54 protein-coding genes, 1 tRNA gene and 2 pseudogenes (2 of these 57 running past the window's edge) are annotated in these 56497 nt (G+C 53.1%); 45 read left to right on the plus strand and 12 right to left on the minus strand.

The window, feature by feature from the left end; translation table 11 throughout:
• The 3 genes from ACUTSU_RS09005 to ACUTSU_RS09015 all read right to left on the minus strand — a co-directional run.
• Window positions 1-290: the start of a tyrosine-type recombinase/integrase gene (locus ACUTSU_RS09005; RefSeq protein ID WP_445654058.1), read on the minus strand. Its footprint begins 946 nt before the window's first position; 290 of the gene's 1236 nt are visible here — the first part of the coding sequence; the start codon lies at window positions 288-290; the stop codon falls past the left edge of the window.
• Window positions 291-467: 177 nt separating this feature from the next.
• Window positions 468-542 (minus strand) — tRNA-Arg (locus ACUTSU_RS09010).
• 129 nt (window positions 543-671) lie between these two features.
• On the minus strand, window positions 672-1601 hold the full coding sequence (locus ACUTSU_RS09015; RefSeq protein WP_445654059.1) for a formate/nitrite transporter family protein: 930 nt from the start codon (window positions 1599-1601) through the stop codon (window positions 672-674).
• 251 nt (window positions 1602-1852) lie between these two features.
• Here ACUTSU_RS09015 and ccmA point away from each other — a divergent pair, with 251 nt between their 5' ends.
• The 10 genes from ccmA to mlaA all read left to right on the plus strand — a co-directional run bounded on the left by ccmA (window position 1853) and on the right by mlaA (window position 9714).
• A complete protein-coding gene (ccmA, locus tag ACUTSU_RS09020; RefSeq protein ID WP_445654060.1) occupies window positions 1853-2485 on the plus strand; it encodes a cytochrome c biogenesis heme-transporting ATPase CcmA in 633 nt (210 codons plus the stop codon).
• Window positions 2485-3144, plus strand: coding sequence for a heme exporter protein CcmB (gene ccmB, locus ACUTSU_RS09025; protein ID WP_153859612.1), 660 nt, complete (start codon window positions 2485-2487; stop codon window positions 3142-3144). Before ccmA ends, ccmB begins: the two co-directional genes overlap by 1 nt.
• Before the next feature lie 118 nt (window positions 3145-3262).
• Entirely contained in the window at window positions 3263-4000 is a 738-nt protein-coding gene (locus ACUTSU_RS09030; RefSeq protein WP_153860942.1) for a heme ABC transporter permease, read from the plus strand.
• On the plus strand, window positions 3997-4233 hold the full coding sequence (ccmD, locus tag ACUTSU_RS09035; protein ID WP_445654061.1) for a heme exporter protein CcmD: 237 nt from the start codon (window positions 3997-3999) through the stop codon (window positions 4231-4233). Before ACUTSU_RS09030 ends, ccmD begins: the two co-directional genes overlap by 4 nt.
• Entirely contained in the window at window positions 4230-4724 is a 495-nt protein-coding gene (ccmE, locus tag ACUTSU_RS09040) for a cytochrome c maturation protein CcmE (protein WP_445654062.1), read from the plus strand. The genes ccmD and ccmE overlap by 4 nt, the downstream gene beginning before the upstream one ends.
• Window positions 4721-6691: a heme lyase CcmF/NrfE family subunit gene (locus tag ACUTSU_RS09045; RefSeq protein WP_445654063.1), complete on the plus strand. Its 1971-nt coding sequence runs from the start codon at window positions 4721-4723 to the stop codon at window positions 6689-6691. The genes ccmE and ACUTSU_RS09045 overlap by 4 nt, the downstream gene beginning before the upstream one ends.
• Window positions 6688-7239 (plus strand): DsbE family thiol:disulfide interchange protein, encoded by a 552-nt coding sequence (locus ACUTSU_RS09050; RefSeq protein ID WP_037423648.1) that lies wholly within the window; start codon window positions 6688-6690, stop codon window positions 7237-7239. The genes ACUTSU_RS09045 and ACUTSU_RS09050 overlap by 4 nt, the downstream gene beginning before the upstream one ends.
• Window positions 7236-7709, plus strand: coding sequence for a cytochrome c-type biogenesis protein (locus ACUTSU_RS09055; protein WP_445652400.1), 474 nt, complete (start codon window positions 7236-7238; stop codon window positions 7707-7709). Before ACUTSU_RS09050 ends, ACUTSU_RS09055 begins: the two co-directional genes overlap by 4 nt.
• Window positions 7709-8920, plus strand: a complete 1212-nt coding sequence (ccmI, locus tag ACUTSU_RS09060; protein ID WP_445654064.1) for a c-type cytochrome biogenesis protein CcmI — start codon at window positions 7709-7711, stop codon at window positions 8918-8920. The genes ACUTSU_RS09055 and ccmI overlap by 1 nt, the downstream gene beginning before the upstream one ends.
• Window positions 8921-8955: 35 nt before the next feature.
• On the plus strand, window positions 8956-9714 hold the full coding sequence (gene mlaA, locus ACUTSU_RS09065; protein ID WP_445652398.1) for a phospholipid-binding lipoprotein MlaA: 759 nt from the start codon (window positions 8956-8958) through the stop codon (window positions 9712-9714).
• 276 nt (window positions 9715-9990) lie between these two features.
• On the opposite strand, the gene fadL is transcribed toward mlaA, so the two are convergent.
• On the minus strand, window positions 9991-11268 hold the full coding sequence (gene fadL / locus ACUTSU_RS09070) for a long-chain fatty acid transporter FadL (protein WP_445652397.1): 1278 nt from the start codon (window positions 11266-11268) through the stop codon (window positions 9991-9993).
• 405 nt (window positions 11269-11673) lie between these two features.
• Here fadL and ACUTSU_RS09075 point away from each other — a divergent pair, with 405 nt between their 5' ends.
• The 4 genes from ACUTSU_RS09075 to sixA all read left to right on the plus strand — a co-directional run bounded on the left by ACUTSU_RS09075 (window position 11674) and on the right by sixA (window position 16530).
• Window positions 11674-11970 (plus strand): YfcZ/YiiS family protein, encoded by a 297-nt coding sequence (locus tag ACUTSU_RS09075; RefSeq protein ID WP_445652396.1) that lies wholly within the window; start codon window positions 11674-11676, stop codon window positions 11968-11970.
• 193 nt (window positions 11971-12163) lie between these two features.
• Entirely contained in the window at window positions 12164-13474 is a 1311-nt protein-coding gene (fadI, locus tag ACUTSU_RS09080; RefSeq protein ID WP_445652395.1) for an acetyl-CoA C-acyltransferase FadI, read from the plus strand.
• On the plus strand, window positions 13474-15642 hold the full coding sequence (fadJ, locus tag ACUTSU_RS09085; RefSeq protein WP_445652394.1) for a fatty acid oxidation complex subunit alpha FadJ: 2169 nt from the start codon (window positions 13474-13476) through the stop codon (window positions 15640-15642). The genes fadI and fadJ overlap by 1 nt, the downstream gene beginning before the upstream one ends.
• A 405-nt stretch (window positions 15643-16047) precedes the next feature.
• The gene (gene sixA, locus ACUTSU_RS09090) at window positions 16048-16530 is read left to right on the plus strand and encodes a phosphohistidine phosphatase SixA (protein WP_445652393.1); all 483 of its coding nucleotides are present in this window, start codon (window positions 16048-16050) and stop codon (window positions 16528-16530) included.
• Window positions 16531-16595: 65 nt separating this feature from the next.
• On the opposite strand, the gene smrB is transcribed toward sixA, so the two are convergent.
• Window positions 16596-17126: an endonuclease SmrB gene (smrB, locus tag ACUTSU_RS09095; RefSeq protein ID WP_445652392.1), complete on the minus strand. Its 531-nt coding sequence runs from the start codon at window positions 17124-17126 to the stop codon at window positions 16596-16598.
• A gap of 170 nt (window positions 17127-17296) precedes the next feature.
• Here smrB and prmB point away from each other — a divergent pair, with 170 nt between their 5' ends.
• The 6 genes from prmB to ACUTSU_RS09125 all read left to right on the plus strand — a co-directional run bounded on the left by prmB (window position 17297) and on the right by ACUTSU_RS09125 (window position 22269).
• A complete protein-coding gene (prmB, locus tag ACUTSU_RS09100; protein WP_261091318.1) occupies window positions 17297-18229 on the plus strand; it encodes a 50S ribosomal protein L3 N(5)-glutamine methyltransferase in 933 nt (310 codons plus the stop codon).
• 62 nt (window positions 18230-18291) lie between these two features.
• A complete protein-coding gene (aroC, locus tag ACUTSU_RS09105; RefSeq protein WP_012146087.1) occupies window positions 18292-19377 on the plus strand; it encodes a chorismate synthase in 1086 nt (361 codons plus the stop codon).
• Between the two features lie 5 nt (window positions 19378-19382).
• Window positions 19383-20210: a penicillin-insensitive murein endopeptidase gene (gene mepA / locus ACUTSU_RS09110; protein WP_445654065.1), complete on the plus strand. Its 828-nt coding sequence runs from the start codon at window positions 19383-19385 to the stop codon at window positions 20208-20210.
• A gap of 195 nt (window positions 20211-20405) precedes the next feature.
• The gene (locus tag ACUTSU_RS09115; RefSeq protein ID WP_261123264.1) at window positions 20406-21206 is read left to right on the plus strand and encodes a sulfite exporter TauE/SafE family protein; all 801 of its coding nucleotides are present in this window, start codon (window positions 20406-20408) and stop codon (window positions 21204-21206) included.
• A 64-nt stretch (window positions 21207-21270) separates the two neighbouring features.
• Window positions 21271-21828, plus strand: a complete 558-nt coding sequence (locus tag ACUTSU_RS09120) for an elongation factor P hydroxylase (protein WP_261153413.1) — start codon at window positions 21271-21273, stop codon at window positions 21826-21828.
• A gap of 159 nt (window positions 21829-21987) precedes the next feature.
• A complete protein-coding gene (locus ACUTSU_RS09125; protein ID WP_153859623.1) occupies window positions 21988-22269 on the plus strand; it encodes a YfcL family protein in 282 nt (93 codons plus the stop codon).
• Between the two features lie 44 nt (window positions 22270-22313).
• Here ACUTSU_RS09125 and mnmC read toward each other — a convergent pair whose 3' ends face one another.
• Window positions 22314-24335, minus strand: a complete 2022-nt coding sequence (mnmC, locus tag ACUTSU_RS09130; RefSeq protein WP_445654066.1) for a bifunctional tRNA (5-methylaminomethyl-2-thiouridine)(34)-methyltransferase MnmD/FAD-dependent 5-carboxymethylaminomethyl-2-thiouridine(34) oxidoreductase MnmC — start codon at window positions 24333-24335, stop codon at window positions 22314-22316.
• A 170-nt stretch (window positions 24336-24505) separates the two neighbouring features.
• Between mnmC and fabB the strand changes: the two genes are divergently transcribed.
• The 7 genes from fabB to ACUTSU_RS09165 all read left to right on the plus strand — a co-directional run bounded on the left by fabB (window position 24506) and on the right by ACUTSU_RS09165 (window position 33004).
• On the plus strand, window positions 24506-25720 hold the full coding sequence (gene fabB / locus ACUTSU_RS09135) for a beta-ketoacyl-ACP synthase I (RefSeq protein ID WP_044552704.1): 1215 nt from the start codon (window positions 24506-24508) through the stop codon (window positions 25718-25720).
• Window positions 25721-25929: 209 nt separating this feature from the next.
• Window positions 25930-26151, plus strand: coding sequence for a hypothetical protein (locus ACUTSU_RS09140; protein WP_445652388.1), 222 nt, complete (start codon window positions 25930-25932; stop codon window positions 26149-26151).
• Window positions 26152-26355: 204 nt separating this feature from the next.
• A complete protein-coding gene (locus tag ACUTSU_RS09145) occupies window positions 26356-26778 on the plus strand; it encodes a hypothetical protein (RefSeq protein WP_445652387.1) in 423 nt (140 codons plus the stop codon).
• 68 nt (window positions 26779-26846) lie between these two features.
• Complete coding sequence (locus ACUTSU_RS09150) at window positions 26847-27170, plus strand: copper-binding protein (RefSeq protein WP_445654067.1); 324 nt, start codon at window positions 26847-26849, stop codon at window positions 27168-27170.
• Window positions 27171-27180: 10 nt separating this feature from the next.
• Window positions 27181-28440, plus strand: a complete 1260-nt coding sequence (locus tag ACUTSU_RS09155) for a TolC family protein (RefSeq protein WP_445654068.1) — start codon at window positions 27181-27183, stop codon at window positions 28438-28440.
• Entirely contained in the window at window positions 28437-29888 is a 1452-nt protein-coding gene (locus ACUTSU_RS09160; protein WP_445652384.1) for an efflux RND transporter periplasmic adaptor subunit, read from the plus strand. Before ACUTSU_RS09155 ends, ACUTSU_RS09160 begins: the two co-directional genes overlap by 4 nt.
• Entirely contained in the window at window positions 29885-33004 is a 3120-nt protein-coding gene (locus ACUTSU_RS09165) for an efflux RND transporter permease subunit (protein WP_445654069.1), read from the plus strand. The genes ACUTSU_RS09160 and ACUTSU_RS09165 overlap by 4 nt, the downstream gene beginning before the upstream one ends.
• 49 nt (window positions 33005-33053) lie before the next feature.
• Here ACUTSU_RS09165 and apbE read toward each other — a convergent pair whose 3' ends face one another.
• On the minus strand, window positions 33054-34085 hold the full coding sequence (apbE, locus tag ACUTSU_RS09170) for an FAD:protein FMN transferase ApbE (protein ID WP_445654070.1): 1032 nt from the start codon (window positions 34083-34085) through the stop codon (window positions 33054-33056).
• A gap of 159 nt (window positions 34086-34244) precedes the next feature.
• On the opposite strand from apbE, the gene ACUTSU_RS09175 reads away from it, so the two are divergent.
• A complete protein-coding gene (locus ACUTSU_RS09175) occupies window positions 34245-35357 on the plus strand; it encodes an SLC13 family permease (RefSeq protein WP_445652381.1) in 1113 nt (370 codons plus the stop codon).
• A 45-nt stretch (window positions 35358-35402) separates the two neighbouring features.
• Here the strand turns inward: ACUTSU_RS09175 and pepT are convergent, their stop codons facing one another.
• Window positions 35403-36635: a peptidase T gene (gene pepT, locus ACUTSU_RS09180; RefSeq protein ID WP_445654071.1), complete on the minus strand. Its 1233-nt coding sequence runs from the start codon at window positions 36633-36635 to the stop codon at window positions 35403-35405.
• A gap of 214 nt (window positions 36636-36849) precedes the next feature.
• Here pepT and ACUTSU_RS09185 point away from each other — a divergent pair, with 214 nt between their 5' ends.
• Both ACUTSU_RS09185 and ACUTSU_RS09190 read left to right on the plus strand, forming a co-directional pair.
• On the plus strand, window positions 36850-37746 hold the full coding sequence (locus ACUTSU_RS09185; protein ID WP_445652379.1) for an endonuclease/exonuclease/phosphatase family protein: 897 nt from the start codon (window positions 36850-36852) through the stop codon (window positions 37744-37746).
• 191 nt (window positions 37747-37937) lie between these two features.
• On the plus strand, window positions 37938-38165 hold the full coding sequence (locus ACUTSU_RS09190) for a hypothetical protein (protein ID WP_445652378.1): 228 nt from the start codon (window positions 37938-37940) through the stop codon (window positions 38163-38165).
• Here ACUTSU_RS09190 and pdxR read toward each other — a convergent pair.
• Window positions 38152-39342 (minus strand): annotated as a pseudogene (gene pdxR, locus ACUTSU_RS09195) (MocR-like pyridoxine biosynthesis transcription factor PdxR); the annotation flags it as partial. The gene ACUTSU_RS09190 and the pseudogene pdxR overlap by 14 nt on opposite strands.
• A gap of 530 nt (window positions 39343-39872) precedes the next feature.
• Between pdxR and ACUTSU_RS09200 the strand changes: the two are divergent.
• From ACUTSU_RS09200 to ACUTSU_RS09245, 10 genes are all read left to right on the plus strand, one after another.
• Window positions 39873-40745 carry a hypothetical protein gene (locus tag ACUTSU_RS09200; protein WP_445654072.1) on the plus strand — a complete coding sequence of 291 codons (873 nt, stop codon included), beginning with the start codon at window positions 39873-39875 and terminating at the stop codon, window positions 40743-40745.
• 14 nt (window positions 40746-40759) lie between these two features.
• Complete coding sequence (locus tag ACUTSU_RS09205; protein ID WP_445654073.1) at window positions 40760-41362, plus strand: hypothetical protein; 603 nt, start codon at window positions 40760-40762, stop codon at window positions 41360-41362.
• A gap of 183 nt (window positions 41363-41545) precedes the next feature.
• Window positions 41546-42145: a C39 family peptidase gene (locus tag ACUTSU_RS09210; protein WP_445654074.1), complete on the plus strand. Its 600-nt coding sequence runs from the start codon at window positions 41546-41548 to the stop codon at window positions 42143-42145.
• A gap of 930 nt (window positions 42146-43075) precedes the next feature.
• Window positions 43076-43920 (plus strand): IS5 family transposase gene (locus tag ACUTSU_RS09215; RefSeq protein ID WP_445654075.1). Its coding sequence is split into 2 segments (ribosomal slippage): window positions 43076-43421 and window positions 43421-43920, totalling 846 coding nucleotides; the frame shifts between segments, so codons are not numbered across the junction.
• A gap of 395 nt (window positions 43921-44315) precedes the next feature.
• Entirely contained in the window at window positions 44316-44600 is a 285-nt protein-coding gene (locus ACUTSU_RS09220) for a hypothetical protein (RefSeq protein ID WP_041418640.1), read from the plus strand.
• Between the two features lie 76 nt (window positions 44601-44676).
• Window positions 44677-45384, plus strand: a complete 708-nt coding sequence (locus ACUTSU_RS09225; RefSeq protein WP_445652375.1) for a hypothetical protein — start codon at window positions 44677-44679, stop codon at window positions 45382-45384.
• A 24-nt stretch (window positions 45385-45408) separates the two neighbouring features.
• Window positions 45409-46125, plus strand: a complete 717-nt coding sequence (locus ACUTSU_RS09230; protein ID WP_445652374.1) for a hypothetical protein — start codon at window positions 45409-45411, stop codon at window positions 46123-46125.
• A gap of 44 nt (window positions 46126-46169) precedes the next feature.
• On the plus strand, window positions 46170-48125 hold the full coding sequence (locus tag ACUTSU_RS09235) for a carbamoyltransferase C-terminal domain-containing protein (protein WP_445654076.1): 1956 nt from the start codon (window positions 46170-46172) through the stop codon (window positions 48123-48125).
• A complete protein-coding gene (locus ACUTSU_RS09240; protein WP_445652372.1) occupies window positions 48122-48685 on the plus strand; it encodes a GNAT family N-acetyltransferase in 564 nt (187 codons plus the stop codon). Before ACUTSU_RS09235 ends, ACUTSU_RS09240 begins: the two co-directional genes overlap by 4 nt.
• A gap of 36 nt (window positions 48686-48721) precedes the next feature.
• On the plus strand, window positions 48722-49987 hold the full coding sequence (locus ACUTSU_RS09245) for an MFS transporter (RefSeq protein ID WP_445654077.1): 1266 nt from the start codon (window positions 48722-48724) through the stop codon (window positions 49985-49987).
• A gap of 44 nt (window positions 49988-50031) precedes the next feature.
• Here the strand turns inward: ACUTSU_RS09245 and flk are convergent, their stop codons facing one another.
• Entirely contained in the window at window positions 50032-51060 is a 1029-nt protein-coding gene (gene flk, locus ACUTSU_RS09250; RefSeq protein WP_445652370.1) for a flagella biosynthesis regulator Flk, read from the minus strand.
• A 304-nt stretch (window positions 51061-51364) separates the two neighbouring features.
• Between flk and ACUTSU_RS09255 the strand changes: the two genes are divergently transcribed.
• Genes ACUTSU_RS09255 through ACUTSU_RS09270 form a run of 4 tightly spaced genes read left to right on the plus strand, consistent with a single transcriptional unit; the run spans window position 51365 to window position 55023 of the window.
• On the plus strand, window positions 51365-51730 hold the full coding sequence (locus ACUTSU_RS09255) for a copper resistance protein (RefSeq protein ID WP_445652369.1): 366 nt from the start codon (window positions 51365-51367) through the stop codon (window positions 51728-51730).
• Between the two features lie 50 nt (window positions 51731-51780).
• Window positions 51781-53817: a protein-disulfide reductase DsbD family protein gene (locus tag ACUTSU_RS09260; protein ID WP_445654078.1), complete on the plus strand. Its 2037-nt coding sequence runs from the start codon at window positions 51781-51783 to the stop codon at window positions 53815-53817.
• Window positions 53814-54530 carry a DsbA family protein gene (locus ACUTSU_RS09265; protein ID WP_445654079.1) on the plus strand — a complete coding sequence of 239 codons (717 nt, stop codon included), beginning with the start codon at window positions 53814-53816 and terminating at the stop codon, window positions 54528-54530. Before ACUTSU_RS09260 ends, ACUTSU_RS09265 begins: the two co-directional genes overlap by 4 nt.
• Complete coding sequence (locus ACUTSU_RS09270) at window positions 54523-55023, plus strand: protein disulfide oxidoreductase (protein ID WP_445652366.1); 501 nt, start codon at window positions 54523-54525, stop codon at window positions 55021-55023. The genes ACUTSU_RS09265 and ACUTSU_RS09270 overlap by 8 nt, the downstream gene beginning before the upstream one ends.
• Here the strand turns inward: ACUTSU_RS09270 and ACUTSU_RS09275 are convergent.
• Window positions 54981-55388: pseudogene (locus ACUTSU_RS09275) on the minus strand (PLP-dependent aminotransferase family protein); the annotation flags it as partial. The gene ACUTSU_RS09270 and the pseudogene ACUTSU_RS09275 sit on opposite strands and share 43 nt — an antisense overlap.
• A gap of 148 nt (window positions 55389-55536) precedes the next feature.
• Between ACUTSU_RS09275 and ACUTSU_RS09280 the strand changes: the two are divergent.
• On the plus strand, window positions 55537-56166 hold the full coding sequence (locus tag ACUTSU_RS09280) for a CatB-related O-acetyltransferase (RefSeq protein ID WP_445654080.1): 630 nt from the start codon (window positions 55537-55539) through the stop codon (window positions 56164-56166).
• Between the two features lie 34 nt (window positions 56167-56200).
• Here ACUTSU_RS09280 and ACUTSU_RS09285 read toward each other — a convergent pair whose 3' ends face one another.
• Window positions 56201-56497: the final stretch of a tripartite tricarboxylate transporter permease gene (locus ACUTSU_RS09285; RefSeq protein WP_445650251.1), read on the minus strand. The gene runs 1221 nt beyond the window's last position; the window shows 297 of its 1518 coding nt (coding positions 1222-1518); the start codon falls outside the window, past its right edge; the stop codon is at window positions 56201-56203.

The following is a 56497-nucleotide window of genomic DNA, read 5'->3' on the forward strand; positions in this document are numbered from 1 at the left end:
CTTGCAATTTCTTCAAAAGAACTCACTTTCTCCGTCTTGGAGTGCAGCGGATCAATGCCTTGCGCAAGGCTTCTGAGTAGCTCATCACGAGATGCTCTGGCTTCTGCAAGTGTCATTAGTGGGTATGAACCAAGGGCTCGTGTTGTGTCTTTCCCGCCGATAGTTCGTCGGAACCGCCAATACTTAGACCCGTTCGGGTGTACTAAGAGGTATAACCCTTGCACGTCGCTGAGTTTATAGGGCTTTTCTTTTGGTTTTGCGCCTCGGATAGCGGTATCGGTTAAAGGCATGAGTTTTCCTTGAAGAGACGGGTACAAATCATATCGAACCGATTATACCCGCTTTTGTACCCGGATAAAGATGGGCTGTAGCGGATTTTTGAGGGATGTAGTGGGATGATGAATTTCTTTATTCGTCTGTTTTATAATGATTTTATGTATGTTTTGGGACGTCATGGGAAGGTGTTTTGGTGTCCCCGACTGGAATCGAACCAGTAACTAGCCCTTAGGAGGGGCTTGTTATATCCGTTTAACTACGGGGACGCTGTGGGCTGGCAACCTGAGGCTGCCGGGGCAGTATACCTTTTTTTACCCGCAGAATAAGCGCTTAGCGGTGCGTTTGCTCATTCCATCGCCAATATGCACGGATTTTTGCGTGCGTGCTGATCGCGATCACGGTTTTCTCGCCCTGACGGTCTGTTTTTCTGCCTCCAGCCGCGCTGCTTTATTTTTATCGCTCATATCATTGCGGATCTGCGCATGGCTGATTAACGCAAAGATGAAGGTGCCGCCGATAATGTTGCCGGCTAGCGTCGGAATGGCGAACGGGTAGATAAAATCTTGCCAAGGGATCACGCCGCTAAACACCAGATAAAGGATCTCTACCGATCCGACCACGATATGGGTCAGGTCACAGATCGCCACCAGATAGGTCATCAGGACGATCACCCAAATCTTGGCGGCCCCGGCGGAAGGGAACATCCACACCATGGTGGCGATGATCCAGCCGGCCAAAATGCCGTTGGCAAACATTTCTGACGGCGCATTTTGCATCACCTCTTCCGACAGGCTAACGAAGGCAGTGCGGGTGTTGTCGTCAAAAATCGGCATATGGATAAACGCCAGTGATACCAGCCCGGTGCCAATCAGGTTACCCAGCAACACCACGCCCCACAGGCGGAACAGGATAATGAAATTTCTCGGCGTCGGTTTGTGCATGATCGGCAGCACGGCGGTTACGGTGTTTTCGGTAAACAGCTGCTGGCGGGCCATAATCACGATGATAAAGCCAAAGGTGTAGCCAATATTCTCGATAAAGAAGCGGCTGGGATCGTCCGGCAAACGGGCGTGAAAAATACCCTTCGCCATCAGTGAGGCCCCCATTGACAGCCCGGCGGCCACCGCCGACCACAGCAAAGCCAGCCAGTCACGCTCCAGTTCTTTTTCACCCTCCATGCGGATCTGTTCATGCACCGCTGCTGCGCGTGAGGGCAGGTTTTGTTCCTTTACCTCGATTTCGCTCTTGCCTTGTTCCTGCTCTTTGCTCTCCACCTGCAGATGATCGTCGTTTTCCGTCTTCGGGCGCTGTTGTGAGTCGCTCATTATCTGCTCTCTCCTTAAACGGCTGCCGGGTCACGGATTAAGCATAGCTGGCGCACCGGTAGGCCGAAAGCCAGGTCGCACATTGCAGAAAAAAGTAACAAGAGTTTAACGCCGCCGGTTTTTTCTGCGCATTATTGATCTGGGGCGCAATATTACCCCTATTGGAGTAGCTGAGTACCCTGCGGCGGGCTACGTGCCGCAGATGGCTTATGCTATGATCGCTATCCCAAAGAAAAATATGAGTTCTCCCGATGCTGGAAGCCAAAAATCTGAGTTGCGTCCGCGACGAACGCACCCTGTTTAGTGCGTTAAGCTTTACGGTGAAACCGGGCGATATTATTCAGGTGGAAGGGCCGAACGGCGCGGGTAAAACCAGCCTGCTGCGCATTTTGGCGGGCCTGGCGCGGCCAGAGGGCGGTGAAGTCAGCTGGCATGGGAAAAATACGTTGCGCCATCGTGAACGTTACCATCAGGATTTGTTGTTCCTTGGCCATCAGCCGGGGATTAAAACCATGTTAACGCCCTTTGAAAACCTGCAGTTTTACCAGGCGGTGAATAGCGTTCCTGACCGTCAGGCCATTTGGCAGGCGCTGGAGCAGGTAGGATTAGTGGGCTATGAGGATTTACCGGTGGCGCAGCTTTCCGCTGGGCAGCAACGCCGGGTAGCTCTGGCGCGTTTGTGGCTCAGCGACAGCCCATTGTGGATCCTGGATGAGCCGCTGACGGCCATCGACAAGCAGGGCGTGGCTGAATTAATTAGCCTTTTTGAGCAACATGCGCAGCAAGGTGGCATGGTATTGTTGACCACCCATCAGGATTTGGCCGGCGTAACGCAGGCGGTAGGTAAAATCAGCCTGACGGAAAACCGCATGGAGACTCTTTGATGTTTTTGACCGTATTGCGCCGTGAGCTGAAGATTGCCTTTCGCAAAGGGTCGGAAATCGTTAATCCGCTGTGGTTCTTCCTGATCGTTATCACGCTGTTTCCGTTAGGGATTGGGCCGGATCCGCAGTTACTGGCGCGTATTTCGCCGGGGATTATTTGGGTCGCTGCGCTGCTGGCGGCGTTGTTGTCGCTGGAGCGTTTGTTTCGCGATGACTTTCTTGATGGCTCGCTGGAGCAACTGCTGTTGCTGCCGACGCCGCTGCCAATGACGGTGTTAGGCAAAGTGTGTGCTCACTGGGTGGTAACAGGGCTACCCCTGTTAATTCTGTCGCCGCTGGTGGCGTTGCTGCTGTCGTTGGACATCAATACCTGGCTGGCGGTGGCATTTACATTGCTGCTGGGCACACCGACGCTGAGTCTGATTGGCGCTATCGGCGTGGCGCTGACCGTCGGGCTGCGCAAGGGCGGCGTGCTGCTGAGCCTGCTGGTGTTGCCGCTGTATATCCCGGTGTTGATATTTTCCACCGCGGCCATCGATGCCGCCTCTATGGGGATGCCAATCGAGGGGTATCTGGCGATTCTGGGTGCCATGCTGGCGGGCAGTATCACGCTGGCACCGTTCGCTACCGCAGCAGCGCTGCGAGTAAGCGTACACTAGCTAACATATTGAAATGCGGGTTAACGCCATCAAGAGCCTGTTCCACCGCACCAGTAATTTTCGTCGCTTTGGTCAACAGGGCGGCCACCGTATAAATTTACCGTGAGCAATGACGACAATGTGGAAATGGTTACATCAGTTTGCCCAGCCTGAACGGCTGTATCGTGTCTGCGGCCGCTTTATCCCCTGGCTGGGGCTGGCCGGAACGGCCTGTCTGCTGCTGGGCTGGGTATGGGGTTTTGGCTTTGCGCCCAAGGATTATCAGCAGGGCGACAGCTTCCGCATCATGTATATCCATGTCCCGGCCGCCATGTGGTCGATGGGGATCTATGGCTCCATGGCGGTAGCGGCATTTATCGGCCTGGTGTGGCAGATGAAAATGTCCGATACGGTGGTGGCGGCGATGGCACCGGTCGGCGCGGTATTTACCTTTATTGCCCTGGTTACCGGTTCTGCCTGGGGCAAGCCGATGTGGGGCACTTGGTGGGTGTGGGACGCACGCCTGACCTCCGAGTTGGTGTTGCTGTTCTTGTATATCGGCATTATCGCGTTGTACAACGCCTTTGAGGATCGCCGCCTGGCGGGCCGCGCCGCTGGTATTCTGGTATTGGTGGGGGTGGTGAACATCCCGATTATTCATTTCTCGGTCGAATGGTGGAACACGTTGCACCAGGGGTCGACCAATATGCAACAGAGCATCGCGCCAAGCATGCGCACCCCGCTGCGCTGGGCGATCCTCGGTTACCTGCTGTTCTTTATTACTCTTACTTTGATGCGTCTGCGCAATTTGATTTTGTCTCAGGAAAGTCAGCGTCCATGGGTTGCCGGGCTGGTCAATAAGGAGCGCCAACCATGAATGCTGCATTTACTTCCTGGCAGGCGTTTTTCGCCATGGGGGGCTACGCCTTCTACGTCTGGCTGGCAGTGGCCGTTACTCTGCTCTCACTATTGGGGCTGGTGGCGCACACTTTCTGGCAGCGTCGGCAATTGCTCGATGAGATCTGCCGCCGTCAGGCGCGCGAACGGCGCATTCGTCAATCGCTGCAGTCGAAACAAAAATCCGCCAACCCGCGGGAGAAATCATTGTGAATCCACGTCGTAAAAGTCGCCTGTATCTGGCGATCCTAGTGCTGATCGGCGTTGCGCTTACCGCTACCCTGATGCTGTATGCGCTGCGCTCCAACATCGATCTGTTTTATACCCCGGGCGAAATTCTGCAGGGCAAGGGCGAAAATCATGAAAAGCCGGAAGTGGGCCAACGCCTGCGAATCGGCGGCATGGTGATGCCGGGTTCGGTAAAACGCGATCAGAAAACGCTGCAGGTCAGCTTTAAGGTTTACGATGCGCGCGGTGCGATCGACGTCACCTACACCGGTATTTTGCCGGACTTGTTCCGTGAGGGGCAGGGTGTGGTGGCGCAGGGCGTATTGGGCGAAGGTAATGTGGTCAATGCGCGTGAAGTGCTGGCGAAACACGATGAAAAATACACCCCGCCGGAGGTGGCCGACGCGATGAAAGAAAACCATAAGGGGCCGGCTTCGGCCTATACCCCCCCGCAGAACGAGGGCGCTAAATCATGATGCCGGAAACGGGAAGTTTTCTGCTGTGTCTGGCGCTGGCGATTTCGCTGCTGCTGAGTATTTATCCGCAGTGGGGCGCTGCACGTCAGGACCGCCGCATGATGGCGGTGGCGCGTCCACTGACCTATGGCATGTTTGCCGCTATCGCACTGGCCTTCATCTGTCTGGTGTATGCCTTCGTGGTCAATGATTTTACCGTGGCTTATGTGGCTGCCAACTCCAACACGCAACTGCCGGTGTATTACCGCATCGCCGCCACCTGGGGCGCCCATGAAGGGTCACTGCTGCTGTGGGTGTTGCTGCTCAGCTGTTGGTCATTGGCGGTGGCGTTGTGCAGCCGTGCGATGCCGCAAGACGCGGTGGCGCGCGTGCTGTCGGTGATGGGCATGATTACCGCAGGTTTCCTGCTGTTTATTATCATGACCTCCAACCCGTTCACCCGCACCTTGCCGAACTTTCCGATCGACGGTAGCGATCTCAACCCGCTGCTGCAGGATATCGGCCTGATTTTCCACCCACCACTGCTGTATATGGGCTATGTCGGTTTCTCGGTGGCCTTTGCTTTTGCCATCGCTTCACTGATGGCCGGCCGGCTGGATACCGCCTGGGCACGCTGGTCGCGCCCCTGGACCACGGCGGCCTGGGTGTTTCTCACCATGGGCATCGTGCTGGGTTCAGCCTGGGCTTATTACGAACTGGGCTGGGGCGGCTGGTGGTTCTGGGATCCGGTTGAGAACGCTTCATTTATGCCGTGGCTGGCCGGTACGGCGCTGATGCACTCGCTGGCGGTGACCGAAAAACGCGGGACTTTCAAGGCCTGGACAGTGCTGCTGGCGATTACCGCCTTTTCGCTGTGCTTGCTGGGCACCTTCCTGGTGCGTTCCGGCGTGCTGGTGTCGGTACACTCCTTTGCCTCCGACCCGGCGCGTGGCATGTTTATCCTCGCCTATCTGGTGATTGTGATCGGCGGTTCTTTGCTGCTGTACGCGGTTAAAGGCGGCCAGGTGCGCAGCCGGGTGCAGCATGAAACCTTCTCGCGTGAAACCTTCCTGTTAGGCAACAACGTACTGTTGATTGCCGCGATGCTGGTGGTGTTGCTGGGCACGCTGTTGCCGCTGGTGCATAAACAGCTTGGCCTGGGCAGTATTTCTATCGGCGAGCCGTTCTTCAATACCATGTTTACCTGGCTGATGGCCCCGATGGCGTTGCTAATGGGCATCGGCCCGTTGGTGCGCTGGCGTCGTGATGAACCGGCCAAGCTGTGGCGTCGTCTGAGCGTGGCGCTGGTGATTACGCTGGTGCTGTCAGTGCTGCTGCCGTGGCTGCTGCAAGACAGCATCGCCGGTATGACGGTGGTGGGGCTGATCATGGCGGTTTGGGTGATTATCCTGACGCTGATGGAACTGCACGAACGTGCTACCCATCGCCACGGTTTTTGTCGTGGCCTGAGCCATCTTTCCCGCAGTCACTGGGGCATGGTGCTGGGTCATCTTGGCGTCGCGGTGACGGTCATCGGTATTGCCTTTAGCCAAAACTACAGCGTGGAACGCGACGTCCGCATGAAGGCTGGCGACAGCGTGGATATCTATAACTATCACTTTGTGTTCCGTGATGTGCACGATATCCGTGGGCCAAACTATACCGGTGGCGTCGGTATCATCGATGTCACGCGCAACGGCAAGCCGGAAGCGACGCTGCGCGCGGAGAAACGCTACTACAGCGTGGCGCGCAGCATGATGACCGAAGCGGCCATCGACGGCGGTTTCAGCCGTGACCTGTATGCGGCACTGGGCGAAGAGCTGGACGACGGCTCTTGGGCCGTGCGGTTGTACTATAAACCCTTCGTACGCTGGATCTGGTTCGGTGGCGTGTTTATGGCGATCGGCGGCATCCTGTGTATTCTCGACCCGCGCTACCGGATGAGCAAAAAACTCAAGCGTGAAGGCAAGCTGGAGGAGCAGGCATGAACCGTAAGCTACTGTTTATCCCGTTAATCCTGTTCCTGCTACTGGTGGCGGCGTTCATGGTGCAATTGACGCGCAACGCCGGTGGCGAAGACCCGACCATGTTGGAATCGGCGTTGATCGGCAAGCCGGTGCCGGCTTTCAAGCTGGAATCCCTCGACCAGCCTGGCAAGACTTACGATCAGGCAGTGCTGCGCAATGGCAAACCCATGCTGCTGAACGTCTGGGCCACCTGGTGCCCGACCTGCCGTGCCGAGCATCAATACCTCAATACGTTGGCCGCGCGCGGTATCCGCGTAGTGGGGTTGAACTATAAAGATGATCGCAGCAAGGCGGTGACCTGGTTGAATTCACTGGGTAACCCTTATGCGCTCAGCCTGTATGACGGCGACGGCATGCTGGGGTTGGATTTGGGCGTGTACGGCGCGCCGGAAACTTTCCTGATCGACGGACAAGGCATTATTCGCTATCGCCACGCCGGAGATATGAACGAGCGCGTTTGGCAGCAGGAAGTGCTGCCGCTGTACAAAAAATATGGGGGTGAGGCATGAGGCTGTTGACCCTGATATTTGCCGCGTTACTGAGCTGGAGCGCGGCTGCGGCTATTGATACCTATCAGTTCAAATCGGTGGAGCAGGAACAGCAATACCGTGAACTGACCGAGCAGCTACGCTGCCCGAAATGCCAGAACAACAGTATTGCCGATTCTAACGCCATCATCGCGGCGGACATGCGTACCAAGGTGTATGAGCTGATGATGCAGGGGCAGAGTAAGCCGCAGATCATCGATTATATGGTGGCGCGCTACGGTAATTTCGTCACCTATGAGCCGCCAGTGACCCCGGCGACGCTGATCCTATGGGTCGGCCCGTTGCTGTTTGTGCTGATCGGCGGGGCGGTAGTGATACTGCGCACTCGCCGTCGCCGCGCCGGTGCTGCTAACGCTAACGATGAATTCTCCGAGCAGGAGCAACAGCGTTTGGCAGCGCTGCTGAAAGAGACTGACAGGAAGAAACTCTAATGGCTTTTTGGCTGATTATTATTGTCTTGCTGGTTGGCGCTGCGGCGTTACTGGTGGTGCCGGCGATGCGCCAAAGCGACAAAAGCACTGCCGCTAGCCGCGATACGCTGAATAAAGCGTTTTATCAGGATCGTCTGCATGAGCTGGAGCAGGACGAACAGCAGGGGGTGGTTGCTGAACGCCCTGAACTGGTGAAAGAGTTGCAGCAAAACCTGCTCAATGATATCCCCGGCCAGCAGGATACGCAGGAGAAACCCATTAACCGCTGGGCCTTGGTACCCGGCGTAGCCTTGCTGGTGGTGGTCACCCTGGGGTTCTATCTGAAAACCGGTGGGCTGGCGCAGGTATTGGAGTGGCAACAGGTCGAGGCGCAAATGCCGGATCTGCGCGCGCGCGTCGCTAATGAGCGCGCCCAACCGTTGAGCATGGAAGAGATTGCTCGCCTCGGGCTGGGGCTGCGTACCGCGTTGCAGCAGGACGATCGCAATATCAACGACTGGATGATGTTGGGGCGCGTCGGTATGGCGCTGAATAACGCCACCACCGCCACTCAGGCATTTGCTCATGCTTATCAACTTGATCCGAATAGTCTGGAAGTCCGTCTCGGCTACGCAGAAGTCTTGACGAGATCCAACGATCCGGAGGATAACAAGCAGGCCACTCAGATGCTGCGTAAGATGATCGCCGAAGATCACACCAATATGCGCGTGCTGAGCCTGCTGGCGTTTAATTCCTTCGAACAGGGTGATTTCAAGCAGGCGATTGGTGCCTGGCAGGTCATGCTGAAACTGTTGCCGGCCAATGATCAACGCGCCGAAGTGATAAAGCGCAGTATTGAACAAGCAAAAACCCAGGTGAACGGAGAAACTGTTAAACTTGGTGTTAACGTGACGTTATCGCCGCAGGCGAGTAACGCTTTGCCGCAGCAGGGTACGCTGGTAATTTCAGTGACCGATGGCACCAATCCAGTGCCGGTGGCGGTAAAACAACTGCCCTTAAGCCGTTTCCCGCAGTCGTTTTCTCTGGATGATAGCAACGCCATGATGCCTGAACGCCTGCTTTCGGCTCAGCATCAGGTCAAGGTGCGGGTGCGGATTTCTCAGGACGGTCTGGCCACGCCACAGGCGGGTGATTGGTTCGGTGAGAGTGCGCTGCAGAATTTCAGCGGTAAAGAGCAGATTGACGTTCAGATAAACAAACAGGTCCCTTAAATAAAAAGACCGAACGTGTTTTTATGGAGAAAAATATGAACTTTCGCCTGACTGGGCTGGCTTTCACAACGGTGTTATTGGTGGGCTGTGCCAGCGCACCACAAGATGAACCACAAGGGCGATCCGATCCTCTGGAAGGATTTAACCGGACGATGTTCAACTTTAACTATAACGTCCTGGATCCGTACGTACTGCGCCCGGTGGCCGTGGCCTGGCGCAACTACCTGCCCATGCCGGCGCGTAATGGACTAAGCAACTTTACGTCTAACCTGGAAGAGCCGGCCAGCATGGTCAACTCCTTCCTGAAAGGCGACCCCTATAAGGGGATGATTCACTTTAACCGTTTCTTCCTCAACACCCTTCTGGGTATGGGCGGTCTGATCGACGTGGCCGGGATGGCTAATCCGAAACTGGCTCGCGAAGAGCCTAACCGTTTCGGCAGCACGCTGGGGCATTATGGCGTCGGCTACGGTCCTTATGTGATGTTGCCGGGCTACGGCAGTTTCACCCTGCGTGAAGAGGGCGGTGATTGGGCGGATACGGTTTATCCGGTGCTGAGCTACCTGACCTTCTGGATGTCGGCGGGTAAATGGGTGGTTGAAGGGATTGAAACCCGTGCCGAGCTGTTGGATTCCGACGGCCTGCTGCGCAACTCTTCCGATCCGTACCTGATGGTGCGCGAAGCCTACTTCCAGCGTAACGACTTCCTGGCGAACGGCGGCTCGCTGAAGCCGGAAGTTAACCCGAACGCTCAGGCGATCCAGGGCGATCTGGACGAGATCGACTCCCAGTAATCTCGCTTGGCGAAGAAAAAGAACCCGCTTTGATGGCGGGTTTTTTTATGCTTTGAGATTAACGGCAAAAAAAGCGCCCTAAGAAGGGCGCTCCAGACGGATGACAAACCTCATTCCTGCCCAGAGCGAGTAGAGGCTGATAAAGAAAAATCAGGAAAATCAATTTATTGATTTTCGGCTGTTCACCACAAAGCAGGAAAAACCACGCTTTTTCCTGCTTTGTCAGCAACCTAAAGCGCCCTAAGAAGGGCGCTCCTGGCTTCGTTATCGAAAAGATTAGAAGCGGTAGTTGAAGTTGGCACCGTACAGCCAGGCCTTGCCCACCGATTCGAAGGTGTATGGACCTTCTTTAATGGTGACTTTCTGACCGTGCATGTAGGAGATACCGACGTCAACCGAAGCGTCTTTGTTGAACGCGTAGCTGGTACCTGCGCTCAACCAGAAGCGGTCCTGATCCGGGATAGAGATAGAACGGTTCTGGGCCGGCACCGGGCTGTCATCGAAGGCGATACCGGTACGGAAGGTCCAGTTATCGTCGTAGAAGTAGGTAGTACCCAGTGCGATGCGGTAAGCGTCTTTAAAGCCTTCATGCTTCTCGAACAGCGTCTGGCCGTTGTTGCCGGTAGCTTTCAGCTCCTGGAACTGGCTCCAGCTGGTGTAAGCCAGGCTGTAGTGGATAGCCCACTGAGGTGCAACCTTGTTGTAACCTGAGATTTCCCACATTTCCGGCAGGTTCAGGGTCAGAGAGCCAGGAATGGTATTGCCATCGGTCCCCCATGGCAGACTGGTTCTTCCCTGCAGCGGGTTAAGGCGGGATGGAATGCTGCTTTTGTAGTCGCCGTCGAAGTCGACTTTCACTTCTGAACGATAAGTTAAGCCATAGCGGTTGTTTTCGTCGACTTCATACAGCAGGCCGGCGTTCCAGCCAAAGCCCCATTCATCGCCCTTCAGGTGAGAGATTTGAGTATCAGCTGGCATTCCGAGGGCTGCACCACTTTCACCGGCATAACGCTCAAGCTTGGCTTTGGCGTAAACCGCGTCAAAGCCCAGGCCGAAGCTGAATTGTTTGTTCAGACGGTAAGCACCGCTCAGGTTCAGGTTGACGGTGGTCAGGTCAGTTTTGCCACCGTAAGCCCCAGCGGTATAACCGTCGTTGAATTCGGTCGCCAGGCCGTAGTTGCTGGTGACCGAGCCACCCACGGCAAACTGATCGTTAATAGGTTGAACATAATGCAGGTTTGGCACCCAGGCGGTAGGGGCGATATTTTTAGAATCCAGGCTAGCACCGGAAGGTGACTTGCCGGAGATGTCTACATCCGGATCGATAAACACCGCACCTAGGGAGAGTTCCGGACGGGTGTACATCATCAGCAGGGCCGGGTTGCGGCTGGCGGAAGCTGCAGTATCCGCCATGGCGCCCTCGCCAGAATACGAACGTCCTAAACCAGCTGATGAAAACTCATTCAGCTGGAATCCTGCGGCAGACACGTTTGAAGAAATAATTGCCACTGCAGCTGCGAGAGCTGATTTAGTAAATAGGTTTTTCTGGCTCATGACCAAAACCTCATTATGTGTTTATTATTTAAACTATGTTACTTAGAGTAACAAGGAGCGCGGGATTGTAGGGTCCGTTATCATTCAGACAAATCAGACCAGTGGCTGAATTATAGGTCCGACCTGTGAGAATGTTGCAACATTGTTTTTGAAATATTTCCAAATTGATATCAAAAGAGAGATCTGGCTAACAAAAAACCAGCAGTGCATAACAAAATTCTTACCATTTCTTAGCAGGCGACGATTTTCATTTGTGATTTCCATCACTTAAAACACCTATAAAAAGTAAGTGCTAGTGATCGGTTTCATCGCAGAGTAAAATGAGCGCAGAATCTTGTGTCTTTGCGCCAGTAGTTAAATGGCAATTTGGACTCGCGTAACGGCGGTCCCTGAGGAGAATGAATCATGTCAAACGCACTTAATAAATGTAGCGCCCAGGAAACTGCCGCTTGTTGCTGTGTTGATGTCGGTACCGTCATGGACAATACCGATTGCACCGCCTCCTACAACCAGGTGTTTGCTAATCAGCAAGATGCAGAGAAAATGCTGGCGGTGTTGACCGAAAAAGCCCGCGGCGTGGAATCTGACCCTTGCGACATCAGCAGTAGCATTAAACCGGTTGACGGTGGTGTGGAACTGGTGGCTGATTTCACCTTTGCCTGCCAGGCAGAAACCTTTATTTTCCAGCTTGGCCTGCGTTAATTGCTGCTTTAAAACGGTGCGGGGTTCACCCGCGCCACTCGCTTCCTCCTCAACCCTCCTCTAGAAAGTTGCTCCTGCTCTCAGTTTTCACTTCTGCCGGTTTGCCAAATGTAAACATTTGGTTAACAATGACCCCATCAGGTCAGACCTCTTCTTGACCGTTGCGCTGGCGTTATTCTCTTCAGGAGCGTTTATGAGTAAGGCACTGCCATTGGTGACCCGTCACGGTGACCGTATTGCGATTGTAAATGGACTGCGCACCCCCTTTGCCAAACAGGCGACCGCTTATCACGGTATTCCAGCGGTGGATTTGGGTAAAACGGCGGTGAGTGAATTATTGGCCCGCAGCGGTATCGATCCTGCATTGATTGAACAACTGGTGTTCGGCCAGGTGGTGCAAATGCCTGAAGCACCGAATATCGCGCGTGAAATCGTGCTCGGCACCGGCATGAGTGTGCATACCGATGCCTACAGCGTGTCGCGTGCCTGTGCGACCAGCTTCCAGGCGATTGCCAACGTGGCGGAAAGCATCATGGCCGGCAGCATCAGTATCGGCATTGCCGGTGGCGCTGACTCTTCCTCCGTACTGCCTATTGGCGTCAGCAAGGCACTGGCGCGTACATTAGTGGACGTTAACAAGGCCCGCACTCTGTCGCAGCGCCTTAAGCTGTTCAGCCGACTGAAGTTCCGTGACCTGATGCCGGTTCCTCCGGCGGTGGCGGAATACTCTACGGGGCTGCGAATGGGCGATACCGCCGAACAAATGGCGAAAAGCCACGGCATCACCCGGGAAGAGCAGGATGCGCTGGCGCACCGCTCGCATCAGTTAGCGGCCAGAGCCTGGGAACAGGGACTGCTGCACGATGAGGTGATGACCGCCTACGTGCCGCCGTATCGCAGCCAAATTAGCGAAGACAACAACGTTCGCAAAGATTCCAGCCTGGCTTCCTACGCGAAGCTGAAACCGGCATTTGATCGCAAGCATGGCAGCGTTACTGCAGCCAACAGCACCCCCCTGACCGACGGTGCGGCGGCGGTGCTGATGATGAGCGAGTCGCGGGCGAAAGAGTTGGGCCTACAACCGCTAGGTTATCTGCGCAGCTTTGCCTTCTCTGCCATCGACGTGTGGGAAGATATGTTGCTTGGGCCGTCCTACGCTACACCGCTGGCATTGGATCGCGCCGGTATCGGCCTGGCAGACTTGGCGCTTATCGACATGCATGAAGCTTTCGCCGCGCAAACCCTGGCCAACCTGAAGATGTTTGCCAGCGACGAATTTGCTCAGAAAAAGCTGGGCCGCAGCCGGGCGATTGGCGAAGTGGACATGGAAAAATTCAACGTATTGGGCGGCTCGATCGCCTACGGCCACCCGTTTGCCGCTACCGGCGCGCGTATGATCACCCAAACGCTGCACGAGCTGAAACGCCGTGGTGGCGGGTTGGGATTGACCACCGCCTGCGCGGCCGGGGGGTTAGGAGCCGCAATGATCGTAGAGGTGGAATAATGAGCTTTGAAAACGCATTGCACGAACAACGAGCCAAACCTTCAGCCTTTCAACTGACGATACGTCCGGACAACATTGGTGTGATCACCATTGATGTCCCCGGCGAGAAGGTGAATACGTTAAAGGCCGAATTTGTCGAACAGGTCAACGACGTCCTGATCCGCGCGCAGCAGCATCCAGCGCTGGAAGGCCTGGTGATCATTTCCGGCAAGCCGGACTCATTCATTGCCGGTGCGGATATCACAATGATTGCCGCCTGTAGCACTGCCAAAGAAGCCGAAACGTTGGCGAAAAAAGGCCAAAGTACCCTGGCGCAGATTGCTGCGTTTCAGGTTCCGGTCGTCGCGGCCATTCACGGCGCCTGTCTGGGCGGCGGGTTGGAGCTGGCTTTGGCCTGCCACGGCCGCGTCTGTTCACTGGATGACAAAACCGCACTGGGCCTGCCGGAAGTTCAGTTGGGCTTACTGCCGGGCTCCGGCGGTACTCAGCGCTTGCCGCGGTTAATTGGTGCCAGCAAGGCGCTGGACATGATCCTGACTGGCAAACACATTCGGGCGCGTCAGGCGCTGCGTTTGGGGCTGGTGGACGATGCGGTGCCACAGTCGATCCTGCTGCAGATCGCCATCGAACGAGTCAAACAGGGCTGGCAGAGCCGACGTGAATTGCCATGGCAGGAGCGTTTGCTCAACGGCCCACTGGGTAAAAGCCTGCTGTTCAGCATTGTACGCAAGAAAACGCTGGCAAAAACGCATGGCAACTATCCAGCGGCGGAACGCATTATTCAGGTGGTTCGTACCGGTCTGGATCACGGTAGCGCCAGCGGTTATGAAGCCGAGGCCAAGGCCTTCGGCGAGCTGGCGATGACGCCACAGTCGGCGGCGTTACGCAGCCTATTTTTTGCCTCTACCGCGTTGAAGAAAGAACGTGGTGGCAATGCGCAACCTCATGCATTGCAGCGTATCGGTATTCTGGGGGGTGGCTTGATGGGCGGCGGGATTGCCTGCGTGACCGCTACGCGCGGCGGCTTGCCGGTGCGAATTAAAGACGTCAACGAAACGGGCATTAACCACGCGTTAAAATACAGTTGGGACGTGCTCAGCAAACGGGTTCGCAGTAAACGCATGCGCCCGGCTGAGCGACAAAAACAGATGATGCTGATCTCCGGCTCGACCGATTACACCGGTTTTGATCAGGTGGACGTGGTGATTGAGGCGGTGTTTGAAGATTTGTCGCTCAAGCAGCAGATGGTGGCCGAGATCGAGCAATATGCGGCCCCGCACACTATTTTTGCCTCCAATACTTCTTCGCTGCCGATTGGCCAAATTGCCGCTTTGGCGCAGCGGCCGGAGCAGGTGATTGGCCTGCATTATTTCAGCCCGGTCGATAAAATGCCGCTGGTAGAGGTGATCCCGCACGCTACCACCAGCGAAGAAACCATTGCCACCACCGTGGCATTGGCACAAAAGCAGGGCAAGACGGCGATTGTGGTTGCCGATCGCGCCGGTTTCTATGTTAACCGCATTCTGGCACCTTATATAAATGAGGCGACTCGTTGCCTGCTGGAAGGTGAACCGATCGAAGCGCTGGACAAGGCGCTGGTCGATTTCGGCTTCCCGGTTGGGCCGATTACCCTGCTGGATGAAGTGGGCATCGATGTCGGCACCAAGATTATCCCGGTATTGGTGGAACAGTTGGGCCCGCGCTTTGCCGCTCCAGCCGCCTTTGATGCGGTGTTGAAAGACGGGCGTAAAGGGCGCAAAAACGGCCGTGGTTTCTATCTCTATCCCAGTGAAGGCCAGCAACGTCAACGGAGCAACAAGCGCGCCGATACCTCGGTCTATCTTTTGCTGGGCATTACACCGAAGTCGCATTTACAACCGGCCGTCATCGCTCAGCGTTGCGTAATGATGATGCTCAATGAAGCCGCACGTTGTCTGGATGAAGGCGTGATCCGCAGCGCGCGCGACGGCGATATCGGCGCGGTGTTCGGCATTGGCTTCCCACCGTTCCTTGGCGGGCCATTCCGCTATATGGATCAGTTGGGGGCCGAGAAGGTGGTTAAAACGCTGGAGTATCTGCAGCGGCAGCACGGTGAATATTTTGCGCCTTGCGAACGCCTGCTGCGCATGGCTCAGCAGGGTGAACGTTTCTATCCGCAGGGGACCTGAGCGGCGCGGCGACGTGATTTGTACTAGAGTAGGATCAAGGTTGCATGTGATCACTATCACTCCTTGCAATACCGATAATCCCTGACCCTATACAGGGAGATAGGGACGAGGTAACGTAGCCTGATGGCGGTGAAAGGCTGATCGCCATCTATAAAATTCATGATGAGAAGGTTAAAATTTAACCTGTTGAATTGGTTGTTATGTGAGCATTGAATTCGTATCGGAACGCTATTGATGTAAAAAACAGCGTTTTCTTTACGTGAACTTTCAGGCAAAATGCCCGGCCGCCATAAAGAGACGGCGCGTTATCGTTTCAAAGCTTTTGCTTTGGGGTTGTAAAACTCGGCGATACAGCACGCTCGGCGTTTCTGTATAGCGTTATTTTGTCAACAACAGCGGTGCAATATGCAAGTTTTGATTATGCGTCACGGAGAGGCGGCACTCGATGCGGCCAGCGATTCGGTAAGACCTCTTACTGTTTGTGGCCGTGATGAGTCACGTCAGATGGCGGCCTGGTTAAATACCAAGTCTGTGGATATTGAACGAGTGCTGGTCAGCCCTTATCTGCGGGCCGAGCAGACGCTGGCCACGGTGCGTGAAGCCTTGACCTTGCCGGCGAGCGAAGAAGTGCTGCCTGAGCTGATGCCGGGCGGGGATGCCAGCCTGGTGGGCAGTTATTTGCAGGCGCTGGCGCAGCAGGGGATCAGCTCGGTGCTGATCGTCTCTCACTTACCGCTGGTGGGTTACCTGGTGGCTGAGCTTTGCCCGGGTGAATGTCCGCCGATGTTTGCCACCTCGGCAATTGCCAACGTTGATTTGGCGGCTGACGGTAGCTGCGGTAAGTTTGAATGGCAGGTCAGTCCGTCGCAGGTGATGGCAAAAGTGTAGGGGCGGCAGGCCGGTTCCAAACAAAAGGGCGATGTTCAAGATCGCCCTTTTGTCATTTCTGCGGTTTACTCGGCCAGTTCGACCAGCAGCAAGATGGCTGCAGTACCGCCCCATTCCTTGGGGGCCTGATGGAACACCAGCACGTCGGGATGCTGCGCCAGCCACAGTGGAGTTTGCTGTTTCAGGATATGCTTGCCGTGGCCGTGCATTACACAGGCACAGTGCACGTGTTCGCGTCGGCAAGCGGCGATCAATGCACCGAGTTCCTGCTTGGCCTGCATTTGGGTCAGGCCGTGCAAATCGAGAAACAGCTCTGGTGAATAGTCACCGCGACGCAGTTTTTTCAGCTCAAAAGCACTGTAACCGGGGCGCACATAGCGCGTCGGGCCTTCCTCTTCCAACTGCGGTTGGTATTCATCCGAGAAATAATAACTGGCGTCTACTTGTTCCTGCAGCAGGCGCTGCGGGGCAATCTGTTTGGTTTTTGGCTTGGGTTTACGGTGGACAATGGTGTCCTGACGCAGCTTTTTTGCGTCTACTACCGACTCTCTGAAGAGCTGTAATTCATCTTTGCTCAGAGGGAGCTTGTTCTTCATTTTTCATTCACCGGAAATCATTTATCGCGGTAGTTTACCGTGTCGCGGGTATCTGTCGACGCAAAAATCGCGCCAAAATGAAAAGCGCAAGGGGTTAGCGTGATTTGTCGCGGGCTTCATGGCAAACTATGCGGCTAAATCATGAATTACAGTGCCTGCCGGAGGGCAAATTGGACAAAATTTTCGTCGAGGAAGCAGTGAACGAACTGCACACCATTCAGGATATGCTGCGTTGGACGGTAAGCCGTTTTAACGCCGCTGATATCTACTATGGTCACGGAACCGATAATCCGTGGGACGAAGCGGTGCAATTGGTGCTGCCAAGCCTGTTCCTGCCGTTGGATATTCCTGAGGACATGCACACCGCACGTTTGACCTCCAGCGAGCGCCACCGCATCGTTGAACGCGTGATCCGCCGCGTCAACGAGCGCATCCCGGTCGCCTACCTGACCAACAAAGCCTGGTTCTGCGACCTGGAGTTTTATGTCGATGAGCGTGTGCTGGTACCGCGTTCCCCGATTGGCGAACTGATCAACGATCGCTTCAGCGCATTGATCCCTCATTCGCCGAGCCATATTCTCGACATGTGTACCGGCAGCGGCTGTATCGCCATTGCCTGCGGCTACGCTTTCCCGGAGGCGGAAGTGGACGCGGTAGACATCTCCGCCGACGTGCTGGCGGTGACCGAGCGCAATATTCAGGCGCTGGGTGTTGAACAACAGGTGACTCCGATCCGTTCCGATCTGTTCCGCGATCTTCCGGCGATCCAGTACGATCTGATTGTCACCAATCCACCGTATGTCGATGCAGAAGACATGTCCGATCTGCCGGAAGAGTTCCGCTTTGAACCTGAACTGGGTCTGGCGGCGGGTAGCGACGGCCTGAAGCTGGTGCGTCGCATTCTGGCCTGCGCGCCGGATTACCTGAGCGACGATGGCGTGCTGATTTGTGAAGTGGGTAACAGCATGGTACATCTGATGGAACAGTATCCGGATATTCCGTTCAGCTGGCTGGAGTTCGAAAACGGCGGTGACGGGGTGTTCATGCTGACCAAACAGCAACTGGTAGATTGCAAAGAGCATTTCAGCCTCTACCGCAGCTAAGCATTCTCCGGGCCTGTCCTCGCGGGCCCAGCAAAGATAATAATTAAGGGTAAGGATCCGCGATGGCAGGAAACAGTATTGGACAGATTTTCCGCGTCACCACATTTGGTGAATCTCACGGTGTGGCGCTGGGCTGTATCGTAGACGGTGTGCCGCCGGGCATTCCGCTTACCGAAGCTGATTTGCAGCACGATCTTGACCGCCGTCGTCCGGGCACCTCTCGTTATACCACCCAACGCCGTGAGCCGGATCAGGTTCGTATTCTTTCCGGCGTGTTTGAAGGCGTGACCACCGGTACCAGTATCGGGCTGATAATCGAAAACACCGACCAGCGCTCGCAGGACTACGGTGCCATTAAAGACGTGTTCCGTCCGGGACATGCAGACTATACCTACGAACAAAAATACGGCGTGCGCGACTACCGTGGCGGCGGCCGTTCTTCGGCGCGTGAAACGGCCATGCGTGTTGCAGCAGGGGCGATTGCCAAGAAATACCTGCAGCAGAAATTTGGCGTACAGGTGCGTGGTTACCTGGCGCAGATCGGCGACGTGGTCTGTGAGCTGAAAGACTGGGAGCAGGTCGAACAGAACCCGTTCTTCTGTCCTGACCCAGACAAGCTTGAAGCCCTGGATGAACTGATGCGCGCCTTGAAGAAAGAGGGCGACTCTATTGGCGCCAAGGTCAGCGTAGTGGCAGAAAACGTGCCGGTTGGCCTTGGTGAACCGGTGTTTGACCGCCTTGACGCGGATTTGGCGCATGCGCTGATGAGCATCAATGCGGTAAAAGGTGTGGAAATTGGCGACGGCTTTAGCGTTGTGACCAAGCGCGGCAGCGAAAACCGCGACGAAATCACACCGGAGGGTTTCCAGAGCAACCATGCGGGCGGCATCCTCGGCGGTATCAGCAGCGGGCAGGCGGTGATAGCCCATCTGGCGCTGAAACCGACCTCCAGCATTATGGTGCCGGGCAGAACCATCAACCGCCAGGGTGAAGCCGTGGAGATGGTCACCCGTGGTCGCCATGATCCTTGCGTCGGTATCCGTGCGGTACCGATCGCCGAAGCGATGATGGCGATTGTGCTGATGGATCACCTGTTGCGCCAACGTGCGCAAAATGGTGATGTGGTTTCTAACGTTCCACGCTGGTAATCACCATGAAAAACTGGATGTTGGGCATCCTTGCCCTGATGGCCTCGGGCTCCGCCATGGCGTTGACGCCGTGGCAGAAAATCGGGAGCCCGGTGGCCGGTGCGCCGCAGGCGGTGGGCGGTTTTGCCAATGGTTGTATTATCGGTGCTCAGCCGTTGCCGCTGAACTCGCCGGATTATCAGGTGATGCGCCCCGATCAACGCCGCTACTTCGGCCACCCGGATCTGCTGGCGTTTATCCAGCGTCTGAGCAGCAAGGCGAGCCAAAAAAACCTCGGTACGGTACTGATTGGCGATATGGCGATGCCGGCCGGCGGGCGCTTCAGCAGCGGTCATGCCAGCCATCAGTCCGGACTGGATGTCGACATTTGGTTACAGTTGCCGCGTCAGCGCTGGAGTGCTCAGCAATTGCTGAAGCCGCAACCGATCGATTTGGTTTCCAGCGATGGCAAGCAGGTGGTTGCGCGCCAGTGGCAACCGCAGATTGAAACTTTAATCAAAGCAGCGGCGCAGGATCAGGAAGTGACGCGTATCTTCGTCAACCCGGCGATCAAGCAGCGCCTGTGCCTGGATGCCGGTGCCGATCGGGACTGGTTGCACAAGGTGCGGCCGTGGTTCGGGCATCGTGCGCACATGCATGTGCGCCTGCGTTGTCCGGCCGGTAGCCTGGAGTGTAAAGAACAGGATACCCCACCGCCAGGTGACGGCTGCGGTGCTGAATTGGCAAGTTGGTTCATCCCGCATCAGCCGAGTGCCAAGCCGGGTAAACCGGTGCCGCCGCCATTACCACCTACCTGTCAGGCTTTGCTGAATAATCATTTCGCTGCGGAATAATATACCCAAACTAATTGGAGTTGCATCACAACAAAGCCACGACTTTGTTGAACAGCGCTTGCGCTGGCCCCAACGGGGCGAGGCTTTGCCGAGTAACGCGGTAAGGGAATGAATCCCGATGAGCTTACATGAGTAAGTGATTCGGGTGAGTGAGTGCAACTAACACAGATGCAGCTTCAAGTAAGAGGGGTATAAATGGATTGGTTTGTCGTTGGCCCCGAGATGCTCGGGGTTTTGTTTGTGGTGGCATTGTTGGCGGGCTTTATTGACTCTATCGCTGGTGGGGGGGGGTTGTTGACCGTGCCGGCGCTGCTGGCGGTGGGAGTGTCTCCTGCACAGGCGCTGGCGACCAATAAACTGCAGTCGGTGGGCGGTTCCTTATCCGCCAGTCTGTACTTCATCCGCCGACGAGCCGTTGATCTCAACGATCAAAAACTGACCATACTGTTGGCGCTGATCGGTTCTGTCGCCGGGGCGATCCTGGTGCAGCACATGCGTGCCGATCTGCTGCGGCAAATGTTGCCGTTACTGGTGATCGGCATCGGCCTGTACTTCCTGCTGACCCCGCGTCTGGGGGAAAGTGACCGGCAGCGCCGTTTGAGCGCCTTGCCGTTCGGGCTGGTGGCCGGGGGCTGCGTGGGTTTTTATGACGGCTTCTTTGGCCCTGGCGCCGGTTCCTTCTACGCGCTGGCCTATGTGACGCTGTGTGGCTTTAACCTGGCCAAATCCACCGCTCATGCCAAGGTGCTGAACTTCACTTCCAACTTTGGCAGCCTGGTGTTGTTTATCATCGGCGGTAAGGTGGTGTGGAGTATCGGTCTGGTGATGCTGGTAGGGCAGGTGCTGGGGGCGCGGCTCGGGGCGCATATGGTGATGACCCGTGGGCAAAAGCTGATCCGCCCAATGATCGTCATCGTTTCGCTGGTGATGAGCTGCAAGCTGTTGTACGACAATCACGGTACGGAAATTCAGCAGTGGCTGGCATTGCATATTTAGCATGCCAAGCGAGCGCTAAAGTGAAATAATTGCCGCTTTATTTTTGTGGTTACTGGATTTGTTTATGTCAGACACACAGGCTACCCATCAATATGAACAGCTGATTGATATCTTTAATCAGTGCTTCAGTGATGATTACAACACCCGGCTGGTTAAAGGCGACGATGAGCCGATTTATTTGCCGGCCGACGACCAACTGCCGTACCACCGCATTGTCTTTGCCCATGGCTATTATGCCAGCGGCATGCATGAGATTTCTCACTGGTGCATTGCCGGTGAGCAGCGCCGTAAACTGGTCGACTTCGGTTACTGGTACTGCCCGGACGGGCGCGACGCACAGACGCAAAGCGAATTCGAAGCGGTAGAAGTTAAACCGCAGTCGCTGGAGTGGATGTTCTGTGTGGCGGCCGGTTTCCCGTTCAATGTCAGCTGCGACAACCTGAACGGTGACTGCGAACCGGATCGCATTGCCTTCCAGCGTAAGGTGCGCGAACGGGTATTGTTGCTGTTGGAACAGGGAATACCCACAAGACCTGCGCGCTTTATTCAGGCGTTACAATCGTTTTACAATACGCCACCGCTGACGGCGGAGCTTTTCCCCTATCCGGAAGATCTCAACTGACTATAGTTTAACTGAAAATAGATACCCAATAGCTTTCAAGCTGTAGCTAGGCGGCAAGCAAACAAATCCCCAGGAGCTTACTCAGGTAAGTGACTGGGGTGCGTGAGCGCAGCCAACAACGCTAGAGTTTGAAAGATGAAGGGTATGAGAGGAAATTTGATGATCGCAGAATTTGAAGCGCGCATTTTGGCGCTGATTGATGACATGGTAGAGCACGCCAGCGATGATGAACTGTTTGCCGGTGGCTACCTGCGCGGTCATCTGACGCTGGCGGTTGCCGAAGTAGAAGAACTGGGTGAGCACAGCGCCGAAGCGCTGAAAGCGCAAGTGGAAAGCAGCCTGCATAAAGCCATTGCCGCGGGTGAACTGTCGCCGCCGGACCAGGTATTGGTGTATGGCATGTGGGAAAATCTGTACCAAACCGCACTGCCGACCGCCTGACCCGCGTTACAAGGCGCTGATAACAGCGCCTTGTAAAACTGCCATTAAACCGCACGCCCCTTCAGCAGTTTTCTTACCCACATCCGGTTCGGATTCAATGCCGCCAACATTTCTGCGTCGCCCGGCAAGGGTTCGCCGAACAGCTGCGCCGCCAAAATTTCCGCCGCCAGCGGTGCCGAGCACAACCCACGTGAACCCAACGCGCCAATCACAAACAGATTTGGATAGCCTGGCGCATTGGCAATAGCCTCGCCGCGTTGATGCTGGCGTTGCAGATGCTGATACTGCGTCACAGTCGTCTGATAGTCTGGCACCGCGCCAATCATCGGCAGGTGATCGCGGGTGGCGCTACGCACGCCGCAACGGGCCTGCTGACCGCTGACATCAACCTGCGCAGGCCAGGCCTGGTCCGGCAGGCAGCGCAGCAGGCGAGCACGGTTGTCCTGCTGTTCTTCCTCGCGGTATTCGGTGTTGGTTTCGCCGCGCTGGTAGCTGGCACCGATACAGTGCTGTTGGTTGTTAGCATTGACCGGCGTCAGGTAGCCGTCGTAACACAGCACTTGTTTCAATTTGCTCAATGCCGGGGTGGTGGGAATGTGGGATACCTGACCGCGTACCGCATAAACCGGCAGCGTTTCACTGGGCGCCAGTTCACCAAGCCGGTGACCGCTGGCCAGGATCACCGTCGCATGCTGTCGGGTTTCATCCTGGCCGAAATTGAGCTGCCAGCCGCTGTCGGTGGCGGTCAGGGCCTTGACGTCAGACTCATAGTGACAGCTCAATCCTTGACGTTGCGCCAGAGCAATGGCATTGCGTGTCAGTTCGGCAGGGCACAGCCAGCCACCCTGTGGGTAGTTAATGCCGCCAAAACCACTGTCGATACCACACAGGGCGCTGAGCGTGGTGCGATCGGCCGCCATGGCCAGTGACTGCGGCCATTCCACCGCCAGCATGTTGGCAATCTTCCCGGCACTTTTTTCATCATAGGCCAATTGGCTGACGCCACACCACTGGTGGTCAAACGCCACGCCCTGTTTTACCAGCGTGTCGTACTGGCGGCGGGCAAAAAGGAAAGCGGCGCTGAAGAAATTCTCCAGGGCATCGCCGCGGCCGTTCAGCAATGGATAAAGCGCTCCCTGACGGTTTCCCGATGCCCCTTCGGCCGGCTGTGGATCGGCACAGTACAGCGTGACCTTCGCACCACGGCGCAGCAAGGCGAGGGCAGTCAAGGCGCTGGCAACGCCGCCGCCAATGATAGCGATATCGTCGGTATTGTCTGCTGCCGGGCGCAGTAACCAGGGCGTGGGGTGGGCAACCGCTGGCGCATCGGTAGGCAACTCGCCAATCAGCATTTCACGTTTCTGGCCGAAACCTTTGCTTTTTATTACTTCAAATCCGGCCTGTTGCAGCCCGCGCCGCACAAAACCTGCGGCAGTGAAGGTGGCCAGGCTCCCCCCCGGCCGGGCAAAGCGTGCCATGGCGGCAAACAGCTGTTCGGTCCACATATCCGGATTTTTCGATGGGGCGAAACCGTCGAGGAACCAGGCGTCGATTTGACGGTGCATGCTGGCGTCGAAGTGCGGCAGTAACTCGTTCACGTCACCGAACCACAGATCCAGCGTAATGCGGCCTTCCGCCAGCAACAGGCGATGGCAGCCCGGCAGCGGCAACGGCCATTGGGCGCGTAACTCGTCGGCATAGGGCGCCAGCTCCGGCCAACGGGCATGTGCTGCCGCCAGATCGGCCTGCAGCAGCGGGAATTTTTCAAAGCTGATAAAGTGCAGCCGCTGCAGCGTGGCATCCGGCGTTGTGGCATGAAAAGCGGTAAAGGCCTGCCACAGCGTTAAAAAATTAAGCCCGGTGCCGAAGCCGGTTTCCGCCACGATAAACAGCGGACGAGGGTGTTCGGCAAAACGTGGCGGCAGCCGGTTGCCCTTGAGAAACACGTAGCGGGTTTCTTCCAGCCCATCCTGATTGGAAAAGTAGACGTCATCAAACTGTTTCGAAACAGGTGTACCCTGTTCATTCCAGGATAACGCTGCGGTTTGGATCGGGGCGTGGCTCACGGTTGGTTGCTCGTAACTCAAGGGGTGACGGGATTCTAACGGCGCTGGCGCTATGGCGCAAACTGGATAAGAATAAAGCTGAAAAACGCTGATCGGACTTGTTCGGCGTACATCTGTACGCTAAAGTGCGAGGCAAAATCCCGAATGTAAAAATGTGGAAGAGGTACTGAATGAAACGTGCAGTGATTACTGGCCTGGGAATCGTCTCCAGCATTGGTAACAACCAGCAGGAGGTCCTGGCGAGCCTGCAGGAAGGACGTTCTGGGATCACTTTCTCCCAGGAGCTGAAAGATTCCGGCATGCGTAGTCACGTATGGGGCGATGTTAAACTGGACACTACCGGTCTGATCGACCGTAAAGTGATGCGCTTTATGAGCGATGCGTCCGTTTATGCCTATCTTTCCATGGAGGAAGCCATCAAGGACTCAGGTCTGGCTGCCGATCAGGTTTCCAACGATCGCACCGGTCTGGTAGTTGGCTCAGGTGGCGGCTCACCGCGCAACCAGGTTGCCGGATCCGACGGCATGCGTGCCAAAGGCCTGCGCGGCGTTGGCCCGTACATGGTGACCAAGGCCATGGCTTCAGGCGTTTCCGCTTGCCTGGCAACTCCGTTCAAAATTCGTGGCGTTAACTATTCCATCAGCTCTGCCTGCGCAACCTCTGCACACTGCATTGGTCACGCGGTTGAACTGATCCAACTGGGCAAGCAGGACGTGGTCTTTGCCGGCGGCGGCGAAGAGCTGTGCTGGGAAATGGCCTGTGAGTTCGATGCTATGGGCGCTCTGTCCACCAGTTATAACGATACCCCGGAAAAAGCTTCTCGTACTTACGACTCTGCGCGTGACGGTTTCGTCATCGCCGGCGGCGGCGGTATGGTGGTGGTTGAAGAGCTGGAACACGCTTTGGCGCGTGGTGCGCACATCTATGCTGAAATCATCGGCTACGGTGCGACCTCCGACGGTGCCGACATGGTGGCTCCATCAGGTGAAGGCGCGGTGCGCTGCATGAAGATGGCGCTGCAAGGCGTTGATACCCCAATCGACTACATGAACGTTCACGGCACCTCCACGCCGGTCGGCGACGTGAAAGAGCTGGGTGCCATTCGCGAAGTGTTTGGCGACAACACCCCGGCAATCTCCTCCACCAAGGCCATGACCGGTCACTCACTGGGTGCCGCCGGCGTGCAGGAAGCGATCTACAGCCTGCTGATGGTTGAGCACGGCTTTATTGCGCCGAGCATCAACATCGATAACCTGGATGAGAAAGCCGCAGGCATGAACATCGTGACTCAGCCGACTCAACGCGAGTTGACCACCGTGATGTCCAACAGCTTCGGTTTCGGCGGCACCAACGCCACGCTGGTAATGCGCAAGCTGCAGAAGTAATTCCGGCCTCAAGGTTGTGGATCAAGCCCGCGTTTTAGCGGGCTTTTTAATGCCTGTCGATCCTGCAGGGGGCCGCTCGGAGTTATCTCAAATTACATCTTCTGACGGATCATTAACGCTTCGTTCAGCCTTTTGCGCATACAATGGCTCAAGAGCGCGAATATCACTCGGTGTGGTATTTCAGAGTGATAGAACATTGAGGCAATAGTATGAAAAAGTTAATTGCAGTTGGGCTGCTGTCGGTATTTCTGGCTGGGTGCGCGACCAATTCCCCTTGTGTCCCGGTCTATGATGATCAGGGGCGTTTGGTGCACACTAACACCTGTATGAAAGGTACCACTCAGGATAACTGGGAAACCGCAGGCGCTATCGCCGGTGGTGCCGCGGCGGTTGCCGGTCTGACGCTGGGTATTATTGCGTTGACCAAATAACCTTCCGTCGGAGAGTCTCCCCGTATCAAGCCCAGCCTCCGCGCTGGGTTTTTCTTTGGCTGAGCCACCGCCGGTTGATTGATATCAAAGTATTTTTATTTCCAGCCCGTTGGCAAACACGGCTTTGTCAGCGGGTGTAAATTCCATTCCTGCGCAAGCACTTGGCCGATATACTCCGGTTATCCCACACTCTGGAATCACCTGATGTCGGCTTTGGCGTCCATATCTTTATCCATGCACCGTTTGCGTTTCGCTAAAAAGCGGGCCTGTGCATGGCTATTGGTCGTCAGTTGGCTGTTGTTGAATACCCAATTGGCGTTGGCCAGCCATAATTGCAACCTGCAGTTCAGCGGTGAAACGCCCATGGCCCAGCATATGATGCATATGCAAAACAGCCAGCCTTCGTCAGACCAGATGCAAACCCAAGGGCCGCTGTGCGAGAAGCATTGTGTCCCTGAGTCCGCCCAACAGGATCACAGCAACCTGACGTTGGCTGCGCTGCCCACCAGCAGCGAATTGGCCGTTATTACGCCTTTCCCGTCTCGTTCAGCCCCCTCCAATACCTGGCAAACGCCCCCGATAACAGGGCCGCCGGCAGAGATCGTTTTCTGCCGGTTCCGTGAATAGCTCTGACAACCGCTTTGCCGTCCCCGACGGTTTTCCGTGTTTGTTAACTATTTAATGGAGTACCCGTTATGCGTAATTTATTTGCCGTTGTACTGATCACCCTGTTTTTCTCCTCTGTCGTCAGCGCCGCCGATATGGCGATGCAACATTCTACCGTAAAACCTGCCGTCGAAATCCATAGCCAGGGCGTCATCAAGGCCTGGGATGAGCGCAAGGTGTCCATCGCACACCAGGCGATTCCTGCGCTCAACTGGCCGCCCATGACCATGAGTTTCCAACTTCCTTCATCGCCATCGCTCACCGCATTGCCGGTGGGTACCGAGGTTGATTTCAGCTTCCTGCCGGTCGATGGCGGTTATCAGCTGATCGCCATCGCCGCCGCTCGGCCATAACGGAGGCGTTATGACTATTACCTTTTCTCACCCTTGGCGGGTGGGCTTGCTGCTGCTTGCCTGTTGGGCACCGGCCACTCTGGCAGCGGAACTGACGCTGCAACAATCGCTGACGGCAGCTGAACGCTATTCGGCAGAACTTTCGGCCAATCGACATCAGGTGAATGCCCTGGAGAACATGGCGGATTCGGCAATGCAGTTGCCCGATCCCAAGCTGAAGTTCGGTATTGAAAACGTGCCGGTGCAGGGGGGAAACGCCCGGCGCTTCACCCGCGAAGGCATGACGATGGGGCGGGTCGGCATCATGCAGGATTACGTCAGCAGTACCAAACGCCAGCGCAAGGCGGATACCCTGCGCGCTGAAGCCAGCCAGACGGATGCCGGCAGCGCTACCATTCGAGCCCGTTTGCAGCAGCAAACCGCTCAGGCGTGGCTGGAACTGGCACTGAGCCGGCAAACCTTGCGTGATGCCACTGCACTGGTTACGGAGAGTGAGCGTCAAATTGCCACTCAGCATGCAGGTGTGGCCGGTGGCGCTACTCCCGCCAGCGGCGTGCTGGACGCCAGACTGACGCTGCTGGCCATGCAGGACCGCATCAGTGAGGCTCAGCGTGACGTTGCGGTAGCGCAGGCACGCTTGACGCAACTGACTGGCCAGGCAACTACGGATACTGCCGGGGCGATGCCACGCTTTGAACGTTTACCGGCCGACAGCGACGTTTTGCGACAGGCGATCAAACAACATCCCGAGGTGCTGCAGGCCAGCCGTGAGGCGGACGTCGCCAAGGCGCGTTCGGCGCAATCAGAGGTGGCAGCGATACCGGACGTCGGCGTCGAGGTGTATTACGGCAAACGGGCCGACGAGTACGAGGATTTGGCCGGGGTGATGTTTACCGTCGATTTGCCGCTATTCCGTTCGCAGCGGCAGGATAAAGACTATGCCGCAGACGTGTCCCGCAACATGGAGGCTAATGATCGGCTGACGTTGTTGATACGTGATCATCAGGCACAGCTCGATACGCTGTTGGCGCAATATCAGGCAGCTCAGGCGCAGTGGCAGCGACAGCAGCAACAGGCGATCCCCCTGCAACAACAGCGGGTCACTTTGCTGTTAGCGCAGTACCGCAGCGGTAAAAGCGATTTGTCGGCGGTACTGGAAGCTCGGCGGGCGCTGCTCGACAGTCGCCTCAGCGCCGGCAAGGCCGCCAGAGAACTGGCGCAGATTTGGGCCGCCATTCGCTATCTCACCCCTCAGGAATCGATGCAATGAAAATACAATTCAAACTGGCGCTGTTAGCGGCGTTAATCGGCGGTGGGCTGGTGGGATACTGGTTTGGCGCAGCGGGAGAAGTGCCTGCACCGGCCGTCAAGAGTGAGCGGCAGGTGCTTTATTGGTACGACCCTATGATGCCGGGGCAGCGTTTTGACCAACCGGGTAAATCGCCCTTTATGGATATGCAACTGGTGCCGCGCTATGCCGATGAGGCTGAGCCGGAGGGGGGCGTGACCATTAGCGCCCGGCAACAGCAGAACCTGGGCGTTCGCACCGAAGCTGCACAATTGCGCCAACTGGAGCCACAACTGAACGCTTTCGGCAGCGTCGCTACCGATGAACGTGGGGTTCAGATTGTCGCCGCCCGCGCCAATGGTCTGGTGGAGAAACTCTATGTTCGTGCCAGCCAGCAGCAGGTGAAAAAAGGCCAGGCGCTGGCGCAGCTGTGGATCCCCGACTGGAGTGCGGCACAGCAGGAATATCTGGCGATACGCAAACTGGGCGATAGCGCACTGACCGCTGCTGCACGTCAGCGGTTGCAGTTGCTGTTCATGCCCGAAGCGGTGATCCGGCAGGTGGAACGTTCAGGTAAACCCGAACCGCGGGTGCAGATAGTGGCACCGGAAAATGGTTTCGTGAATAAGCTGAGCGTGCTCGAAGGCGCTCAGGTGACGGCCGCGCAGGGGCTGTTTGAACTAGCCAGCCTCGATCCGGTGTGGATTGTTGCCGACTATCCACAGGCGCAGGCTGGGTTACTCAAGGTGGGCGACAAGGTGCAGGCCGCCTCTGCCAGTTGGCCGGGGGAAAGGTTTGAAGGTGAGGTGAGCGAGCTGCTGGCCAATGTTGATCCGCTGACCCGTACCTTCAAAGCGCGCATTCTGTTAAAAAATCCTCAGCAAAAGCTGCGACCAGGCATGTACCTGCAATTGACGCTATCGCAGAACGCAGTCGGCAAACCGGTGCTGGCAATCCCCCAAGAGGCGCTGATAGATAACGGCGATCGTAACCGTGTATTGGTTGCCGAGGGTAACGGCCATTTCACACCGGTGGGAGTAGTGGCCGGGCGTGTGCAGGATGGCTGGGTGGAGATCAAACGCGGGCTGAGCGCCGGGCAACAGGTGGTGACCTCCGGTCAGTTCCTGATCGACTCCGAGGCCAGTATGCGCAGTGCCTTGCCGCAGATGGCGGCACAAACCGAAGTTAAACAGTACCAGGCCGAAGGGATGATTGAGGCACTCAATGGCGAAACCATGACGTTGTCCCACGGACCGGTGCCAGAATTACAGTGGCCGGCGATGACCATGGATTTTGCTCTGCCGCCGGGAGGATTACCTGCAGGCATCAAGTCTGGCGACCGGGTGAAAATTCACTTTAGCGTCGACGATAGCGGTTCACATATCAGCCAGGTTCTGCCGATCAATGCCGGGCACGGAGGCCACTTATGATTGCATTCGTGATCCGCTGGTCGCTGCGCAACCGGCTGCTGGTGTTATTGGCCTCGGTGTTGTTGGCCGGTTGGGGTGTATGGGCTCTGCAGAAAGCACCGCTGGATGCGCTGCCGGACTTGTCTGACGTTCAGGTCATCGTCCGAGCCACTTACCCCGGTAAGGCACCGCAGGTAGTTGAAGATCAGGTCACCTATCCGCTGACCACCACCCTGTTGACGGTACCGGGTGCCAAAACGGTGCGTGGTTTTTCCATGTTTGGTGATGCCTACGTCTACGTGTTGTTTGAGGACGGCACCGATCTTTACTGGGCGCGTTCACGGGTGCTGGAATCGCTGAGTCAGGTGCAATCCTCATTACCTGAGCAGGTGAAGGTGGCGCTGGGGCCGGATGCCACCGGCGTGGGTTGGGTTTACGAATATGCCCTGGTGGATAAAACCGGCAAGCACAGTCTGGCCGACCTGCGCGCGCTACAAGACTGGACGTTGAAGTTTGAGCTTAAAACCGTCCCCAACGTGGCGGAAGTGGCCAGCGTCGGCGGTATGGTGCGCCAGTATCAGGTGGTGTTGGATCCACCCAGCCTACGTGCGTTGAATATCACCCATCAACAGGTGGTGACGGCCATTCAGGACGCCAACCAGGAAGGCGGCGGGGCGCTGCTGGAAATGGGCGAAGCGGAGTACATGGTGCGTACCTCGGGCTACCTGAAAAAACTGAGTGATTTTGCCAACGTGGTGATCACCGTGCGCGATGGCGTGCCGATCCTGCTGTCGCAGGTGGCGACGTTGCGTGAAGGGCCTGAGATCCGCCGGGGCGTGGCAGAGCTGAACGGTGAGGGGGAAGTGGCGGGCGGCATTGTGGTGATGCGCTACGGTAAAAATGCACTGGAAACCATCAATGCGCTGAAGGTGAAATTACAGGAGGTTCAGCGGACGCTGCCGCCGGGAGTGGAAATCGTTACGGTTTATGACCGTTCTCAGCTGATTGAGCATGCCATCGAAACCCTGTCTCACAAGCTGCTGGAAGAGTTTATCGTGGTAGCGCTGGTCTGCACTCTGTTCCTGTTCCATTTCCGTTCGGCGCTGGTAGCGATGATCACGCTGCCGCTGGGGATTCTCGGTGCCTTTGTGGTGATGCATTATCAGGGGGTGAACGCCAATATCATGTCGCTGGGCGGGATCGCCATTGCGATAGGCGCGATGGTGGATGCGGCGATCGTGATGATCGAGAACATGCATAAGGTGCTGGAGCAGTGGCGACAGCGTCATCCAGGGCAACAGCCGACGTCAAAGGATTACTGGCGCATTTCGGAGCAGGCGGCGGTGGAAGTAGGGCCGGCGCTGTTTTGCAGTTTGCTGATTATCACGTTGTCCTTCATTCCGGTGTTCACCCTGCAGGCGCAGGAAGGGCGGATGTTCTCCCCACTGGCCTACACCAAAACCTACGCCATGGCGGTGGCAGCCGGACTGGGCATTACGTTGGTACCGGTATTGATGGGGTACTTCATCCGTGGCCGCATTCCCGACGAGCATGCCAACCCGATCAATCGCTGGCTGATCCGTTGGTATCAGCCGGTACTGGCGGCGGTGTTGGCGCGTCCGAAAACCACGCTCGGGGTTTCGTTACTGTTGCTGTTGTTGACCCTGTATCCGCTAAGTCGGTTGGGCAGCGAATTTATGCCTCAGCTCGACGAAGGTGACCTGTTGTATATGCCATCGTCATTGCCGGGCATGTCGGCGCGCGAGGCCGGCAGACTGCTGCAATTGACCGATCGGTTGATCAAGACCGTGCCGGAGGTGGCGACGGTATTCGGCAAGGCGGGGCGGGCGGAAACCGCCACCGATCCTGCGCCGCTGACCATGCTGGAAACCACCATTCGTTTCAAACCGCGTGACCAATGGCGGCCAGGTATGACCATGGACAAACTGGTGGTGGAGCTCGATAGCGTGGTCAAGGTGCCGGGCATCGCCAACGTATGGGTTCCACCGATCCGTAACCGGCTGGATATGTTGGCCACCGGCATAAAAAGCCCGGTCGGCATCAAGGTCAACGGCAATAACATGGCTGATATCGAACGGATTTCCGGGCAGGTTGAGCAGGTGGTAAAGCGGGTGCCGGGCGTCACCTCGGCACTGGCAGAGCGCATTACCGGCGGCCGTTACGTGGATATTGATATCGACCGTCAGCGGGCGGCACGCTATGGCGTCTCGGTGAAGGAGCTGCAATCGATGGTGGCGACGCTGGTGGGCGGTGAAAACATTGGTGAAACCATAGAGGGGCGGGCGCGTTATCCGATCAATGTGCGCTACCCGCGTGAGATTCGTGATTCAGTGCAACAACTGCAGGCATTACCGGTACTCACGGCCAATGGGAGTCAGGTGCCGTTGTCGATGTTGGCGGATATTCGGGTGACCGAAGGGCCGCCAATGCTGAAAAGTGAAAACGCACGGCTCTCCAATTGGATTTATGTCGATCTGCGTGGGCGCGATCTTAAATCGGCGGTAGAGGAAATGCAGCAGGCGGTAGCGCAGCAGGTCAGGTTACCGGCCGGTGTCTCTTTGAGCTGGTCTGGACAATTTGAATATCTGGAACGCGCCAGTGCCCAGTTGAAAATTGTGTTGCCGGTGACGCTGGCGATCATTTTCGTGCTGCTGTTTGTCACCTTCAGCAACGTGCGCGATGCGCTGTTGATCATGGCGACGCTGCCCTTTGCGTTGATCGGCGGCGTGTGGCTGTTGTATCTGCTGAACTACAACCTTTCGGTGGCCGGGGCCGTGGGCTTTATTGCCCTGTCGGGCGTGGCGGCGGAGTTTGGTGTGATCATGGTGCTGTATTTGAACCATGCGCTGGAAAAACACCGTCAGCCTGGGCAACCGCTAACCCAACAACAACTGATGGCGGCCATCAGCGAGGGTGCGGTATTGCGCGTGCGGCCAAAAGTGATGACCGTCGCCACCATTATGGCCGGGTTATTACCGATCATGTGGGGCGATGGTGCCGGCTCTGAGGTGATGCGGCGCATTGCGGCACCGATGATTGGCGGCATGGTCAGTGCACCGCTGCTGTCGATGCTGGTGGTCCCGGTGGTGTATTTGTTGTTGCACCGTAAGGGGTGATGGAGCGGGGGCGCGGTTATTCTGCGCCCCCGGATCACTGAGCCAGAAATTACTTCACCAGGAAGGCTTTAAACTGCGGCGTCATCACTGCGCTGAATCCCTCGTCGGTCTTGCTGATCAGATAGACCGCCAGCCCTTTCTCTTGCGCCAGTTTCAGTGCTTTTTCCGTCCCCAGCACCATCAGCCCGGTATCCCAGCCGTCGGCCTCCAGCGCGGTCGGGGCGATCACCGTGGCGGACACCAGACGGTGGGTAATAGGCCGGCCGGTGGTGGGATCGATTACGTGCGAATAGCGCTGGCCATCCTGTTCGAAATAGTTGCGGTAGCTACCGGCGGTGCTGATACCATAACCCTGTAAATCCACCAAAGCCTGTACCGCATTTTCTCGGTCAGTAGGCTTTTGGATCGCCACCCGCCAGGGTTTGCCCTGGCTGTTAATGCCACGGGAAGAAACCGCGCCACCAACCGAGACCAGGTAGTTGGTGATGCCGTTGCGCGCCATCAACTTTACCAACTGGTCAACGCCATAGCCTTCACCCAGCGTTGAGAGATCGACATACACCTCTGGCAGGTCTTTTTGCAGCCATTCACCGTGGATGTCACCGAGCAGTGTGAGATGCTGCAGGCCGACATTTTTTTGCGCGGCTTCTATTTGCTGCTGGCTCGGAACCTTGACCCCTCGTTTATCCGGACCGAAGCCCCATAAATTGACCAGTGGGCCGACGGTAATATTCATCGCGCCCTGAGTATCGCGGCCGATGCGTTGGGCCATCAGGATAATGTCCGCCATGCCGCTCGGGATCGGCTGTGGCTCAGTGCTACGGCTCTGATTAAAGCGCGACAGCACCGAATCATTGCGGTAGGTGGAGATATCGTCGTTGGCCCGTTCCAGCACTGTGTCGATCTGCTGCTGCAACTGTTGTTGATTGATGGCCACATCACCGCTGACCTTAACGCTGTAGAAGGTGCCCATGGTTTTGCCCTCGATGTCGATCTGCGGGCGGGTATTCTGGTCATTGCAGGCGCTCAGCAAGTTAAGCGTTATGCTCAGTAACAGCCCTTTGGCGAAAACGTTAGCCATAAAAAAAATCCTTCAAAACGGGGAAAGGCGCTACAAATAAAGCAAAGTGCGGCGAATGAAAAGCAGTTAAAGGGAAAAGAGCATTTTACTGGCGTTGCCGCTGCGCTTGGGCTAACTTCTGGCTCCTGATCCCCAGATTGTTTTTTTGAAGCGCTCAACATGAGTTCAAATATCGTTGCCCGGTTGTTCCAGCCGTTTCTGAAAGATCGTTTTTTACATATTCTGCTGTTGGCCGGCGTGCTGATGGCTGCTGTTAATCCGCAACAACTGCCTGCACTCAACGGTTTTATCGACTGGCGAACCATTATTACCCTGCTGGGACTGATGCTGCTGACCAAGGGGGTTGAGGTCAGCGGCTATTTTGACTTTATTGGCCGCAAGATAGTCAATACGCTGCACAGTGAACGGCGGCTGGCGCTGTTTCTGGTGTTTGCTGCCGCGCTGTTGTCGTCATTCCTGACCAACGACGTGGCGCTGTTTATCGTTATTCCGCTGACTATCACGCTAAAAAAACTGTCTTCGTTGCCAATTAGTCGGTTAATTATCTTCCAGGCGCTGGCGGTCAATGTAGGCTCGCTGCTGACGCCGATTGGTAACCCGCAGAACATTTTGCTGTGGAGCAAATCCTCGCTGTCGTTTCTGGCTTTTATTGCCCAGATGGTGCCCTTTGGCGCAGCAATGCTGGCCAGCCTGCTACTGTTAACCTGGTTCAGTTTCCCGGCGCGGGAGATCGTTAAAGCTCCACATACCGAAGGCTATCCTTACCAGCGACGCCTGTTGCTGAGTTGCGTGGCACTGTACGTTATTTTTCTGCTGTGTCTGGATATCGACCTGCCACTGTATGGCCTGTTGGCTGTGTTCGCCGGATTTTTACTGTTGGCTCGCCGGGTGTTGTTGCAGATTGACTGGAGCCTGATTTTTGTCTTTATCGCCATGTTTATTGACGTCGGGTTATTCACCCGCCTCGAGGCGGTCCAGCCCTGGTTCGCTGACATCGCCAGGTTGGGCGAGGGCGGTATTTATGCCCTGGGGATCGGCCTGTCGCAGGCGATCAGCAACGTGCCGGCGACCATTTTACTGCTTAACTATGTGCCTTCCAGCCAACTGCTGGCCTATGCGGTCAACGCCGGTGGCTTTGGCTTGGCGATAGGCTCATTAGCGAACCTGATTGCACTGCGGATGGCAGGCGAGCGAAAAATCTGGCTGAAATTCCATTATTACTCGCTGCCACTGCTGGCATGGAGTGGTTTGCTCGGCTGGTTGCTGGCTTAAGAGCGATATTTCTACTTGAAATATCGCTCTCCTTTGGAGCCTCTGTTAGCCGCGAGCGGCCAGCAAACAGATGCTGCGGGTGACCTGATAGGACTTTACAAAGGCGCTGATCGGCAGAAATTCAAAGCGCGAATGGAAATTGTGCGCACCGGTGAAGTAGTTGGGGGTCACCAGCCCGCGGCTGGATAATGCCGCACCGTCGGTACCCCCGCGCATCGGGATTACCTTTGGCGGAATACCGTGGGCGGCGAGTGCGCCGAAAATCAGTTCGATGGCGCGTTGGTCTTCACCGATCGAGTTGCTGATATTGCTGTAGATATCTGTGACGCTGCAGCTTACCCTGGCACGTGGGTAGTTTGCCGCCACTTGCCGGACCACTTCCTGAATGCGTTCTTTACGCGCATTGAAACTCGCCAGATCAAAATCACGGACTGACACTTTTAACGTGGCGAGGTTGGCATTGGCCGTCAGGTCGTTGAACCAGAAGTAGCCTTCACGCCCCTCGGTATGCTCCGGTGTATCCCGGCTGTCGAACTGATTGATGATGTCGTTGGCAATGCGAATCGGGTTGATCAATACATTCTTGGCCGACATCGGGTGCGCGGTAACCCCTTCAATGCGGATTTCCGCTGCCGCGGCGTTGAAGTTTTCATACACCACTTCGCCCAGTTCACAGCAGTCGATGGTATAGGCGAAGTCTACGTCAAAGCGTGCCAGATCCAGTGCCTTTGCACCGCGCAGGCCAATTTCTTCATCTGGCACAAAGGCCACCAGGATATCGCCGTGACGGTCGGTGGCACTCAGGTTAGCCAGCAGGGTCATCACTACCGTCACCGCCGCCTTGTTATCGGCGCCGAGTACGCTGGTACCGTCGCTGAAAATAATCTCTTCATTTGGGTAGGCCAGGATCTCCGGGTGCTCGGCAGTGCGCAGCCAGATATCATGCTCTGCGTTCAGGCACAGATCCTGGCCGCTAAAATGCAGGCGCTGCGGGTGAATATCTGCAGACAGGCCGACGTCAACGGTATCGATATGGGTAATAAAACCGATACGCGGCGCGCCGGGCTGGTTGCCGGGTTTACGTGCGGTAACGGTGGCGTGCTCATCAATTTGCACATCAGTCATCCCCAATTCGCGCAGTTCGGCTGCCAGCAGTTTGGCCATCTCATGCTGGCCTGGCGTGCTGGGCAGGGTTGTGGCGGCGGCATCGCTCTGGCTGGTTACCGCCAGATAGCGGAAGAAACGTTCGGTGAGCTGTTCGGCTATGGCGCTGGTCATGCGGGTTCCTCTCGGTAAGCAGTCTATCGGTTTTAATGGTAAATCAGTCGGTTGTCCAATGGTGCAATGCTTTCACCGTCGGAATGCGAGACGCCGCGCAGAATAAAAAAATAGCGGCGCAACTAGGAAATAGTCGCGGGTAACTGCGGCAAAATCATTGTTAGCTCTGGGGGGCGGATGCCCCAACAAAAATCTGAACGCTAAAGGAGAATTCATGCGCTCATGTCATGCTTTGCTTATTTCTTTGTTATCTCTGGGAATATCTCAGGCTGCCTGGTCCTCCACCGACGCTGGCCATGCCAACAGCAACGCCAATAGTCGCGAAGTGGTCAGCGCGCTTGGCGGTCTGAAGAACAAAACTTATAACCTGGAGCAGGCACCGAAGATCCGCGTCGCCAGCTTTAATATTGCCGCCGGTAAAGTCAGTGATATGACCGCCATCGCCAAGGCGATCAAGGCGATGAACGCTGACGTGGTGGCGCTACAGGAAGTGGACAAGCTGACCGGCCGCAGCGGCAAGCTGGATCAGGCTGCAGAACTGGCCAAACTGACCGGTATGCACGTAGTTTTTGGCCGCGCGATTGATTATGACGGCGGTGAATATGGCTTGGCGTTCCTGTCAAAATATCCGCTGCATGACAGCAAGATTTACCCGCTGCCTTCCGGTCAGCGTGAACAACGCATTGCCTTCAGCGCCCAGACCAACGTGCCTGAGTTCCCGGCGACGATTACGCTGATCAACACTCATTTGGATACTAAAGAAGATCCGGCCATGCGTTTGGAGCAGGTGCGCGAGTTGAACGATCGCACCATCGAAATGCGCGGTATCAAGCTGCTGTTTGGCGACATGAACGACGTTCCGGGCAGCGTTACCTGGACCGAACTGAGCCGCTACTGGAACGACATCACGCCTGCCGCGCAAGATGGCCGCAGTTGGCCGGCGGAAAATGCCGAAATCAAGGTCGACTACATCTTTAGCGGCAATGCCCAGCGCTGGCACCTGGACAGCATGACGGTGCCGAACGCCAGCGGCGACTGGAACGGCATTCACTGGCCGGCGGTCAGCGATCACCTGCCGGTAGTTGCCGAACTGCGACTGACCGAGCAGTAATTTAATCTACGGCCCGGCGATTGACTGTCGCCGGGCGCACTGGTTAATATCTGCCGATACAGCCCGGATCCGGGTCTGCGTAGGCGTTCACGTAATCCAACGCACTCGTTCTTGTTGCTTTGCAACGAGAAAAGAGAGTGTTGGAGTCATCTGGCTCTCTCTTTGTTTTTCTCCTTTTAGAGTGAGCATTTATGTCATCTGTAGTTTCACACGCGGATCCTTCCGCTAATAAAGCGTTGCTTTCGTTGACCGGCGCAATCTTCCTGACCTATCTGAGCGTGGCCTTGCCGCTAGCGGTGATCACCCTGTATGTGCATTTTGAACTGGGCATGAGCAACCTGATGGTTGGCGTAGTGTGTGCATTAACCGGGATAGTTTTTACCCTATTGTTTGCGCGCAGCAATGCTAAACAGGAATGACTCGGCTTAGCCGTTCGACAGCGGCGCAGATTTCCCCCGGCGTCAGGGCGGAAAAACCCAATAGCCAGCCATCGCGCCGCACGGTTGGCGTTAGATATTGGGCTGCCAGCCCTGGCGTCACGACCCCCAGGTTCTGTGCCTGACGGGTGAGGGCCTCTTCCTGACCGGCTGGCAGCCAGACGCTGAGTTGTAATCCGCCATCTGCCGGTTGTGGGGTGGCAAAATGCCCCAGTTTTTCCTGTATCTCCTCCAATAAGCGGTCACGACGATTGCGGTACAACTGACGCATATAGCGGATATGAGCGGCAAAATGCCCTTGCTGGATAAACTCGGCGGTCACTGCCTGCATCAGTTGGGCGCTGTGACCGTCATAAACCGTGCGTGCGGTGGTAAAGGGTTCCACCAACGCGGGAGGCACCACCAAATAGGCCAGCCTCAGTGAAGGAAACAACACCTTGGAAAAGGTGCCCAGATAGAGCACGTTGCCGTGCCGGTCCAGCCCTTGCATCGCCGGCATGGGCTGGCCGTCATAGTGAAACTCGCTGTCGTAGTCATCTTCAATAATCCATGCCTGCTGCCGTTGAGCCAAAGCCAGCAATTCGAGCCTGCGTGCCAGACTGAGCGCTATTCCGGTGGGATATTGGTGTGATGGCGTCAGGTAAATCAGTCGCGGCGCGGGCAGTTGTTCATCCGGCCGCATCCCAACTTCGTCAACATTGACCGCTACCAGCTCGGCACCGGCGCTGCTAAAGGCGTTTCTGGCTCCGCGATAACCGGGTTCTTCCATCCAAACCTTGTCGTCGCTATCCAACAGCAGGGTGGCAATCAACTGCAGGGCCTGCTGCGAACTGGTCAGCACCAGCACTTGCTGCGCATCGCAATTAACGCCGCGCGTTTGGCTGACATAGCCGGCAATAGCTTCGCGTAGCGGCAGATAACCTTGTGGATCGCCATAGCGCATCAGGGCTTCTCCCCGCAGGCGTAATTGCTGGGCGGTGAGCTGTTTCCACAGCTTTAGCGGGAAGGCGCGTAAATCTGGTGAGCCGGCGGCAAAGGGCAGGGGTTGTTGTGGATCGCGACATCCTCCGGTTTGAACTATTTGTCGGCCGCGTAGTGACAGACGTGGCTGTCCGGTAATTTTGCCGGCAGTCGGTGATTTAACCATGCGTATCGCCACTAGGCGTGGTACAGATTGATGACAAACACCAGAAAAACGTGGTTTTCGGGTGTTTGGGGTAAATCAGAAGATATAATCCTTTGTTTTTATTCGCTCTCAGATCAGAACTTTTAACCGCAGTGGACTTTGTCAGCAGTCTCGGTACTGTCTTGTTTTGTTCATCATCACATTTTCACTTTTTAGCCAGATGATAACCAGACTTCAATTGTAGCTTAAATAATAATCAATGACTGCTTGGCTCATCAGGCCGTAAGCAGCTAGGCTTTTTTGTGTTCGGGGGGAATGGAACGAAAACGAACGATATAATAATAACTATATAATTTTAAACTATTTTTCTTGGTTTAAGGATCTGTCGGACACACCCACAGCTTAGAGCTGTGCGGTGTGTCTCTTGTTCTTTGCCTCAACTTAGGCTGTCAAATCGTATCGTTAAGAAACCTTTGCTTTCACTTATTGACAATCTGTATGTATATGGCAAAATCCACATAAAGATAACGATAATCATTATCAACAATGGACGTTGTTCAGATATGAAGCAAAAACTAGCTCCTTTTACAATGTTAGCATTGTGCTTTGTCACAAAGCTTGCTTATGCAGAAAATATACCTAATCTTGTCGTTGGTGCAGGAGGTATCTACAAAGTTGAAGACTTCCTACCAGAGGAAAATAAGTGGACAATAAGTTCTGGCATTTCAATTTATGAAAATACTAAAACTAACATATCACCGCAGTATTCACTAAACATCACCTCATTAGGTTCTTTCTTTATAGACAACTCCGTCTCTATAATTACCACTAATACAAAGCAACTTTCCGGATATACTTCTTTTCAATATGGCGTTAGCAATAATTTATCACTTCGTGGAACAGTTATTGGAAAATATACGAAAAAAGACACTACCGACGAGCAATTTAAGCTTAACACTGAAAACAAACATAGTGTTGACAACTATAACTTTGGGGTTTCATATCGGATAGAAAATTTTTATCCACTTACAGTGGTGAGCGCTGGTACGGGGTTTAAGGCTGGTAGCCTTAATAATTACACATTATCATCCTCTTTTAGTTGGATTTTGGATCCCGTTGTGCTTACTTTATATCCTTCATATATCGATGGTATATCTAATAGGAAAGATGATGTTAAATACCGCTATTTCTCAACTACAGGAATTATAAGTGTTGCTTTAAATAATGATATAGACATTAAGTTTGGTGCCTCTAAAGATATTTACAGCATGAAAAAAAAGAACCCTCACTCTCCATCCTGGGATACAGCTAGTTCATTAATAACCGGCATTACCTTCAATCGCTGGAAGGATTTTACTGCTGATTTTAGCATCGATCATGAACTAGGTGGCATGGATTCAAACACATTTTCTATCGACTTTTCATGGAGGGTATAATTATGGAAATAAGAATGAAAAATTTTAAATATTTAATTCTTTCATTATATCTACTAAACTTTAATTCCACAGCTTCAACTGCACAAAAGATCGATGATCTTGAATATAAACCTTATCAAGTTATGACTGATGCGGAGTTGAATAGTACGAAAGGAAAAGCCATTCCGGTTGTACTTGTACCTATCTTATGGGCAGCAGCTCAAGGAGCCACTGTAAACTTAAGCGCTTATCTAGCGCAAACAATTGGAGCTGGAAATGAAGTGAAATTCAATGAAGCACTAGCTGCAGCGGCTGTTGGCGCAGGCATTGGCGCTGTGGGCGGCGCCCCATTAATGGCTGATAAATTTTTACTCACTGAAGCAGGTGGATTGTTATTTGGTGGCTTGGCTGGTGAATATCTAGGGAAAAATAAAAATAAGGTTGGGCCTGCTCTAGATTCTGTTCCGTCTCAAGCGGATTTAAACAAAATTTTGAATGATCCTAACTGGGGTGATAGTCATTTTAAAAAAATGCCTGGTCTTAGTGGAGGCCGCTACAAAGAAGCAATGCAGAAAGCTGTGGACGATCCTGCTTCATGGAATAAGTTAATGAAACAAAGATGTACGGCTTGTCATTAAAGGGGGCTATCATGAACTTTATTTATATCGTTTTTATTTATGTCATGTGGTTTTTTTTATTTAAAATTTTGAGTGGTAAATATAAGTGGTTAAACGCAATATATTCAATTATACCTGCATTTTTAACTGTTTGCTTAGTTAGATGGTTAATTGGTTAGTTGTTAAATTGTTTAAAGGATGCATATGAATGAAAAAAGCTTCGTGTTTATATTGGGTTTTTCTCTAGTATTAGGATTGTATAGTGAGGCTTTTGCCATTGAAAGGCCTCGAGATAAAGTGAAGGAGTACTTTTCTGAAGCAAAGACAAAGAATATAGAAAGACAACTTTTTGACAATTCATGCGGAATTGCATCATTGGCTTTTGTTCTGAATAATTACTATGACAAAAGCACTTCGGAGAAAAATTTATTTTTCTTTATTGGTTTAAAGCCTGAATATTCGTTGGGGGATTTGAAGAAAACCGCTAACACATTTAATATTTTAACGGTTGGATTAAAAATCAAACTGAATGAGTTAAAAAGATTAAAATCACCAGCCATCTTGAAAACCAGTACAAACGGAGGGCATTTCATTGTGTATACAGGTTATAAAGATGGGTGGTTTCAAGTTGTGGATCCTGCTAAAGGGAGGATGAACTATTTTGAAAGCGAACTAGAGAAAATATTTAAAATAGAAGGAGGAGAGCATGGTACTGCGTTGGTTTTTATCTCCAACATAAAAAATAATTTTGATGATAAAATTCTTTACACCAACTCTACGAATAGACTCTTTTTGGAAAAATGATTCGTTTATATTAATAATCTGGATGGATACTCTTTATGCATTTTTATCAATCTATTCATCAATGGTTCTATATGCTTTGCAGGAAAAATACAGCGCTCTAAAACTGACAGTGAGATGCGTCGAGATCACTTATCGGCAGTGGGGTAACTAAATGTGCTTATATACTAAAATTAAAGGTGCGTATATCGATAAAAGTAAGGGCGCTGACTGCGCCCTAAATAGCAAGGTCAAATATCCCCATGCATTATCTTCATTGCGTTAATTATAACTGACATTTTTTTGTCTCCGATGGCCTTCAGGAACTTCTCTTTAAATTCATTATAGAGCTCTGATACATATATTAACCTGAGTGAATCTATGTCTATCGTTCCGTTATTATCAGTGGAGTGCGGTGGCCAGATGGTTACTTTATCAGAGTCATTATACGATCTGGAAAAATCGTCTAATTCGTCCCGGTTTATTAAGCGAATGATCGCAAGTAGGTGCTTTAATGAGTATGGCTTGATAAAGTGCTTTCCTTCGATAACAAAGAAAACGGAAGCAGGGTCATCATATCTTAGTTCGCTGCCATGGCAAACTATAGAAAAATCTAAATCATCGACGCAAAAATCCACCCTATGCGAAGGGATGTTTTGAGAAAGTTCTTTTACCCTCCATTTCTCTTTGTTTTTTGAATGATTCCACGTGTAACAAGAGGGAATAATTTTTGCAATCTTGCTTTGGTAAATATTAAATCTATAGTTTCTTTTGGGTACTATGCAAAGTTAAATGCTCCACTTTCCAATGGGCGGGTTAAATATTCGGCGTAGGTGCCGTCGATGCATTTATTAATAACTGATTTTATACTGCTGATAGTTTCATCTAGGGTGTGTCCCGTAACTATTTTTTGTACAATCTGACGCATGGTTTAACCACAAAAGATCCTTTAATTTGGCTCGTTACGATTTCCCCGATGAAGCATGGGCGCTGATTTCTCCCATGCTGCCGCCTGAAAGAGGCTCTTCCAGAGGTGGGCGTCCTTACTTTGCGCACCGGCATGTCATGAATGGCATATTTTGGGTGCTTTGCTCTGGCGCACCGTGGCGGGATTTACCTGAGCGTTATGGCCAATGGAAAACGATTTACAACCGCTTTAACCGATGGTCTAAAGAGGGAGTAATGAACAGTATTTTCAATAAATTACTCCAGATTCTGGATGAGAGAGCGCTGATTGACTGGGATGTTATCGCGCTGGATGGCAGTAATGTTCGCGCCCTGAAAGCAGCCGCCGGTGCGAAAAAAAACACCCCGATGAACACGAGGACCATGGGCTGGGTCGCTCTCGCGGCGGCTTTGGCACCAAAATCCATCTGGCGACAGATGGCACAGGATTACCGCTGAGTTTTTGCCTGAGCGGTGGACAAGCCCACGAAAACCAGTATGCGGAAACGTTGCTTAACCGGGTTGGGATTATCCGAAAAAGCGGGCACCTGAAATCACGTCCGAAAGCCGTACTGGCGGATAAGGGTTACTCCAGTAGACGTATTCGCATTTATTTGAAAATAAAAGGGATAAAAGCGGTTATTCCGTTTAAATCGAATGATAAAGCCCGCCAGGACGGACGTCGGCCCCTCAATACGCGTCTGTACAAAAAACGCAATGTCGTGGAGCGTTGCTTTGCGATACTGAAAGAAAATCGTCGTATCGCTACACGCTCGGAAAAAACAGGCAGAAACTACCTAAGTATGCTAAAGCTGGGAGCGATCAGGCTATTTTTGAAGCGGTTGCTAAGTTAAGGGACACAGCCTAGTGATATGTTAAAATTTATTTAACTTTCAGCTTTGTTTTTTCTCACATCGTCAATTTGATAAAATTAATTATTTTCAATGAATTAGGTTTTTTGAAACAAAAACAACCTAAAAATTTGCTATTTTTGCAATGTTCAAATACATTAAATAAAGTGATTTTTAAATGTAACTAGTGTTAATGTTTAACGATTAATGATCATCAATCGATAACCTATTGATATAATTTTTATCTATCTTCAATCTTATGATTGATTAATTACCATGAAATTTCATTATTTATGACTCCGTCATTCCATATTAAGTTTAGATGGCATGTGAAAATTGCACATCTAATCCTGGCGTAGAAATACGCATCCTTGATAAAAAGTAATTGGAGGTATTTAGTGGAAACAAACAACATTTATACGTCTCAACTTACCAGCAAGGAACTAGAAGCCTCATTTTCAACATTAAGAGATAAGTTGAAAATGTTGAAAGAAACGCTTTCAGATGAAGAAGGCGAGGTGTTCTCAAAGATTATCAAATCAGCGGGAACTCATCTTTCATCACTTCAACAGTCAAATCAGGCGGAAGATAAGTTTAGCTATATAAAACCTATCTCGGCCGCAGCCAGTGTCAAGGTCAGAGAGGATATTATCGCACTCTCTGATGAGCTGGAAGTCCATTAGTTTAAATGTTTTTAAATTATGAAATATATAGCGGTACTGTTTTTACATTCCGCTATATATTTTTTGAGGCTTTAATATGATAAAAACATCTGAACCAGGAAATATAAATAATAGGCTTAATGCTTTTAAAAATACGTTATCCGAGCAGGAAAGAGAACATTACAAATTACTCCTCTCCCTTGCTTGCGGTGAGTTATTAGGTAAAAATAATAAACAGGATGTTGAAAATTCCGCTTTGAAAGCGACGTTGCAGTCTTTGGCTGAGCTACAGCCACATCACGATCGGGTTACCGTTAATGGCATAGCCTGGAAAGGACGGCCGGATTTTTTGTCCGAAGAGCTATTTGCTGCATTAAATGAAGAGTCTAAAGATCTTTATCATTTATCACAGAGATTTGATGACCACTTAGTATCAAGCGGTGGAATAATTGCACGGCAAGTTGGTTTTTCAGAACAGCTAATTGATCAAGTTAAAAAGTATGCAGGTAACATCATTCCTACAGGAAAGACGAATTATCTTTATTACAATGAGAAAGGCATGGGCATTGATCCACATATAGATAATGCTGAATTTCCAATGAATGTGATAATGATGTTAGATCATAAATTCGAGTCATCACCATCCGCGTTGATACTTTATCCTACTGATCAAGAACCCGTTCGTATTTATCTGCAACCGGGGGAGATGATTATATTGTTTGCTGATAGCATTCTACATTCAAGAGAACGAATGAAAGTAAACGAAGAGGTCAGAATAGTCGCATTTGGATTTCAACCCGTATAACTTAAACTGAATGGTGAGGGAAATATGAGTGAGCATGTTGAAAGTATCGTGGAAAAACTAAAAGCCTTCAACTCTACCCTATCAGAAGCCGAACAGGCGAATTATAAATTGTTACTGGGATTGGCGGCAGGAGGCTTATCTCCAGAATTTAATTTACCCATCGAGAAAGATGAAACTGATGCGTTTAATACCGTAACTGATTGTTTGGCTAAATTACAGCCTTACAGCAATAGAATCTCCCCAAATGGGATTGCTTTTCGTGGTCGTCCCGATTTCATGACAGATGAACTGTTGCATTCTCTGCAACATGAAGCCAGGAGTATAAGGAAGGATGCGGTTGATAATAAAGACCACTTTCTGGGATGTGGTGCACCGATTGCTGATGAGTTTTCTAAGTCAACAAAGCTGACAGAATTTGTTCGCTTGCATGCCGGAGAGGTTTTACCCACAGGGATTGCCAGTTTTATCTATTACGACAAAGCCGGTCAGGGAATAAACCCGCATATTGATACTGACATTTTTTCGCTCAATGTTTTGTTAATGCTTGAACATACCGACCCAGATGAGACGGGGTCTTGCCTGGTAGTATTTCCTTCTCATTCTGAACCGGAGCGAATAAATCTTAAGCCAGGAGAATTGGTTATCATGTTTGCCGGTAGTATAACCCATGGGCGAGAGCATATAAAAGAAAATGAAAGGGTTACAATATTGACATTTGGTTTTCATCCTTTGGGAATTTAAATTAAGTCACTACCAATATAAATAAATTAATGGTGGGTCACAACATGAGAAAAGTCACGCTGGGTATTCATCTTGGTCATCATTCTTCGTGTGCTGTGGTTATCGATGGAAAGTTAATGGCTGCCATGCAGCAAGAGAGGGTCACTCGCAGGAAATATGACGGTCGACCCTTTTTCAGCAACGATTTGCCGATTACTCAATGTCTGAAACTTGCTGGGGTTGAGTTGAACGATGTTACTGATATTATTTCATCATTGCAGTCCGTTGCTCCGGGGGGCGTAGGCTTAAGGCATCCTTTGGTACAGCCAGGCTTTAACTTGTTTGATCCTTGGGACAAACGACATAGGGTTATTTCTCACCATCTTGCTCATGCAATGTCTGCATTTGGTTGTTCTGGTTATCCAGATGCCAGTGTTTTGGTCGTTGATTTGGCTGGTTCTTCAACGGAGTCAGGGCAGGATTTTGTGATGTCATTTTCTGATTATTACAATAATGCCACTGATAATAAAGTCAGGGAGGGGTTAGTGTTAAAGACAGAGTGCCTATCAATTTACACTGTCAACAAAAATGGCTATTCATTATTGGATAGAGAATTTTGTACTCCTCATCCTACCCCAGATGTGTTCATTCAAAATGCAGCAAGTTTATATGATAATGTCGCAAGGAGCGTCTTTGGTAGTGAGAATGCTCATGGCCAGTTAATGGCATTAGCTTCATTAGAGAGTCATACGGGAAATGAAGGCGTTAATGTTAATGAATTGATAGCTGACATTGATGGCCATATAGAGTTTCGTAATGGTTGGCAGGAAAGATTCACTATCAATAGTGACCCAATTAAAAATATTCCTTTGGCAAAATTGACACAAAATGCTTTGCAAAATACGTTATTCGCCTACGCAAGAAAAACCAGGAAGCTTGGCCATTCTGACAATTTTTGTGCGGCTGGGGGTGTTTTTCTAAATATACTATCTAACTCTGAGGTTTTTGATAGTGGTATATTTGATAGTTGCTACTTTCCGAGTTCTCCGCATGATGCGGGAATTTCTATAGGTTGCGCTTTTTTTGGTCAAAGAATATGGGAAAACCCTACTCTGGAATATCAAGAGAATTATAGTACGGATCGGTTAGGTACAGATATTCTTGAACCTGATATCAATGCTGCGTTGGTGCATCATTCACTGTTTATCACGGATAATGGCAAGCAGACACCAAAGATTATTGCCAAGTTATTGCAAGAGGGAAAAATAATTGCTCGTTGTGCAGGACGAGCTGAATTTGGCCCAAGAGCATTAGGTGGGCGTAGTTTACTTGCTTCACCGTTGTTGGAAGAGTCTAAAGTTAGATTGAATAAAATTAAAAAAAGACAAGACTGGCGACCTGTTGCTCCGATTATACAAGAGGATAAAATTAATGATTACTTCAATGGTCCGACGATCAGCCCTTATATGAACTATGTTCATTATATAAAGGACAATCACGTTTCTTCGTTGAAGGCACTGGCTCATCCGGATCGTTCCACGCGTGCGCAAACACTGTTAAAAAGCACGGATCCCATGCTTTATGATGTAATGTCATTTTTTAATGATGAAACTGGCTACCCAATATTAGTCAACACCTCCCTCAATGGCGGCGGCGAGCCCATTATTGACAGTGCTGAGGATGCCATCATTTTCTTTAGGCATAATGATGAAGTCGATTTATTACTTCTGGGAGAACGCCTTATATCCAGAAATGAAACCAATTGGTTGCGAATTTTTAAGGCAGGACATGCAATTAAATTGAGTGATGGCACATTGACCAATGTTGTTTTTTCTAAGGGACAGAGATATGTTTTCTTTATCAAAGGCCGACTGTCTGCGAGTGTGAGTTTGGATATCTTTGATTCAATAAATAATAATGGTGGATTATTGTCTTATGACTTACTCGAAAATAACGGTAATTCTGTCATTGACTCTCTTTTTACAGCCATGATGTTAGGGTTAATGGAGTTCGAATCGTGAGCTTTAAACTAATTGAACCTATAACATCAGATTTATATATGCTGGAACCTCTAGAAAAATGGCATGCGCATGGAATGTATGCGGGGTTGTGTATTGATGATGATTATAAGTTTATACCTTCCGACCCCCCGAAAACGCTGGGTGAACTGGAGTCTCGCTATGAGCGAGTATCTCAACGCTATTCGGCGGACAAAAAAGAAATATGGTTAAACTGGGTCATTATAGATCGTAAATCTGGTCAGTATCTGGGGTATGTCCAGTCAACAGTTATGATTGATAAAGGCTGGGCATATATTGCTTACCATGTATTTAGTCAATATCAGAAAAAAGGTGTGGCAAAACAGTGTGTGTCTATGCTGATGGATTTCTTATTCAATAATTATAAACTGTCACATGTAGATGCATTGATAGACTCGCGCAATGTTGCTTCCATTGGTTTAGTGGAGTCTCTGGACTTTAAGAAGATTAATGAATTGAAAAATGCAGAATTTTTCAAAGGTTCTACAAGTGACGAGTTTCATTATAGAGTATTTGACAGGGAATGGGCTTCGAAGAACTAAGACTTTAACGTTAATGAATATAGCTATGGGAGTATTATGAAAGAGAAAATATCACTATGGCAAAATGGAATGTTCACTAAGTTATGGTTTTCTCAAATACTAACTCAAGTAGGTGCTGAGGTTTCGCTGTTCGCCTTGCCCATCTTTGCGATAGTGCAATTGCATATGACGCCAATACAAATGGGGTATTTAGTGTTTTCAGAGCAGTTAGCCCCGATCGTATTAGGGATTTTTTCTGGTATTTTAATTGACCGTCATAACCCATTAAAAATCATGATAGCCAGTGAGGTTTTTCGCGCGCTAATATTATTTTTTATTTTTATTTCATTTTACTTTTCTCATGCGAATTTTTATACTTTGGCTATCTCTTCATTCTTGTTGGGTACGGGTAAGTTATTTTTCGATGTTTCGTATCGCAAGCTGATTCCTGCTTTGTTTCATCCATCTGAAATAATTCAGTGTAATGCAAAGTTTGCGAGTGCGAATTCACTTTCTGAATTGCTGGGGCCGGTTATTGCAGGTTGTGTGATAAAGTTTTTTTCTGCAGCCGATGCTTTGTTTTTTAACATCATTTTATTCATTTTTTCATCGTTTTTTTTGTTACCGTTGAAAAAGATAAAAATAAATCTGGCAGTAGATAATAATAAACAGAATGGCAGTATTAGTTCGGTTTATGCAGGTTACCAATTTGTATTTAAAACGCCGTTATTAAGAATAATCACTCTAAGCGGCGCTATATGGAATTTTTGCTATGCATTAATTTATACAATATTTATATTTTATGCTGTGAATCAATTAAAGATATCACCTTTAATGCTTAGTTTTGTTTTTATTCCTGGCGCTTTGGGTGTCCTGGTAGGGGCATCAATAATACCGTTAATGATAAAAAAATTTGGCTATGGTAAATCATTATTATTGGGTGTTGGTTTGACTGTTGCCTGGGGGGCAATCCTCAGTTTGCTACAGCCGGTGGAAAGTGCTGTTTTTGCTATAGGCATTGCATTCTTTTTCTTTGGATTAGGACAAACTATTTTTAATGTCATTAATGTTTCTATTAATCAAATAATTATCCCCCCGCACCTGATTGGTAAAGTCATTGCTTCTTTAAAGGTTTTATTCTGTATTACGATCCCTTTGGGGGCTTTGGCCAGTGGCTACCTGGCCGAGGCTCGCTCCCCACGCGAGGCTATCTTTATCGCCACATTGGGCCTGATGTTTTCAGCCTTTATTCTTGCACTGCCGCAGGTGCGTCAATTCAAGCTTGAAGCCTCCGAACACTATACCCAGTCTGGCCTTGGATAAGGGTTATCCGCTGGCCAGAAAATCGGTTGCCGGGAAGTCAAAAATTAAAACACCAGCGCCAATACCAGGGCCAGCACCAGAATAAACAGGATAAACGCCACGGCCGATTTGCTCAGCGCTTTTTGCAGCGGTTGGGGCAGGGCGGCAATCAGTGGGTTGAGCAAGGGCTGCGGTTCGGCGTGGCTGCCGGGCAGCGGCTGTGTCGGACCGGTCTTTTCCAGACGGCGCGCAAACAGCTGGTTGATCAGGTCGCTGATCTGCGGATGGGTCAGCGGTGCGCTGGCATTGCAGTGAAAACGTGACTGACAGTAGTCAGTCAACTGTTGCTGCTCCTGCGGATCCGCAGGGTGTTTAAGTGCGGCCAACAGGTTGTTGAGCGTCGGTGCGGTTTGTGGACTCAGCGCTACCTTCACCTGCAAAAACTGATTCAGCAGTTGGAAATGGCGAGCCGGTAGCGGATCGTTGGTTTTTACTCCGCTGAGATCAAACAGTGTCTGCCAAATTTTGACCGGTGATTCGCCGGTGGCGGCGCTCAGCTTGGTCACCTGCAGTTGCAGGCTCTGATGTTCGGCAGGCAGCAGCGGGCGATCGCTGGTGGTGGTTTGTTGCGGGAGCGGGATAGTCAGGCTGCCGGTCTGCAACAGGTTCAGCACCTGCTGCAACTGTGGGTGGCTCAATTTACTCAGCACTGTATGGCCAAACTGCTGGCGAATAAAGTCGCTGACGGCCTGACGGTTATTGCCCTGCGGCAGCAGATCGGTGAGTTGTTGCAACAATTGGCGGCTGGCATGGCTCTGCTGTACCTGCGCCAGACGGTTTTGCAACAGTTGCTCGGCCGGTTGGAAATGGCGTGCCAGTAGCTCACTGTTGTTGTCTGTTTGCAGATCATGACGCAGCGTGACCCAAATCTCTGCGGATTTGGCTGGGCTGAGCGCCATGATCTTGACGACCAGCTTCTCCAGCGTCGTGCGTTGTGCCGGGGAGAGCGGGCTACCGTCAGTGGTTGTGGTTTTGTCCGGGCTAGGGGTACGATCGCTGGCGATCGGGGTGCCCGGTCCACTCAAAGGTTGCATATCACCTGTCCTTCGCTGTGTATCCCCTGCTTACTTGGCGTTGTCGCTGTGTTGGCTGCGCAATCTCACCAGAATCACTTACCTGAGTAAGCTCATCGGGACTCGCTTGCTTGCCGCCTTGCCGCAACACCCATTACTTTGGGGAGAGAATAATCGTCGTACCCGGCGAAAAGCGCAGGATTGTACTCATGATACCTGTAAACGGCCGCGACCAATACCGTCCTCAGACATTTCTTTACAGGCAAAATATTGCTAAAAGCGTCTGCGCCGCTAAGATAAGCGCAGACTTGGAATTGAGGACGGCATGGTTAAACAGCAGCGGATTGCAAAATGGTTTTTATGCCTGGCTTGCCTGGTGGTGCTGACCTGCATGACTCAGCGCATGGCGAGCCTGCATGCGTTGCAGCAAGTGATGGGGTTGCCCGTTGCCAGCGCAGCGCCCTCTGCCACCGATGACGCCGCCGAACTGCAACCCACACCCTGTGAACTGAGTGCCAAATCCTTGTTGGCCTCGCCACCGGTAATGTTCGAAACCCTGTTGTTCGGTCTTGGCATGTTGCTGGTGCTGTTGGCCCCCACGGCGGCCACGCGTCTGCGAATTCCTCCTCCCAGAGTTATTTCCCCCACCACCCTCAGGGTGCATCTGCGATTATGCGTGTTCCGTGAATGAGTTCATCACCTGTCTGTTTTGGTTGATTGATTCATTTATGGAGAGAAAACATGTTAAATATCATCAGGTCGGCATTAGCCTGCCTGTTACTGCTGTGGCTACCTGTTTTGCAGGCGGCGGACAGCGGCTGGCTACAAAGTCCGGCTAACGATCACGCCAAGGTGCGGCTGCGCGCCGACACCTCGCACAGCGGGGAAACCCGTTTGCTGCTGGGCATAGAGCTGCAAAAAGGCTGGAAAACCTACTGGCGTTCGCCGGGGGAAGGCGGTATTGCGCCGACCATTGCCTGGCAGGGTAATCCACCGCCGGCAACCTGGTACTGGCCGACGCCGCAGCGTTTTGACGTTGCCGGCATTTCCACCCAGGGTTATCACGACCGGGTCGAGCTGCCGCTGGTGATGAAAGGCGAAGTACCACGTCAGTTGGTGGGCACGCTGACGCTGTCTACCTGCAGTAACGTCTGCATTTTGACCGACTATCCGTTCAGGCTGGATCTGGACGCGCCGTCCGACGCACAGTTTACCCAGGACTTTGCCCAGGCAATGGGGCAGGTACCTATTGCCGATGGATTGGTGGAGAGCATTAAAGCCGGTTATCAGAACGGGGAACTGCAGATCAGCGCCGAGCGAGCCGCCGGTTGGCAGCAGCCTGAGCTGTTCTTCGATACGCTGGAGGATGCTGACCTCGGCAAGCCGAAGGTCAGCAGTGACGGAACCCGGATGTTCGCGCGGGTGCCGGTTAGTGATGGCTGGGGTGATAGCGCACCGGATTTGCGTGGCAAAACCCTGACGTTGGTGATCGGTGACGTCGGCGTGGCGCAACAGGTGACGTTACCTATTGAAGGGCCGCTGGTTTCACCGGTTGCGGCAAGCTTCTCACTGTGGCAGGCGGTGCTGATGGCGCTGGCCGGTGGCTTGATCCTCAACCTGATGCCGTGCGTGCTGCCGGTGTTAGGCATCAAACTGGGCTCGATTTTGCAGGTCGAAAAGCGTGACCGCCACAGTATTCGGCTGCAGTTCCTGGCCTCGTCGTTCGGCATTGTGGCGTCGTTTATGGCACTGGCGTTGCTGATGACGCTGCTGCGACTGAGTAACCAGGCGCTTGGCTGGGGCATTCAGTTCCAAAACCCGTGGTTTATCGGTTTTATGGTGCTGGTGACGCTGCTATTCAGCGCTAATCTGTTCGGCCTGTTCCATCTGCAGCTTTCCTCTTCGCTGAACACCAAACTGGCGACCCATAACGGTCGTGGCTTGAGTGGCCATTTCTGGCAGGGCGCTTTCGCTACCTTGCTGGCGACGCCATGTTCCGCACCTTTCCTGGGGACCGCGGTGGCCTTTGCTCTGGCAGCGCCGTTGCCGGTGCTGTGGGGCATGTTTGTCGCGCTGGGCGTCGGGATGAGTCTGCCCTGGCTGTTGATTGCTGCCTGGCCGGCGCTGGCACTGCGTTTACCTCGTCCGGGGCGCTGGATGAACAGCCTGCGGCTGGTGATGGGCCTGCTGATGCTGGCTTCTTCGTTGTGGCTGCTAAGCCTGATGACCAACCATATCGGTGGCGTCGCGACGCTGGTGGTGGGGGGGATCGCGCTGCTGGCCCTGTTGCTGGCGGCCGGTTGGCAACATGGGATTCGCCTGGCGGCCAAGCTGGCGGCAGGTACCCTGCTGCTGGTTGGGGTGGTGCTATTGGCCGGTTCGCTGACCGCCGGGCTGTGGCGTCAGCCGCTGCATGACAATGTGGCCTGGCAACCGCTGAGCGAGGAGGCGATCATCCAGGCACTGGCCCAGAACAAACGGGTGTTTGTCGACGTCACCGCCGACTGGTGTGTGACCTGTAAAGCTAACAAATTCAACGTACTGTTGCGCGATGACGTGCAAAAAGCACTTAGCGCCGAGGACGTTGTCGCCCTGCGGGGAGACTGGAGTCGCCCATCGGCCGAAATTAGCGCCTTCCTGCAACAACGCGGCAGCGTCGCTGTGCCTTTTAACCAAATTTATGGCCCCGGCAGCCGCGACGGCGTGGTGTTGTCCACGTTGTTGACCCGAGATGCCGTGTTGCAAACCCTGTCCGCCGCCAAAGGAAATTCACAATGAAAAAATTAATGATCTTACTGATGTTGACCGTTACCCCTGTCTGGGCCGCAGCCCCCTTTACCCCGGAGCAGGAAGTCCGCATTAAAGAGCTGATCCGCGAAACGCTGGTGTCGAACCCGGATATTCTGGCGCAGGCGGTTGATGCCTGGCAGCAGCAAACCACCGGCCAGCAAATCAGCCAGGCGATCAAGCAAAACGCCAAAGCCCTGTATGAGGACCCGGCCAGCCCACGTCTCGGGGCGGCCAACGCCAAACTGACGCTGGTGACCTTTACCGATTACAACTGTCCGTACTGCAAGCGTTTTGATCCAATGCTGGAGAAGATCGTCAAACAGTATCCGGACGTCGCGTTGGTCGTGAAATTATTGCCGTTCAAAGGCGAAAGCTCGGTCAGTTCGGCACGGGTGGCATTGACTACCTGGCAGCAGCATCCGGACCAGTTTTGGGCGTTGCACCAGCGGCTGATGGCGAAAAAAGGTTTCCACGACACCGCCAGCATTACTGCCGCACAGCAGAAAACCGGGGTGAAAGAAGTGGCACCCAGTGAGCTGAGCATGACCACGTTGCGCACCAACATGGAGCTGGCAGAAAAATTGGGCGTGCAGGGGACGCCGGCGACGCTGATCGGCGATCAGATGTTGCCGGGGGCAGTGTCTTACGAGGAGCTAGAAACCATGGTGAAACAGCAATTGGCGAAGGTCAAAAATGGCTAGGTTGCGGCGTTGGGCGCGGGAACTGTTGATCCTGCTGCTGATCGTCCTGGTCGCGGCGTTCGGTATGGACTGGCTGCGTGCACCACAGGCTCCGCCAGCCTTCGATTCACAGGCCCTGACGACGCTGAACGGTGAGCAGGTGTCACTGGCGCAGCTCAGCCAGGATAAACCGTTGCTGGTCTATTTCTGGGCCAGTTGGTGCGGCGTTTGCCGCTTCACCACCCCTTATGTCGCCAGAGTGGTCGGCGAGGGGGGCAATGTGTTGACCGTAGCGCTGCGCTCCGGTGACGATGCTCAGGTGGCGAAGTGGTTGGCAGGCAAGAGGGTGGCCTTGCCGGTGGTTAACGATCCGCGTGGCGAACTGTCGGCGCAGTGGCAAATCGGCGTTACCCCGACGCTGGTGATCATCTCCAAAGGCCAGGTGGTGCAGAGCACCACCGGCTGGACCAGCTATTGGGGCATGAAGCTGCGGCTGTGGTGGGCCGGGCTGTAATCACCGGTTTCTTCGGCCGCTATCACCTGACTAATCGCCCGGCACAGCCGGGCGATACCTTCTTCAATCAGCGGTGGCGTGTTGGCGGCGAAATTCAATCGCAGGCCATGCGCGCCACGCTGTTTCTCGGCGTAAAAACACTCTCTGCGTGCAAAAGTCACGCCTTCTCGCCAAGCTACCGGCATCAGTGCTTCGGTACTGACGGCGGCGGGCAGCGTCAGCCAGATAAACAGTCCGCCCTCCCGCGTTTCAAATCGGCAACCTGGCGGCAGTTGTTGCTGTAATGCGGCGACCATCATATCCTGATGCTGGCGATAGATCCGCCCGGCACGCTGTAGTTGCTTGTCATAGCGACCTATGGTGACCTTATGGTGCCAAATTTGGAGACGACAATGACCAATAACCCAAGACTAAAACGAGCGTTAATTGCTTAATTCGGCAGTGTTTTGCGACCAAAAATACTGCCACAGACTTTAGGCTGTGGCTCTTGCAATAGATAAAAGAGAAACTGCCATGACTGTAAAACACTGGTCAAAAACAGAGTTGCTGCACCAAACGGTGACCAATCCCAATATTATCGTCAAGGGAACCCATAGCTATTACAGCGACTGTTGGGATCACGGCTTTGAACGCTCGGTGGTGCGTTATTTACACGGCGATGCGATCAGCCAACAGTGGCCTGCGCTGGGTTTGATAGACCAATTGCTGATCGGTGATTACGTCTGTATCGGTGCCGAGGCGGTGATTCTGATGGGGGGCAATCATACTCATCGAATCGACTGGCTGTGCCTGTATCCGTTTATGGCAAGCATCGAGGCAGCTTATCAACCGAAAGGCGATACCCGTCTCGGGGACGGTTGCTGGATAGGAATGCGGGCGATGCTGATGCCGGGCGTGACTATTGGGGAAGGGGCGATAGTGGCTGCAGGCAGCATTGTGACGGCGGATGTTGAACCTTACACTATCGTGGGCGGCAATCCGGCGCGGCCAATCAAGCGGCGGTTTAGCCCGCAGACCATCGGCCGGTTACTGGCTTTGCGCATTTATGATTTGTCGGCGGAGGATTTTACCCGCGTGCAGCCTTTGCTGGCCGATGATGATCTTGTGGCCCTTGAACGGGCGATAGCTGAAATCAAACGTTAAATGAACAGGGCGGGGATTTACCCCGCCCTTTTATTTACTCGGCCTTGGCCGCTTCCGCTGTTTGGCGACGTTTGCGCATTATGCGCAATACCAGCGGCAGCACCAGGACGGACACCGCCAACACCAGCAAGGTTTGCGCGATGCTGCTGCTCCACAGAATGCCAAACTCTCCGTTGCTGATTGACAGCGCACGGCGCAGGTTCTGCTCCAGCATTTCTCCCAACACGAAGCCCAAAATCAGCGGCGACATCGGGAAGTGCATTTTCCTCAGGATATAGCCAAACACCCCCAGTCCGACCATCAACAGCAGGTCAAAGGTGGTGCTATGCAC

The sequence above is a fragment of the Serratia sp. NA_13 genome (genome assembly GCF_052691735.1).

What these genes read in the sequence shown, in the direction of transcription:
- ACUTSU_RS09015 (WP_445654059.1), bottom strand. Translation starts at nt 1,601, where the DNA reads ATGAGCGACTCACAACAGCGCCCGAAGACGGAAAACGACGATCATCTG.
- ccmA (WP_445654060.1), top strand. Translation starts at nt 1,853, where the DNA reads ATGCTGGAAGCCAAAAATCTGAGTTGCGTCCGCGACGAACGCACCCTG.
- ccmB (WP_153859612.1), top strand. Translation starts at nt 2,485, where the DNA reads ATGTTTTTGACCGTATTGCGCCGTGAGCTGAAGATTGCCTTTCGCAAA.
- ACUTSU_RS09030 (WP_153860942.1), top strand. Translation starts at nt 3,263, where the DNA reads ATGTGGAAATGGTTACATCAGTTTGCCCAGCCTGAACGGCTGTATCGT.
- ccmD (WP_445654061.1), top strand. Translation starts at nt 3,997, where the DNA reads ATGAATGCTGCATTTACTTCCTGGCAGGCGTTTTTCGCCATGGGGGGC.
- ACUTSU_RS09045 (WP_445654063.1), top strand. Translation starts at nt 4,721, where the DNA reads ATGATGCCGGAAACGGGAAGTTTTCTGCTGTGTCTGGCGCTGGCGATT.
- ACUTSU_RS09050 (WP_037423648.1), top strand. Translation starts at nt 6,688, where the DNA reads ATGAACCGTAAGCTACTGTTTATCCCGTTAATCCTGTTCCTGCTACTG.
- ACUTSU_RS09055 (WP_445652400.1), top strand. Translation starts at nt 7,236, where the DNA reads ATGAGGCTGTTGACCCTGATATTTGCCGCGTTACTGAGCTGGAGCGCG.
- ccmI (WP_445654064.1), top strand. Translation starts at nt 7,709, where the DNA reads ATGGCTTTTTGGCTGATTATTATTGTCTTGCTGGTTGGCGCTGCGGCG.
- mlaA (WP_445652398.1), top strand. Translation starts at nt 8,956, where the DNA reads ATGAACTTTCGCCTGACTGGGCTGGCTTTCACAACGGTGTTATTGGTG.
- fadL (WP_445652397.1), bottom strand. Translation starts at nt 11,268, where the DNA reads ATGAGCCAGAAAAACCTATTTACTAAATCAGCTCTCGCAGCTGCAGTG.
- ACUTSU_RS09075 (WP_445652396.1), top strand. Translation starts at nt 11,674, where the DNA reads ATGTCAAACGCACTTAATAAATGTAGCGCCCAGGAAACTGCCGCTTGT.
- fadI (WP_445652395.1), top strand. Translation starts at nt 12,164, where the DNA reads ATGAGTAAGGCACTGCCATTGGTGACCCGTCACGGTGACCGTATTGCG.
- fadJ (WP_445652394.1), top strand. Translation starts at nt 13,474, where the DNA reads ATGAGCTTTGAAAACGCATTGCACGAACAACGAGCCAAACCTTCAGCC.
- sixA (WP_445652393.1), top strand. Translation starts at nt 16,048, where the DNA reads ATGCAAGTTTTGATTATGCGTCACGGAGAGGCGGCACTCGATGCGGCC.
- smrB (WP_445652392.1), bottom strand. Translation starts at nt 17,126, where the DNA reads ATGAAGAACAAGCTCCCTCTGAGCAAAGATGAATTACAGCTCTTCAGA.
- aroC (WP_012146087.1), top strand. Translation starts at nt 18,292, where the DNA reads ATGGCAGGAAACAGTATTGGACAGATTTTCCGCGTCACCACATTTGGT.
- mepA (WP_445654065.1), top strand. Translation starts at nt 19,383, where the DNA reads ATGAAAAACTGGATGTTGGGCATCCTTGCCCTGATGGCCTCGGGCTCC.
- ACUTSU_RS09115 (WP_261123264.1), top strand. Translation starts at nt 20,406, where the DNA reads ATGGATTGGTTTGTCGTTGGCCCCGAGATGCTCGGGGTTTTGTTTGTG.
- ACUTSU_RS09120 (WP_261153413.1), top strand. Translation starts at nt 21,271, where the DNA reads ATGTCAGACACACAGGCTACCCATCAATATGAACAGCTGATTGATATC.
- ACUTSU_RS09125 (WP_153859623.1), top strand. Translation starts at nt 21,988, where the DNA reads ATGATCGCAGAATTTGAAGCGCGCATTTTGGCGCTGATTGATGACATG.
- fabB (WP_044552704.1), top strand. Translation starts at nt 24,506, where the DNA reads ATGAAACGTGCAGTGATTACTGGCCTGGGAATCGTCTCCAGCATTGGT.
- ACUTSU_RS09140 (WP_445652388.1), top strand. Translation starts at nt 25,930, where the DNA reads ATGAAAAAGTTAATTGCAGTTGGGCTGCTGTCGGTATTTCTGGCTGGG.
- ACUTSU_RS09145 (WP_445652387.1), top strand. Translation starts at nt 26,356, where the DNA reads ATGTCGGCTTTGGCGTCCATATCTTTATCCATGCACCGTTTGCGTTTC.
- ACUTSU_RS09150 (WP_445654067.1), top strand. Translation starts at nt 26,847, where the DNA reads ATGCGTAATTTATTTGCCGTTGTACTGATCACCCTGTTTTTCTCCTCT.
- ACUTSU_RS09155 (WP_445654068.1), top strand. Translation starts at nt 27,181, where the DNA reads ATGACTATTACCTTTTCTCACCCTTGGCGGGTGGGCTTGCTGCTGCTT.
- ACUTSU_RS09160 (WP_445652384.1), top strand. Translation starts at nt 28,437, where the DNA reads ATGAAAATACAATTCAAACTGGCGCTGTTAGCGGCGTTAATCGGCGGT.
- ACUTSU_RS09165 (WP_445654069.1), top strand. Translation starts at nt 29,885, where the DNA reads ATGATTGCATTCGTGATCCGCTGGTCGCTGCGCAACCGGCTGCTGGTG.
- apbE (WP_445654070.1), bottom strand. Translation starts at nt 34,085, where the DNA reads ATGGCTAACGTTTTCGCCAAAGGGCTGTTACTGAGCATAACGCTTAAC.
- ACUTSU_RS09175 (WP_445652381.1), top strand. Translation starts at nt 34,245, where the DNA reads ATGAGTTCAAATATCGTTGCCCGGTTGTTCCAGCCGTTTCTGAAAGAT.
- pepT (WP_445654071.1), bottom strand. Translation starts at nt 36,635, where the DNA reads ATGACCAGCGCCATAGCCGAACAGCTCACCGAACGTTTCTTCCGCTAT.
- ACUTSU_RS09185 (WP_445652379.1), top strand. Translation starts at nt 36,850, where the DNA reads ATGCGCTCATGTCATGCTTTGCTTATTTCTTTGTTATCTCTGGGAATA.
- ACUTSU_RS09190 (WP_445652378.1), top strand. Translation starts at nt 37,938, where the DNA reads ATGTCATCTGTAGTTTCACACGCGGATCCTTCCGCTAATAAAGCGTTG.
- ACUTSU_RS09200 (WP_445654072.1), top strand. Translation starts at nt 39,873, where the DNA reads ATGAAGCAAAAACTAGCTCCTTTTACAATGTTAGCATTGTGCTTTGTC.
- ACUTSU_RS09205 (WP_445654073.1), top strand. Translation starts at nt 40,760, where the DNA reads ATGAAAAATTTTAAATATTTAATTCTTTCATTATATCTACTAAACTTT.
- ACUTSU_RS09210 (WP_445654074.1), top strand. Translation starts at nt 41,546, where the DNA reads ATGAATGAAAAAAGCTTCGTGTTTATATTGGGTTTTTCTCTAGTATTA.
- ACUTSU_RS09225 (WP_445652375.1), top strand. Translation starts at nt 44,677, where the DNA reads ATGATAAAAACATCTGAACCAGGAAATATAAATAATAGGCTTAATGCT.
- ACUTSU_RS09230 (WP_445652374.1), top strand. Translation starts at nt 45,409, where the DNA reads ATGAGTGAGCATGTTGAAAGTATCGTGGAAAAACTAAAAGCCTTCAAC.
- ACUTSU_RS09235 (WP_445654076.1), top strand. Translation starts at nt 46,170, where the DNA reads ATGAGAAAAGTCACGCTGGGTATTCATCTTGGTCATCATTCTTCGTGT.
- ACUTSU_RS09245 (WP_445654077.1), top strand. Translation starts at nt 48,722, where the DNA reads ATGAAAGAGAAAATATCACTATGGCAAAATGGAATGTTCACTAAGTTA.
- flk (WP_445652370.1), bottom strand. Translation starts at nt 51,060, where the DNA reads ATGCAACCTTTGAGTGGACCGGGCACCCCGATCGCCAGCGATCGTACC.
- ACUTSU_RS09255 (WP_445652369.1), top strand. Translation starts at nt 51,365, where the DNA reads ATGGTTAAACAGCAGCGGATTGCAAAATGGTTTTTATGCCTGGCTTGC.
- ACUTSU_RS09260 (WP_445654078.1), top strand. Translation starts at nt 51,781, where the DNA reads ATGTTAAATATCATCAGGTCGGCATTAGCCTGCCTGTTACTGCTGTGG.
- ACUTSU_RS09265 (WP_445654079.1), top strand. Translation starts at nt 53,814, where the DNA reads ATGAAAAAATTAATGATCTTACTGATGTTGACCGTTACCCCTGTCTGG.
- ACUTSU_RS09270 (WP_445652366.1), top strand. Translation starts at nt 54,523, where the DNA reads ATGGCTAGGTTGCGGCGTTGGGCGCGGGAACTGTTGATCCTGCTGCTG.
- ACUTSU_RS09280 (WP_445654080.1), top strand. Translation starts at nt 55,537, where the DNA reads ATGACTGTAAAACACTGGTCAAAAACAGAGTTGCTGCACCAAACGGTG.